This window comes from Paracoccus zhejiangensis (assembly GCF_002847445.1).
In the GTDB taxonomy this organism is placed as follows: domain Bacteria; phylum Pseudomonadota; class Alphaproteobacteria; order Rhodobacterales; family Rhodobacteraceae; genus Paracoccus; species Paracoccus zhejiangensis.
The window spans coordinates 2753703-2811373 of the sequence record NZ_CP025430.1 but is presented as its reverse complement, the minus strand read 5'-3'; the positions used below and the strand labels follow the sequence as shown (position 1 = coordinate 2811373).

Genomic DNA, 57671 nt, shown 5'->3' with positions numbered 1-57671 from the left:
AACGATTTCCCCACCAATGCCCGCGCGGAATACGTCTTTGCCTGCATGGCGACCAATGGCCAGAACCGCAACATGCTGGACCGCTGTTCCTGCGCCATCGACCAGATCGCCAGCGTCATCACCTACGAGGATTACGTCAGCGCCGAGACGGTGCTGGCGATGCGGCAGGTCTCGGGCGAGCGGGCCAGCATGTTCCGTGGCATGCCCGAGATGACCGAAATGGTCGCCACCCTGCGCCGCGCCGAGGCGGAAGCTGAAATTCTCTGTTTCTAGTCCTCCGGGCGCTTCGCATGGGTCGCGGACGCCTTGACCCCCATTGTCGGGAATCGGGGCCTGTGCCACCCTCGGGCCGGTTTCAACCGAGGTTCCCATGCGCCGTTTCACGATTTCCCTGCTTGCCGCCGCCCTGATCTCTGCCTTCGCCGTGCCAGCCGCGCTGGCGCAGGATCACCCGCTGATCCCGCCCAAGCGCATGGCGGTCACGCAGGATGTCGATTTGCCGGGGAACGACCTGCGGCAGGTTTTCGATGTCAGCATGGATGCCTGCCTGCGCAATTGCATGGCCGATCAGGATTGCGCGGCCGTCACCTATAACGCCCGCGCCTCGTCCTGCTTTCCCAAGGGATCGGTGGGCCAGGCCACCCCATTTCAGGGCGCCTATTCCGCCCGTGTGCTGATGACGCCCGCCCCCGCGCAGGATCTGGCACAGCGCCGGGCCGAGGCCGCGCCCTTCATTGGCGAGCATCTGCTGCGCTCGGCGCTGGAACAGGCCGAGGGCATGTCGGATCACCTGACCGGCGGGCTCGATGGGGCGAGCCTCGCGCAATATGCCCATGATGCGATGGGGAATGGCGATCCGGTGCAGGCGCAAAGGCTGCTGGGCGCGGCCATCGTGCTGGATGACCGGGCCGAGGATTGGGGCGGCTTTGCCGAGCTGATCCTGTCGCAGGACAACGGCAATCTGCAGCCGGCGCAGACGGCGGCGGTGAATGCCTATCTGCGGTCCGAGGGTGATGCCACCGCTGCGGAATCGCTGTTCCTCTTGTCGCGTATCTGGGAGGATGACGGGCGCGGGCGGGACGCGCTGTCGGCGCTGCGTCTGGCCGATACGCTGGACGCGCGCGAGGATATCGCGCTGGCCCTGCAGGACGCCGAAAGCAAATACGGCTTCCGCATGATCGACCAGATCGTCGAGGCCGACCGCGCCATGCCGCGCATCTGCGCCCAGTTCTCGGAACAGCTGCGGCCCTCTGTCGACTACACCCCCTATGTCGCCCTGTCCGAAACGGGCCTTTCGGTTCAGGCCGAGGGCGACCGGCTGTGCGTCGCCGGCCTGACCCATGGCGCACGCTATGATCTGACCTTCCGCAAGGGCCTGCCCGCCGAGACCGGCGAGGCGCTGTGGCGCGATGTGGCGATGACCCAATATGTCCGCGACCGCGCGCCGCTGGTGCGCTTCGAGGGTCGCAACTATGTCCTGCCGCGCATGGCCGATGCCGGGCTGCCGGTGGTGACGGTGAATACCGAGCATCTGGACCTGCGGCTGATCCGCGTCTCGGACCGCAACCTGGTGCAGACCTTGCGCGACCGCTATATGGCGCGGCCGCTGGATTACTGGGCCGAGCAGCAGGTCACCGACAATCTGGGCGAGGTGGTCTGGCAGGGTCAGGCCGATGTGGGCAGCCAGTTGAATGCCGAGATGACCACCCGCCTGCCGATCCAGGAGGTCACCGGCCCGCTTGGCGCGGGGATCTATGCCTTGCAAGCGCAGGTGCCCGAGACCAGCCCGGACGAGGTGGCGACGGCGACGCAATGGTTCGTCATCTCGGATCTGGGCATTTCGGCGCTGGAGGGCGCGGACGGGATGCAGGTCGTGGTGCGCGGGCTGACCGATACCGGACCGCGCGCCGGGGCGCGGGTGGCACTGCTCTCCCGCGGCAACGAGATCCTGGCCGAGGTTCAGACCGACGATCAGGGGCTGGCGCGCTTCGTGGCCGGCGAGACGCGGGGCGAGGGCAATGCCGCCCCCGCCGCGATCACCGTGGCGGATGGCGATGACATGGCCTTCCTGCCGCTGACTGATCCCGAATTCGACCTCTCTGATCGCGGTGTCGAGGGCCTGCCGCCGGCGCCGCCGGTCGATGTGTTCCTGACCACTGAACGCGGTGCCTATCGCGTGGGCGAGACGGTTCATGCCACCATCCTTGCCCGCAAGGGTGCCGATCAGCGCGCGATCTCCGGCCTGCCGCTGACCGCGGTGCTGACCCGTCCCGACGGGGTGGAACTGACCCGCCAGATCGCGCCCGAAGCCGGGGCGGGCGGTCATACTGCCGATTTCACCCTGCCGGTGACTGCGCCGCGCGGGACATGGCGGCTGGATGTCTTCGCCGATCCTGAAGCACCGGCGCTGGCCAGCACCAAGCTGCTGGTCGAGGATTTCCTGCCCGAACGGCTGGATTTCGCCCCCGAGCTGCCCGAAGGCCCGCTGGCGATGGATGCGCTGCCGCAGGTCTCGGTTGACGTGCGCTATCTTTTCGGCGCGCCCGGTGCGGGTCTGCCGGTCGAGGGCGAGGTGCGACTGTCCGCCGCCGACAGCCTTCCGGACCATGAGGGCTATCAGTTCGGGTTGCAGGATCAGCGCTTCGATCCGCGTGCCGAGATGCTGGTCGGGGGCGAGACTGACGATCAGGGACATCTGACCCTGACCGCGACCTTGCCGGAAGACGCGGCACAGGCGGCGCGGCCGCTGAAGGCCGATTTCATCCTGTCGGTACGCGAAGGCTCGGGCCGCCCGGTCGAGCGGGTGGTGACCCGCACGGTCCTGCCTGACCAGCCCGTCGCCGGCATCCGCCCGATGTTCGGAGGCGGCGCCGTGGGCGAGGGCGAGGAGGCCCGTTTCTCGGTCATCACCATCGGCCCGGATGGCCGGCAGGTGGCGGTGCCCGCCAGCTGGGTCGTGAACCGGATCGAGACGGATTATCAGTGGTATTCCATGGATGGCCGTTGGGATTACGAGATGATCACCCGGCGGGTGAAGCTGTCCGAAGGGGCGGTGACGCTGGCCGCCAATCAGCCCGCCGAGGTTGCCGTGCCGGTCGACTGGGGCCGCTACGAGATCGTGGTGACGCCCGAGGGCGGCGGCGCGGCCTCCACTGCCTTCGATTCCGGCTGGTACACGGTCGCCGGATCGCTCGAGACGCCGGATCGGCTGTCGGTGGCGCTCGACAAGCCGCGCTACAGCGCCGGCGAGACCGCGCTGGCGCTGGTCGATGCGCCGGCGGATGGCACAGCGATCGTCTCGGTGCTGACCAACCGGGTTGTGGATCTGAAGCTGGTGCCGGTGGCGGCGGGCGAGAACCGGATCGAGCTGCCGGTGACCGATGCCTGGGGCACGGGGGCCTATGTCACCGTCAGCGCCCTGCGCGCAGTTGGTGCCGAGGGCGGTCATGCGCCGGTGCGGGCGCTGGGTCTGGCCCATACCGGGATCGAGCCGGGCGACCGGGCGCTGGCGACGACCATCGAGGCGCCCGCCGAGGCCGATCCGCGCGGTCTGCTGCCGGTGACCCTGCGCGTTGCGGGTGCGGCGCCGGGTGATACGGTTCATGCCACGCTGGCGGCGGTCGATCTGGGCATCCTGAACCTTACGGCGTTCAAGTCGCCCGATCCGTCGGAGCATTATTTCGGCCAGCGCCGCCTTGGCGTGGCGATCCGCGACCTTTACGGGCGGCTGATCGACGGGCAGGCGGGCGCGCAGGGCGCGATCCGTTCGGGCGGCGATGCGATGAACGCGGTCTCGACCCAGTCGCCGCCGCCGACCGAGGATCTGCTGGCCTGGTTCTCGGGCCCGCTGACGGTTGGCGAGGATGGCACGGTCAAAGCCGAGATCCCGCTGCCGGCCTTCAACGGCACGGTGCGGCTGATGGCCGTCACCTGGTCCGACAAGGGTGTCGGTCAGGCGCAGCAGGACGTGCTGGTGCGCGATCCGGTGGTGCTGACCGCCTCGGCCCCACGCTTCCTCGCGCCGGGCGATCAGGCGCGGGTGCTGCTGGAACTGACCCATGCCAGCGGCCCGGCGGGCGAGGTCGGGCTGGCGGCAACCGGCGATGGTATGGTCCTTGGCGCGCTGCCGGCCTCGGTCACGCTGGCCGAACTTGGCACCGAACGGCTGAGCCTGCCGATCACCGCGCCGGAAAGCGAGGGGCCGGTTTCGCTGGCCCTGTCGGTGACCACACCCGATGGCAAGCTGCTGGAGAAACGCCTGAGCATTCCGGTTCTGGCGAATGGCGCGAGGGTCAGCCATGAAAGCCGCATCACCCTCGCCTCGGGCAGCGACCTGACCCTGCCGGCAGAGCTTCTCGAAAACATGGTGCCGGGCACGGCCAGCGCCACGCTGGCGCTTGGCCCGGCGGCGCGTTTCGATGCGGCGGCGATCCTGCGCGGATTGGCCGAATACCCCTATGGCTGCACCGAGCAGATCACTTCGCAGGCGATGCCGCTGCTGGCCTTCTCGCAGGCGGCCGAGGGGATGCCGGATGCGGATCGCGCATCGGAACGCATCGATCAGGCCATCTCCCGCGTGCTGACCCGGCAGGATTCCAGCGGTGCCTTCGGCCTCTGGTCGGCAGAGGGCGGGGACACCTGGCTGAACGCCTATGTCACCGATTTCCTCTCGCGCGCCCGGGCGGCGGGGCACGAGGTGCCCGATCAGGCCTTCCGCATGGCGCTGGACCGGCTGCGGAACACGGTGAACTATGCCGCCGATTTCGATGCCGACAGCAACGGCGGCGGCGAGGCGCTGGCCTATGCGCTAATGGTGCTGGCCCGCGAGGGCGCGGTGCCGGTGGGCGATCTGCGCTATTATGCCGACGAGAAGGGCAGCGATTTCGGCACGCCGCTGGCGATGGCGCAACTGGGATCGGCGCTGGCCATGTATGGCGACCAGCGCCGCGCCGATGCGATGTTCTCGCGTGTGGCGCAGCGGCTGAACGACACGGGCGACGAGGCCTATGTCCTGCGCGCCGATTACGGCACGCGGCTGCGCGATCTGGCCGGCGTTCTGGCGCTGGCGGCCGATGCGGGCAGCGAGGTGCTGTCGCTGGACGGGCTGGGGGCCAGCCTTGCCGAAAGCCTGCGCGGCCAGACACTGTCGCCGCAGGAATCGGTCTGGTCGCTGATGGCCGCCGGGGCGCTGGCCAGTGGTGCCAATGGCGAGGGCTTCACCCTCAACGGCCAGCCGCTCGGCTCGGCGCTGATCCGCGACGTGACCGGCGATGGCGGGGCCGTCATCCATAACGGCTCGGGCCGGGAAGAGTTGCTGACCCTGACCCTGACCGGCCTGCCATCCGTGCCGGAACCGGCGGGCGGCAAGGGCTATACCATCACTCGCGAGTACTACACGCACGAGGGCGAGCCGGTCGATCCGGGCACGGTGGCGCAGGGCGCGCGGCTGGTGGCTGTGCTGACCGTGACGCCGCATCAGGAGGGCGGTGGCCGGCTGATCATCGATGACCCGCTGCCTGCGGGCTTCGAGATCGAAAACCCGCACCTGATCAGGCAGGGCGACAATGCCGCGCTGGACTGGCTCGAGGCGCTGACGGATGTGCAGACCTCGGAATTCCGCGATGATCGCTTCATCTCGGCGGTGGACTGGACCTCGGTCGACAGCTTCCGGCTGGCCTATAATGTCCGCGCCATCACGCCGGGGCAGTTCGCCCATCCGGCGGCCAGCGTCATGGACATGTATCGCCCCGACTGGCGGGCCTGGACCGACGCGGGCAGCACGACCGTGACCGAGTGATGCGCCGCTTCGGGCTTTTCGCGCTGGCCCTGCTGCTGTTTGCGGTGGGGCTGGCGCGGGATGCGCTGGAGGATTGGGTGGCGCGGACCGAGTTGCCGGTGCTGGCCGTTGTCACCGGCTCCGAGATCGTCGCCCGCGATGGCAGCCTGCTGCGCGCCTTTGCCGTCGCCGATGGCCGCTGGCGGTTGGAGCCGGGGCCGGTCGATCCGGGCTTCATCAACATGCTCTTGGCCTATGAGGATCGTCGGTTCTACCGCCATGCGGGGGTCGATCCGCTGGCGCTGGTTCGCGCGGCGGGGCAATCGGCCCTGGCGGGGCAGGTGGTCTCGGGCGGCTCGACCCTGACCATGCAGGTGGCGCGGCTGCTGGAGGAAGGCCCGACCGGAGAGTGGCATGGCAAGCTGCGGCAGATGCGCGTGGCACTGGCGCTGGAGCGGCGGCTAACGAAGCCGCAGATCCTCGATCTCTACCTGCGGCTGGCGCCCTATGGCGGCAATCTGGAAGGCGTGCGCGCCGCCAGCCTGTCCTGGTTCGGGAAGGAGCCGCGCCGGCTGACCCCGGCTGAATCCGCCCTGCTGGTCGCCCTGCCGCAATCCCCCGCCGCCCGTCAGCCCGACCGCAACCCGGACAACGCCTTGAGGGCGCGCGACCGCGTGCTGGCCCGAGCGGTCAGGGAGGGCGTGCTCGATACCGATCAGGCGCGTGCGGCAGGTTCGACCGCCCTGCCCCGCCATCGCCGCCCCTTCCCCGCGCTGGCCCCGCATCTGACCGCGCGCCTGCACCGCGAAAATCCGACGGCCTTGCGCATTGCCACCACCATCGATGCCCCCCTGCAACGCGCCGCCGAGGCGCTGGCCCGCCGTGCCGTGGCCGGTCAGACCGAACGGATCACCGTCGCCATGCTGCTGGCCGATCACCGGACCGGCGAGATTCTGGCGCAGGTGGATGGCGCGGAATGGACCAACACCGCACGCGCCGGTTTCGTGGAAATGTCCGAGGCCTTGCGTTCGCCTGGATCGACGCTGAAGCCCTTTGTCTATGGACTGGCCTTCGACGATGGGATGGCCCATCCCGAAACACTGATTGAGGACCGGCCGGTGGCCTTCGGGCGCTATGCGCCGCAGAATTTCGACCGCAGTTTTCACGGCACGGTAACGGTGCGGGCGGCGTTGCTGGCCTCGCTGAACATCCCGGTGGTGCGGCTCGCCGATGCCGTCGGCCCGGCCCGGCTGATCGACACGCTGGACCGTGCCGGCGCGCATCTGGTGGTGCCGGGCGGCCAGCCGGGGCTGGCGGTTGCGCTTGGCGGGGCCGGGATCAGCCTGCATGGCCTTGTCGCCGCCTATGCCGGGCTGGCAGCGGGGGGCGAGGCGGTGGCGCTGTCGCCTTTGCCCGAAAAGGGCGGGCCGACGGGTCGGCGCTTTCTGGGCGAGGTTGCGGCCTGGCAGGTCGGCAATATCCTGTCGCAGATGAACCCGCCGCCCGGTGGTGCGCCGGGCCGCATCGCCTACAAGACCGGCACCAGCTATGGCCACCGGGATGCGCTGGCCGTCGGTTTCGACGGCGGCCATGTCGGCGGGGTCTGGATGGGCCGGGCCGATGGCACGCCGGTTCCGGGCGCTTTCGGTGGCGATCTGGCCGCGCCGCTGCTTTTCGAGCTTTTCGACCGGGCGCGGGCGGGCGGCACGCCCTTGCCGCCCCCGCCACCCGCCACGCTGACCCTGCCCACCGCGCACCTGCCGCAGCCCCTGCGCCAGTTCCGTGCGCCGGGTGAGGCGCTGGCCGCGAAACCGGCGGATGCGCCGAAGATGGCCTTTCCGCCAGATGGCGCCCGGATCGAGGCGCCCGAGGGTCGGCTGCTGGTCAAGGTCATGGATGGCGCGCCGCCCTTTACCTGGCTGGCCGATGGCCGCCCGGTCGCCATCGCCCGGGGCGAGACCGCGCTGGAACTGGACCTGACCGAGACCGGTCCGGTGCGGATCTCGGTCATCGACGTGCGGGGCAGGGCGGATTCGGTGACGGTCGATCTGCATCGGTGAGCGGGAATCATCTTGACGCAGCTTCTGGAACGTTCTAATTAATCGCTGGAACGGTCCAGACTCGGGGGAACAGGCATGCGTTGGGGTTTGATCGGGGCCAGCAACATCGCGTCCCAGCACATGATCGGGGCGATGCGGGCGACGGGGGGCGAGGTTCGCTCGGTTCTGTCCTCCAGCGCAGATCGCGCACGCGACTATGCCGCCGCCAATGGCATCGCCACGGGTTACGCCGATCTGGCCGAGATGCTGGCCGATCCGGACCTGGACGCGGTCTACATCTCGACCACCAACGAGAAGCATTTCCCGCAGGCCATGGCCGCCATCGCGGCGGGCAAGCATGTGCTGTGCGAAAAGCCGCTGGCCATGTCGGTCGACGATGCCGTGACCATGGTGCGAGCAGCCAAGGATGCCGGGCTGGTCTTTGCCACCAATCACCATCTGCGCAATGCCGGCAGCCATCTGGCAATCCGCGATCTGGTCGCTTCGGGCCGCATCGGCACGGTTCGCAGCGTCCGGGTGTTCCACGCCGTCCACCTGCCGCCGCATCTGCAGGGTTGGCGCATCGACAATCCGGCGGCGGGCGGCGGGGTCATTCCCGATATCACCGTCCACGACGCCGATACCGTGCGCTTCCATCTGGGCGAGGACCCGGTCGAGGTCGTCGCCATGACCGCACAATCCGGCATGGGGCAGGGTGTCGAGGACAGCGTGATGTCGGTCTGGTCCATGCCCTCGGGCGCGCAAGTTCAGGCGCATGAAAGCTTTACCCACCGGTTCGCCGGCACCGGGATCGAGATCCACGGCAGCGAGGGCTCGATCTTCGCGCGCAACGTCATGACCCAGCAGCCGGTCGGAGAGATCACGCTGGTCACGGCCGCAGGTGCCGAGCCGGTCAGCTATCCGACCCATGACCTTTACGAGCGTGCGGTTGGCCTTTTCGCCGATGCCGTCGCCGGCAAGGGCTACCCCTCGGCCGATGGCCGCGATGGCGTTGCCTCGCTGGCCGTGGCCGAAGCCGTGGCCGAGGCCGCCCGGACCGGGCGCCGCACCGCCGTCAATTACGGAGGACTGTGATGTCCAAGATCGTCAGCGCCGCCGAGGCGGTCGCTCGCATCGCCGACGGGGCCGTGGTCACCGTCTCCTCTTCTTCGGCGCTCGGTTGCCCCGATGCGGTGCTGAAGGCCCTGGGCGAGCGTTTCGACGCCGAGGGCCATCCGCGCGACCTGACCACGCTGCACCCCATCGCGGCGGGTGACATGTATGGCGTGAAGGGCGTCGATCACATCGCCAAGGACGGGCTGTTGAAGCGCATCCTTGGCGGTTCCTATCCCTCGGGCTCGTCGAACCTGCCGATGCCCGAGATCTGGAAGATGATCGTGGAAAACCGGGTGCTGGCCTATAACGTGCCTTCGGGGATCATGTTCGACATGCATCGCGACGTGGCCGCGCGGCGACCCGGGGTCCTGACCCGGGTAGGGCTCGACACCTTCGTCGATCCGATCCGGCAGGGCTGTGCCATGAACGAGGTCGCGGCCGCCGAACCCATCGTCTTCCGGCAGGAATTCGGCGGTCAGACCTGGCTGCATTTCCCCAATATCACTCCGAATGTCGCCATCATCCGCGCCACCACGGCGGATGAGGATGGCAACCTGACCTATGAACATGAAGGTGCCTATCTCGGTGGTCTCGATCAGGCCATCGCCACGCGCAACCATCGCGGGCTGGTCATCGCGCAGGTCAAGCGCGTCACCGCCTCGGGCAGCCTGCGCCCCCATGACGTGCATGTGCCGGGCCATCTGGTCGATCTGGTCGTGGTCGCGCCCGATCAGCGCCAGACCACGGAAACCGATTATGACCCCGCCATCTCGGGCCAGATCATGCGCCCGTGGTCCAGCTTTTCGCTGGCCGAGCATGGGGTGGAGAAAATCATCGCCCGCCGCGCCGCACTGGAACTGCGTCGCGGCCAGACGGCGAACCTCGGCTTCGGCATTTCCGCCATGGTGCCGCGCATCCTTCTGGAAGCCGGCGAGCCGCAGGCGGTGACTTGGGCCATCGAGCAGGGCGCCGTCGGGGGAATGCCGCTGACCGGCTTTGCCTTCGGCTGCGCCTCGAACGCCTATGGATACGTCCCCTCGCCGAACCAGTTCAGCTATTTCCAGGGTGGCGGCTTCGACATGTCCTTCCTGTCCTTCCTCGAAGTGGACGTGCAGGGCAATGTGAACGTGTCGAAGCTGGGCAAGAAACCCTATCTGACCGCCGGCTGCGGCGGCTTCGTCGACATCACCGCCAATGCCCGCAAGATCGTCTTCTCGGGCTTCTTCGAGGCGGCGGCAGAGTTCGACCTGTCTGAAAACGGTCTGCGCATCTCGAAGCCGGGCAAATTCACCAAGATGGTGGAGGAGGTCGAGCATGTCACCTTCTCGGGCGCCCGCGCCGTCGAGACCGGGCAGGAGGCGATCTATATCACCGAGCGCTGCGTGATCCGGCTGACGCCCGAGGGACTGGTCGCCACCGAGATCATGCCGGGGATCGAGCCTGCGCGCGACATCGTCGCCGCCTCGCAGGGCCGGGTGAAGGTGGCGGAAAACGCCATCACCATGCCGAAATCGCTGCTGGTCGAGGGTCCGATGGAGCTGGCGCTGTGAGCGGTGCGGTTCATCTGGACACCCAAGGCGGCATTGCCACCCTGCGACTGGACAACCCGACTAAGCTCAATGCCTTCACGCCCGAGATGCTGGCGCAGCTGGCCGCGCATTGCGACACACTCGACCGGGATACCGCCGTGCGGGCGGTGTTGCTGACCTCGGAAGGCGAGCGGGCCTTCTGCGCCGGGGCCGATATCAAGGCCTGGGCCGGCTATGCCCCCGCCGAATTCGCCCGCATCTGGGTCCGCGACGGGCATCGCATCTTTGACCGCCTCGCCCGGCTGTCGAAGCCGACCATAGCCGTGTTGCAGGCCCATGCCTTTGGCGGCGGGCTGGAACTGGCTTCGGCCTGCGATATCCGGGTGATCGCACCCGCTGCCACGCTGGCTTTGCCCGAAAGCCAGGTCGGCATTGTTCCGGGCTGGTCCGGCACACAGCGCATCGCGCGGCTGCTGCCCGAGCCGATGCTGAAGGAAATGGCCCTCTTCGGTCGCCGGATCAGCGCCGAGCGCGCGCTGGCCTGCGGCTTCGTGGCCGAGATCGCGGATGATCCGGCGACCACCGCGCGGGCCATCGCCGAAAAGCTGCTGACGACTTCGCCGCGTGCGACCGAAGTGGCGAAATACATGATCCATGCCGGTGTGGGCGAGGATCGCGATGCCATGATCGAGGCGCTGGGGTCGGGCATGATCGCCGCCAGTGCCGACAAGGCCGAAGGCGTGGACGCCTTTGCCCATAAACGCAAACCCGTCTTCCCGGGAACCTGAGCCATGACCGAGTTTACCCTGATCCCCGCCAGCGGCGCCGCCGTGCCGGCTGAACCCTTCACCGGCCGCCACCTGATCGATGGCCTGTGGAAAGACAGCGCCGATGGCGCGACCTTCGACCGTGTCTCACCCTCGCACGGCGTGCTGGTCAGCCGCTCGGCCAAGGGTGGCGAGGCCGAGGTTCTGGCCGCCATTGCCGCCGCCCGCCGGGCCTTTGACGCCGGTGACTGGAGCTTCTCCTCGGGCAAATCGCGCTCCGAGATCCTGAACCGTGTGGCCGATCTGATCGACCGCGACCGCGAGCGCATCGCCCGGATCGAGGTGCTGGAATCGGGCAAGCCCATCGCGCAGGCGCGGGGCGAGATCGAGGGCGCGGCGGATATCTGGCGCTATGCGGCGGCGCTGGCGCGGATGGCGCATGGCGACAGCCACAACAATCTGGGCCCCGACATGCTCGGGCTGGTGCTGAAGGAACCGATCGGGGTGGCCGCGATCATCACGCCCTGGAATTTCCCCTTTCTGATCGTCAGCCAGAAGCTGCCCTTTGCGCTGGCCGCCGGTTGCACGGCGGTGGTGAAGCCCTCGGAAATGACGCCCTCGACCACGGTGATCCTGTTCGAGCTGCTGGAAGAAGCCGGCCTGCCCGCGGGCGTGGCCAACCTGGTGCTGGGATACGGCGATCCGGTGGGTGCGGTCATGACCACCCACCCCGATGTGGACATGGTCAGCTTCACCGGCTCGACCGGGGTGGGCAAGCGCATCGTCGCGGCGGCCTCGGGCACGCTGAAGAAGGTGTCGCTGGAACTCGGGGGCAAGAACCCGCAGGTGATCTTTCCCGATGCCGACCTGGATGCGGCGGCGGATGCGATTGCCTTTGGCATCTATTTCAACGCCGGCGAATGCTGCAATTCCGGCAGCCGGATCATCGTGCACGAGGACGTGGCCGAGGCGCTGACCGACCGCATCGCGGTCCTGTCGCGCAAGGTGCCCTTCGGCGATCCGCTGAGCGATGCGACGCAGGTCGGGGCGATCATCTCGGACGAGCATCTGGGCAAGATCGACGGCTATGTGCGCGAGGCACAGGCGGCGGGTGCCAAGGTGGTGATCGGCGGCGGCGTGCTGGCGGTGCCGGGGCTCGACGGGCGCTTCTATGCTCCGACCGTGGTGGCGGGGGTGACGCCGGACATGGCCATCGCGCGGGAAGAGGTGTTCGGGCCCGTCCTGTCGGTCCTGACCTTCAAGACCGAGGACGAGGCGATCGAACTGGCGAACAACGCGGCCTACGGTCTTTCGGCCGGGGTCTGGAGCCTCGATGTCCATACCTGCCTCAACTTCGCCCGCAAGGTGCGCGCCGGCACGGTCTGGACGAACACCTGGATGGACGGTTTTGCCGAGCTGCCCTTCGGCGGGGTGAAGGAAAGCGGGCTGGGCCGCGAACTCGGCCGTTTTGGCATCGAGGAGTATCTGGAGCTGAAGACCGTGCAGATGCGCGTCGCGCGCGGCCGCAACAACTGGGTCGCGGGATGATCCGCCTAGGCGTCCTGGCGGAAGTCGGTTCCGGGGGGCAGCAGCACCTGCAGCCCCGTCGGATCCTCGCCCGCCAGCGAGCGCAAGAGGATATCACCCATCGCCCGGCCCGTCTGGCGCAGGTCCTCGGTCAGGGCGTCGATGCGCGGGCGCAAGAGGTCAAAGACACCGCTCGCGCGCTTGGCCACGACGTCAATGTCGCGGCCGATCTGCAGCCCGATATCGGCGCTGGCGGCCATGGCGATCAGGGCGGCGATCTCGCCCACGCAGATGATGCCGTCGGGCCGGTCGGGCTGGGACAGTCGCTGGCGCATCCAGGCGGTAGCCTGATCCTGCGGACTGTCCAGCGTGATCTCGTCAGGCAGTTCCACGGTGATCCCGGCGGCCCGCGCCGCCGCGACCGCGCCCCAGCGCAGATGCTGGGAAAAGGTATAGCGGGCCGGCGGCAGGATCATCAGCGGCCGGGTCCGGCCATGGGCCAGCAGCCGCTGGATGGCGATGCGGGCGAAAGCCTCGTTGTCGTAATCGACCGAGGGGTGGGGCACGGAAAACTCGGTCCGGCCATGGCAGACGAAGGGAAAACCCTGCTCGGTCAGGTAGCGCACGCGGGGATCGAATGGCTCGGTCCGGTTGAAGATGATGCCATCCCCCAGCCGGCCCTCGACGATCTGGCGCACGGCGGTCAGGCGGTCGCGTTCCAGAATGTCGGGAAACAGGGTCACGGAATAGCCGGTGCCGGCCAGCGCCTCGGAGAGACCGCCCAGCATCTCGTGGGTGAAGCTGAGGAATTCGTGGTCGAGGTTCAGCAGCACCTGGATCACCTTGGTGCGCCCGGTGCGCAGCCGCTGCGCCGCCCGGTCGGGGACATAGCCGAGCCGTTCGGCGGTTTCGGCCACCAGCGCGCGGGTCGTCGCGGCGATTCGCGGGTCGTTCGACAGCGCCCGCGACACCGTGGTCACGGCCAAGCCGGTCTCGCCCGCGATGGTGCGCAGCGTGACCCGGGCGCGGGTCGGCGAAGGGGCGGATGTATCGGGCAGGGCAGACCTCGGTTTCTGACTTGGGATGAGGTTACGCTAGGTGTGTGCAACGATACAACAATTTTTCGTCGCTGCGCTGCAGCACGCGAAGTCCTTGCGTTTACTGCAAATTCGCTGCGCTGTCGGGCGAAATATTTTTGTTGACGAGTCGGGTGTTTATAACGTTTTAATTACCCACTCCCCGCCAGACGGGGAAAGACAACCGGGAGGAGAAACATGAAAATTCTTGCGAAGGCCGGTGTTTCGGCCCTGGCGCTGACCCTTGCCCTGTCCGCTGCGGCACAGGCCGAGGATGTCGAGGTGCTGCACTGGTGGACCGCCGGTGGCGAGGCCGCGGCGCTGAATGTGCTGAAGGAAAACCTGGCCGGACAGGACATCGGCTGGAAGGACATGCCGGTGGCCGGCGGCGGCGGCGAGGCGGCTATGACCGCGCTGCGCGCCCGCGTGACTGCAGGCGACCCGCCCACCGCCGTGCAGATGCTGGGCTTCGACATCCTGGACTGGGCCCAGCAGGGCGAAGTCCTTGCCGACCTGAACGAGGTTGCAGCTGCCGAGAACTGGGACGCGGTGATCCCCGCGGCTATCCAGAAATTCAGCAAGCCCGACGGCACCTGGATCGCCGCGCCGGTGAACGTGCACTCGACCAACTGGGTCTGGGCCAACAAGGCCATGCTAGACGAGATGGGCATTGCCGAGCCGACCACCTGGGACGAGTTCATCGCCGCCCTGCAGAAGGTGAAGGATTCGGGCAAGGTCGCGCTGGCCCATGGCGGTCAGCCCTGGCAGGACGCCACCATCTTCGACAGCGCCGTGCTGGCGACGGGCGGACCCGAGCTTTACACCAAGGCCTTCATCGATCTGGACCCGGCGGCGCTGAACTCGCCCGAGATGGTTCAGGCCTTTGACAAGATGACCCAGCTGCGTGGCTTCGTGGATGACAACTTCTCGGGCCGCGACTGGAACCTGGCCTCGGCCATGGTCATCAACAACGAGGCTGCCTTCCAGATCATGGGTGACTGGGCCAAGGGCGAATTCCTGAACGCGGGCAAGGTGCCGGGCACCGATTTCCTGTGCTTCCGGGTGCCGGGCACGGCGGGCGTCGTGACCTTCAACAGCGACGAATTCGTCATGTTCAAGCAGGGCGATGACGCCGCCAAGCAGGCGCAGAACGCCATGGCCAGCGCCATCGAATCGCCCGAGTTCCAGATCGCCTTCAACAAGGTGAAGGGCTCGGTCCCGGCGCGGACCGACGTGGCCGACACCGATTTCGACGATTGCGGCAAGAAGGGCATGGCCCAGCTGAAGGAAGCGTCGGAAAAGGGCACGCTGCTGGGCTCGATGGCCCATGGCCACGCCAACCCGGCTGCCGTGAAGAACGCGATCTATGACGTGGTGACCGCGCATTTCAACGGCGAGTACGACAGCACCCAGGCCGCCGAAGAGCTGGCCAATGCGGTCGAAGCTGCACAGTAAACCGTGACCGGGCGGGGCCGCACGAGCGGCCCTGCCCACCCCCCTTCTGCCCCTGATCTGAGCCCGATCACCCGCCCCGGCGGCATGATGGCTCGCACCTTGCAAGGGAGATATCATGGCCTCCGTCCACAGCACGGCCGAACCCGATTTCCGCACCAAGCTTCAGGACTGGCTGCCCAAGCTGGTTCTGTCGCCCTCGGTGGCGGCGATGGTGGTCTTCGTCTATGGCTTCATCGTCTACACGATCTACCTGTCCTTCACCGACAGCAAGATGCTGCCGAGCTATGACTGGGTCGGGTTCAAGAACTATGCCACCCTGTTCGGCCTCTCGGCCTGGAGCACGGCGCTGGTGAACCTGGCGGTCTTTGCCAGCCTCTATATCGTCATCTGCATGGCCATCGGGCTGCTTCTTGCCATCTTCCTCGACCAGAAGATCCGTGGCGAAAGCGTGCTGCGTCCGATCTATCTCTATCCCATGGCGCTCAGCTTCATCGTGACCGGCACGGCGTGGAAATGGTTCCTCGATCCCGGCATAGGGCTGGAGCACACCATGCATCTCTGGGGCTGGGAAAGCTTCAAGTTCGGCTGGATCAAGGATCGCAACATGGCGATCTACACGCTGGTCATCGCGGCGGTCTGGCAATCCTCGGGCTTCGTCATGGCGATGTTCCTTGCCGGGCTGCGCGGCATCGACAACGAGATGCTGAAGGCCGCCCAGATCGATGGCGCCTCGAACTGGCAGCTTTATCGCCGGATCGTCATTCCGCTTTTGCGCCCGGCCTTCATGTCGGCCTTCGTGATCCTCGCGCACCTTGCGATCAAGTCCTATGACCTCGTCATCGCCCTGACCGGCGGCGGACCGGGCCGGGCGACCGAGCTGCCCGCGACCTTCATGTATTCCTATACCTTCACCCGCAACCAGATGGGTGTCGGCGCGGCTTCGGCAGTCATCATGCTGATGGGCGTGGCGGCGGTGATGGTCCCCTACATCTATTCCGAGCTGAAGGAGAAGAAGTGATGGCTGTCGCGACACAGGACACGGCCGTCCGCACCGGCCGCATCACCCGCACCTTCATCTACGTGGTGCTGATCTTCTTCGCCTGCTTCTACCTGCTGCCCTTCTTCATCATGGTGGTGAACAGCCTGAAGCCGCTGCCCGAGATCACCGGCGGCAACATGATGGCCCTGCCCAAGGAACCGACGATCGCCCCCTGGCTCTCGGCCTGGTCCACGGCGCAGATCGGGGTCGAGGCGACGGGCCTGAAACCCTATTTTCTGAACTCGATCCTGATGGTCGTGCCCGCCGTGGCGATCTCGACCGTGCTGGGGGCGCTGAACGGCTATATCCTGACCAAGTGGCGCTTTCGCGGTGATACGATCCTGTTCGGGCTGATGCTGTTTTCCTGCTTCATCCCGTTCCAGATTGTCCTGATCCCGATGGCGCGCATCCTTGGCATCCTTGGCCTTGCGAGCACCATTCCCGGGCTGATCCTCGTCCATGTGGTCTATGGCATCGGCTTTGCCACGCTGTATTTCCGCAATTACTATGCCGCCGTGCCGACCGAGCTGGTGCGTTCCGCCCAGATCGACGGGGCCGGGTTCTTCCAGATCTTCTGGCGGATCATGCTGCCGCTGTCAGGGCCGATCACCATCGTCTGCATCATCTGGCAGTTCACCAATATCTGGAACGACTTCCTCTTCGGCGCCTCTTTCGCGGGCAGCAACCCGCCGATGACCGTGGCGCTGAACAACCTCGTGCAATCCTCGACCGGGGTGAAGGAATACAACGTCCATTTCGCCGGCGCGATTCTCGCCGCGCTGCCCACCCTGCTCGTCTACATCGTCGCCGGCCGCTACTTCGTGCGCGGGCTGATGGCTGGCTCCGTGAAAGGCTGATCCCATGAGCTTTCTCAATATCGACAACGTCACCAAGGCTTACGGGAATGTCGAGGTGCTGCACCGCGTCGACATCGCCGTCGAAGAGGGCGAGTTCCTGGTTCTCGTCGGCCCCTCGGGCTGCGGCAAGTCCACGCTTCTGAACATGATCGCCGGGCTCGAGAACATCTCCGGCGGGACGATCTCGATCAAGGACCGGGTGGTCAACGACGTTCACCCGTCCAAGCGCAATATCGCCATGGTGTTCCAGAGCTATGCGCTCTACCCGAACATGACCGTCGGCCAGAACATCACCTTCGGCATGGAGATGCACAAGATCCCCAAGCCCGAGCGGGACAGGAAGCTGGCCGAGGTGGCGAAGCTGCTGCAGATCGAGCAATTGCTGGCACGCAAGCCCGGGCAATTGTCGGGCGGCCAGCGGCAGCGGGTGGCGATGGGCCGCGCACTGGTGCGCGACCCGGACGTGTTCCTGTTCGACGAGCCGCTTTCGAACCTCGACGCCAAGCTGCGCGTCGACATGCGGACCGAGATCAAGAAGCTGCACCAGAACCTCGGCACCACCATCGTCTATGTCACCCACGACCAGATCGAGGCGCTGACCCTGTCGACCCGCATCGCGGTGATGAACAAGGGCTATGTGCAGCAGCTTGGCACGCCGAAAGAGATCTATGACAACCCGGCGAACATGTTCGTCGCCAGCTTCATGGGCAGCCCGTCGATGAACCTGCTGCCGGCCAAGCTGGTCGATCACAACGGCGCGCTGGCGGCGGAACTGACCGACTCGAATGGCGGATCGCTGCGCCTTCCGCTGTCGCAGCAGGGCGCGGGTCTTCGGGCGCATCTGAACAAGAACGTCATCCTCGGCATCCGGCCCGAGGCGATCACCGATGCAGAAGGCGCGGACAAGCGGGCGCAGAACCTGCAACCCCTGCGCAACATGGTCTCGGTGACGGAACCGGCGGGGTCGGACACCTTTGTCACCATGTCGCTCTCGGGCAAGGATTGCGTCGCGCGGATGCGCGCGGATGCCGATGCACGGCCGCGTCAGGATTTCGACTTCACCGTGAACATGGACAAGGCAGTGCTGTTCGATCCGCAGACCGAGGAACGGATCGACCAATGAGCCAGCCCGATGTCATCATCATCGGCTCCGGCATGGGCGGGGCGACGGTTGCCGCCGCCCTTGCCCCCACCGGCCGCCGCATCCTGATCCTCGAGCGTGGCGAGCGCCTGCCCGACACGCCCGAGGCCCGCGACCCGGTGGCGATCTTCCGCGACGGCCATTACCGCCCGACCGAGGAATGGCTGGACGGGGCGGGCAAGCCGTTCAATCCGGGCAATTACTACTATGTCGGCGGCAACACGAAGTTCTACGGCGCGGTGCTGTTGCGCTATCGCGCCGAGGATTTCCGTCCGATGGTGCATCTGGGCGGCACCACCCCCGGATGGCCGGTCGGTTACGACGAATTCGAGCCGTGGTATTCGCGGGCCGAGCAGATGTTCAATGTGCGCGGAGAGTTGGGCGATGACCCCAGCGAACCGCCGCACTCCGCGCCCTATCCCTTCCCCCCGGTGCCGGATGAGCCCGAGATTGCGGATCTGCGCGCCCGGCTGAAATCGGTCGGCCTGCATCCCTCCAGCCTGCCGCTTGGCGTCGATATCGACCGCTGGCTGGCGGCGGCAAGGACCCCCTGGGATGCGTTTCCGAACACCGGCCCCGAACTGGGCCGTGGAAAGATGGATGCAGAATCGATTTCCCTTGCCTTGGCATTGGAACGTTCTAATGTGCAGCTTATGACAGGAATCAGGGTTCAAAAGCTGCTTGCGGACGGATCGGGCCGCATAACCGGCGTTCTTGCCGAACGCGGCGGGCGTGCCGAAACCATCAGCTCGCCGGTGATCGTTCTGGCGGCGGGCGCGGTGAATTCGGCGGCCATCCTGCTCGCCTCGGCCAATGACAACCATCCAACCGGACTGGCCAACAGCTCGGATCAGGTCGGGCGGAACTTCATGAACCATAATTGCTCCGCGGTGCTGGCGATCCACCCCTTCCGCAAGAACCGCACGATCTATCAGAAAACGCTGCAGGTGAATGATTTCTACCTGAAGGGCGGGCCGGACAACCGGCCGCTGGGCAATATCCAGCTGCTGGGCCGCATTTCCCGGCCGATCCTCGCGGCCACATCGGGCCTGCCGGGCTGGCTTGCCGGGCCGATCTCGGACCGGGCCATCGATCTTTACGCCATGTCCGAGGACCTGCCCGATCCCGACAGCCGGGTCAGCCTGAAGAACGGCCAGATCATGCTGGACTGGAAGCGTTCGAACTGGGCGGCGCATGAGGCGCTGGTGACGGTGCTGAAGCAGAAGCTGAAGAAGGCGGGATTCCCACTGGTGCTGTCAAAGCCATTCGACCGCCGCACCCCCTCGCATCAATGCGGCACGCTGCGGATGGGCAACGACCCGGCGACCAGCGTGGTGGGTCCGCGCGGGCGCAGCCACGATCACCCGAACCTCTTCATCGCTGATGCGGGCGTGCTGCCGACCTCGGCGGCGGTGAACCCGGCGCTGACCGTGGCCGCACATGCGCTGCGCGTGGGCGACGAGATCGCGCGGACGGAGACGGGGGCATGAGCCGCATCGCGCTGATCACCGGCGGCCAGCAGGGCATCGGGCTCGGGATTGCCGAGGCGCTGGCCGGCGCCGGCTTTACTCCGGTTCTGGCCGCGCAACTGCCCGAGGATGACGCCACGGTACTGGCGGCGCTGACCCGGCTTGGTCGCAAGGCCCGCTATCTCCGCCACGATCTGGCCGAGGTCGCGGCGGTCCCGGCGCTTCTCGAGCGGATCGAGGCCGAGGCCGGGCCGGTGACCACGCTCATCTCCAATGCCGGTGTTCCCGCCCGCATCCGCGGCGACATGCTGGACCTGACGCCCGAGAATTTCGACTTCGCCACCGACATCAACCTGCGCGGCGCCTTCTTTCTGGCGCAGGCCGTGGCGCGGCGAATGCTGGCGCTGGACGGGTCGGATTATCGCTCGATCATCTTCGTCACCTCGGTCAGCGCGGCGATGGTGTCGATCGAGCGGGCAGAATATTGCATCTCGAAATCCGCCGCCGCGATGATGGCGCAGCTTTTTGCCGTGCGGCTGGCGCCGGCCGGCATCGGCGTCTTCGACATCCGCCCCGGCATCATCGAAACGCCGATGACGGCGGGCGTCGCCGATAAATACACCGCCCGGATCGAGGGCGGTCTGGTTCCCGCCGCGCGCTGGGGTCAGCCTTCGGACATTGCCGAGGCTGTGGTGCCGCTGGCCGAAGGCCGCATGGGTTTCGCCACCGGTGCCGTGATCCCCGTCGATGGCGGGCTTTCCATTCCAAGGTTGTGACAGATGGCAGAGGCCTATGATTTCATCATTGTCGGCGGTGGCAGCGCGGGTTGCGTGCTGGCCGCGCGGCTGAGCGAGAACCCGAACCTGCGGGTGCTGCTGCTGGAGGCGGGCGGGCGCGACTGGCACCCGTTCTTCGCCATGCCGGCGGGGTTTGCGAAGATGACCAAGGGCATCGGCAGCTGGGGCTGGAACACCGTCCCACAGCGCCACATGAACGACATGGTCATCCGCTTTACGCAGGCGAAGGTGCTGGGCGGCGGCTCCTCGATCAACGCCCAGATCTATACCCGCGGCAATGCGCAGGATTATGACGAATGGCGGCAACTGGGCTGCGACGGCTGGTCCTACGAGGATGTGCTGCCCTATTTCCGCAAATCCGAGAACAATGACACCTATAATGACCGCTATCACGGGCAGGGCGGTCCGCTTGGCGTGTCGAAACCCGCCGCACCTTTGCCCATTTGCGAGGCCTATTTCCGGGCGGCGGGCGAGCTTGGCATTCCCTTCAACGCCGACATGACCGGCGAGACGCAGGATGGCGTGGGTTACTATCAGCTGACCCAGCGCCATGCCCGGCGCTCTTCGACCTCCAAGGCATTTCTGGACCCGGCGCGGGGCCGGACGAACCTGACCGTGCGCTCGGGCGAGCAGGTGACGCGGATCGTCACCGAACAGGGCCGCGCCGTGGGGGTGGAACTGCTGGGTCAATCCGGCCCCGAGACCCTGCGCGCCGAGGCCGAGGTGATCCTCTCCTCGGGCGCCATCGGCTCGCCGCGCCTGCTGATGCTGTCGGGCATTGGCCCGGCGGATCACCTGCAATCGGTGGGCGTGCCGGTGGTGCTGGATCAGCCCGGCGTCGGCTCGGACCTGCAGGACCATCTGGACCTGTTCGTGATCGCCGAATGCAGCGGGCCTTACACCTATGACCGCTATGCGAAGCCCTGGTGGTCGGCGGTGGCGGGGCTGCAATATCTCATGACCCGCAAAGGGCCGGTGGCCTCGAGCCTGTTTGAAACCGGCGGCTTCTGGTATGCGGAAGACGGCGCGCGGTCGCCCGATATCCAGTTCCATCTGGGCCTTGGCTCGGGGATCGAGGCCGGGGTTGCTGCCATGCCCAACGGCGGGGTCACGCTGAACTCGGCCTATCTGCGACCCCGCTCGCGCGGGACGGTGCGGCTTGGCAGCGCCGATCCCATGGCCGCGCCGCTGATCGACCCGAATTACTGGGCCGATCCGCATGACCGCGAGATGTCGATCAAGGGGCTGAAACTGGCGCAGGAGATCATGCGCCAGCCGGCGCTGAAGGGCATGGTCACGCGCGAGGTCCTGCCCGGACCCGAGGTGCGGACGGACGAGGATTACATCCGCTATGCCTGCCAGAATTCCAAGACCGACCATCACCCCGCCGGCACCTGCCGCATGGGCAGTGACGAGGCTGCCGTCGTCGATACCCGCCTGCGCTTCCGCGGGATCGAGGGGTTGCGCGTCGTCGATGCCTCGGTGATGCCGCGGCTGGTCTCGTCGAATACCAATGCGCCCACCATCATGATCGCCGAGAAAGCCGCCGACATGATCCGCGCCGACAACGGAGTGTAAAATGATCCGCCATATCGTCCTTGTCCGCTATCGCCCGGAGACCACCGAGGCCCAGATCGCCCAGATCCATGCCGATCTCGAGGGCATCCGCGCGCTGCTGCCCGGCATGGGGCCCTTCCGCGCCGGGCGCAGCGAAAGCCCGGAAATGCTGGAGCGAGGCTATATGCACGGCTTCACCGTCGATTTCGAAAGCTGGGAGACGCTGGCCGCCTATCAGGAACATGCCGAGCATCGCCGCGTGGGCGATGCCATCGTTGCCGCAGCGGATGGCGGCGTGGACGGCATCCTTGTCTTTGACCTGCCCGTCGATGGGCCTGTGGAAGGAGCTTCGTGATGGCGCTGAACCTGCCCACCTATGACGGAAAGCTGGAAGCCTATGCCCTGCAGGGCGATCCGCTGGTGCCGGGTGCGCCGCGTGTGCCCCTGACCCGCACCGCCTTCGCCGCTGCCCACGTGGTCAGCGATCCCCTGGCCGAGCGCGATCCGTGGGTTGGTCGCCCGGCGGTGGACTGGGAGAATACCCTGCGCTTTCGCCACTGGCTCTGGGATCAGGGGCTGGGACTGGCCGAGGCGATGGACACGGCGCAGCGCGGCATGGGCGTCGACTGGCTGACCGCCAAGGAGCTGATCGAGCGCAGCATGGTCGAGGCCAAGGCGCATCCCCTGAAGCCGCGCGTGGCCTGCGGCGCCGGGACCGATCACAAGACCCTGGCCGAACTGCCCGACGAGGCCGCGATCATCGCCGCCTATGAGACGCAGATGGAGGCGATCGAGGCGGCGGGAGGGCAGGTGATCCTGATGGCGACCCGCGCCCTGCCGGCCATCGGGGCCGGACCCGAGACCTATGCGCGGGTCTATGACCGGCTGTTGTCGCAGGCGAAGGACCCGGTGGTGCTGCACTGGCTGGGCGACATGTTCGACCTGGCGCTGAAAGGCTATTGGGGCGGAAGTGATGTCGACGCGGCCTCGGATGCGGTGCTGGCGATCATCAATGCGAACAGGGCCAAGGTCGATGGCATCAAGATCTCGCTCTTGGATCAGGCGCATGAAGAGGCCTTCCGCGCCCGCCTGCCCGAGGGCGTCCGGCTCTATACCGGCGATGATTTCAACTATGCCGCGCTGATCGAGGGCGACGGGACGTATTATTCCCATGCCCTGCTGGGCGCCTTCGCCGCCATCGCCCCCGCCGCGGCGCAGGCGCTGGAGGCATTGGCGCAGGGCGACACAGCCACCTATCACGCGCTTTTCGCCCCGACCGTGCCGCTGTCGCGCGAGATCTTCAAGGCGCCGACCCAGTTCTACAAGGCCGGCATCGCCTTCCTTGCCTGGCTGAATGGCGCGCAGTCGCATTTCATCATGCCCGCAGGCTTCCAGTCCTCGCGCGAGATCAGCCATTATGCCGAGGTCTACCGGCTGGCCGATCAGGCCCGGGTGCTGTCGCGCCCCGATCTCGCGGAGGAGCGGATGCGGCTGCTGCTCGCGCTGCACGGGATCGGCTGAATGCCCCGCCGCCCGACCATTCTGGACGTTGCCGCCCATGCCGGCCTGTCGAAATCGACGGTCTCGCTGGTCCTGAAGAACAGCCCGCAGATCAAGCCGGAAACCGCCGCGCTGGTCCGGCGGTCGATGGAGGCGGTGGGTTACGTCTATAACCGGGCGGCGGCGAACCTGCGCTCCAGTTCCACTGGGCTGGTGGGGCTGGTCATCAACGATCTGCGGAACCCCTTCTTCACCGAATTCGCGGCCTCGTTCCAGATGGCGCTGTTCGCGCGCGGCTATGCCACGGTGATCTCGAACTCGGGCGAGGACCCGGCGATGCAGGCCGAGATCATTACCTCGATGATCGAGCATGGCGTTTCGGCGCTGGTCATTTCGCCCAGCTATGGCGAGGTGACCGCGACCTTCGAGCAGATCGCCCGTGCGCAGGTGCCGACGCTGCAGGTGCTGCGGCAGGTCAGCCCGCTGACCGAGGACTTTCCCTTCTCCTCCTTCGATTATGTTGATGGCGGCAGGCAGGCGGCGCGGCACCTGGTCGAGGCGGGGGCAAGGCGCATCGCCTTTGTCGGCGGCTTGCAGGGGCGGGCGATCACGGCGGAGCGGATGCAGGGCTATCTGGACGAGATGGCGCGGATCGGGGCCGAGCCGCTGGTTCTTCATGGCCGCCCCTCGCGGCAGGTCGGGGCTGATCTGGCCGAGCAGCTGATGAGGGATCACCCTGATGTGGATGCGGCGATCTGCTTCAACGATCTGGTGGCGCTGGGGATGATGGCGCGGCTGTCGCGCGCGGGGGTCATGCCGGGCCGTGATTTCCGTCTGACTGGCTTTGACGATATCGAGGAAAGCGCACAGGTCTGGCCGGGGCTGAGTTCCGTCAGTTGCGACATCACCAGCTTTGGCCAGAAAACCGCCGCGACGCTGCTGGACTGGCTGGTCGAGGGCAAGAAGCCCGCGGCCGAGCGACGCGAGCCAGTGCATCTGGTGCCGCGCGCCTCGAGCATGGGCGAGGGGCTTTAGGCCTCAATAGGCGGCGCGGTAGATGCCTTCGATCTCGCCGACCGACAGATCGACCGGATTCCAGTCCAGCAATCGCCGGATGGCATGGGCATCGCGCGCCATGTTGGGCAGGTCATCCTCGGGCACGCGATGGGCGCCAAGGCGCATGTCGAGTCCAAGCGCCTCGCAGAAATCCCGCGCTCCGGCCAGCACATCCTGCGAGCCGCCGGGGGCGAAACCCAGGGCGCGGCAGATGGCCTCTGTCTTTTCCACCGTCGCCGGGGCATTGGCGGCCAGAACATGCGGGAAGATCAGCGCATTGGCGATGCCATGCGCAAGGTGGTGGCGCGTCCCCAGCGGATAGGCGACGGCATGGCCGGCGGTGGTGTTGACCGGGCCAAGGCAAACCCCGCCATAAAGCGCCGCCAGCGATAGCCCGGCCCGCGCCTCGGCATCCGTGCCGTCCTCGACCGCGCGGCGCAGGTATTTCCCGACCAGCTCGATCCCTTGCAGGGCATAGGCATCGATGATCGGATGGCTGCGCTTCGAGGTGAAGGCCTCGACGCAATGGGCCATGGCATCGACGCCGGTGGCGGCGGTGACAAAGGGCGGCACGGAATAGGTCAGGGCCGGGTCGATGATCGCCAGATCGGCCAGCATGTGCCGGCTTTCGGTGGCGACCTTGGCCTGCGTGGCCGGATCGGTGATCAGCGCGCGGGTGCCAACTTCCGAGCCGGTGCCGGCAGTGGTCGGGATCTGCACCAGCCCGACGCGGCGTGCGGGCGCGCGGTTCGGGCCGGAAATATCGGCCAGCCTCAGGTCGTGGCCGGCCATCACTGCCACCATCTTGGCGAGATCCATCGCCGAGCCGCCGCCAAAGCCGATGACGCAATCGGCGCCTTCGGCCGCCGCCACGGCGGCCATCAGGTTGGTGATGTCAGGCTCGGGCACCACGGTGCCAAAGCAGGCCGGCGTGCCGAGCCCCAGCACCGCCAGCCGCGCCGCGTTCACCGGATCGGCGATCACCACCGGGCGGCCATAACCCCGTTCCTCGACCCAAGCGGCCAGAGTGTCGATCGTGCCCACGCCAAAGCGCAGGACCGGCGGGCGCAGCAGTTCTATCGGGTCTGAAAGCAGGGGCATCTTGTCACTCCGGTCGATTGTCGCCGCGCTAGATGGGGTGCAGAATGCGCAGGTTGCGAAAAGTTGTCAACAAGTATGTTTGATGGCGGGTCCGGATGGTTCTGTCCCCGGTCTGACCGCGTTTCGTTGCTCGAAATAAGCATTTTATGACAAAATCTATGTTACTGGCGCGAGGTCTGCTGAATTGTCGCCGCGGAGGTTGGGCTTTCGGGCGCATATCTTGCCAACAATTTGGCAAAATACATTGACAACTTATCATATTCACGCCAGTTTCCCGCCAAGGCTTGTAGCCCCGGGGAATCGCCCCGGCAGAATCGGCCCCTTGCGAGGTGACCCATGACCCAATCCCCCCGTTCGGCCTATGTCGCGCTTGTCACCTGTTTCAACGAGGACGAGACGCTGAACCTCGAGGCCACGCGCGCGCAGGTGCGCCGTCAGGTCGCGGCCGGCAACAACATCATGTGCTGCGGCACCAATGGCGATTTCACCGCGCTGACGCAGGGCGAGAAGATCGACCTGCTGGAGGCGGTGATGGACGAGGTGGCGGGGCGGGTGAAGGTGATCGTCAATGCCGGCTGCCCGGCAACCTTCGAAACGCTGCAACTCGCGCGCGCTGTCGACCGCATGGGGGTCGAGGGCATCGCCGTCATCACCCCCTATTTCATCGCATGCACGCAGGACGGGCTGATTCGCCATTTCACCACCGTCGCCGATGCGGTGACGACTCCCGTCTATCTCTATGACATTCCCGCGCGCACCCAGAACCATATCGAGCCTGATACTGCGCGCGTGCTGGCCCGCCACCCGAACATTGCCGGGATCAAGGATTCCGGCGGCTCGACCGAGACGGTGATGGATTATCTGGATGTCGCCCGCGACGAAGGCAATTTCGAGGTCTATTGCGCCCCCGACCATCTGGTCCACTGGGGCTTGCAGCAGGGCTGCGCCGGGGTGATCTCGGGTCTGGGCAATGTCGCGCCGCAGGTGCTGGCCCAGATCATCGCCAGCTTCAACGCCGGCGACGATGCCGGGGCCGAGGCGGCACAGACGGTCTTTGCCGGGCTGCGCAAGGATCTTTACGCGCTTGGCTTCCCGCCGGCGCTGGTCAAGCGGGCGCTCTACCAGATGGACCCCTCGGTCGGTCTCTCGCGCCAGCCAGCGCTGCTGCCCGATCCCGCGCAGGACGCCGCCATCCGCGAAATTCTGCGTAAATACGAGTTGACGGCATGACCCCCCGCCCCGATTCCTCCCACCGAAAGGACGCCCCATGACCGACCAACCCATCGTCATCACCATGGGCGACCCCTCGGGCGTCGGCGCCGAGGTGACCGTGAAAGCCATCGCCTCGCTGCCGCCCGAGGCGCGCGGCGGTTATGCCGTCATCGGTGACCGCGACACGCTGGACCGCGCGATTACCGCCAGCGGCGTGACGCTGGCGCTGTCGGACAGCGCAAAGCCGGGCGCCTTGCAGGTGATCCATGTGCCGGTCGACGGGCTGCCGGGCCGCTTCGGCGTCCTGTCCGAGGCCTGCGGCGAGGCGTCCTTCCGCTACATCCAGCGCGCGGTCGAGCTGACCAGCGGCGGCAAGGCGGCGGGCATCGTCACCGCGCCGATCAACAAGGAGGCGCTGAATGCCGCCGGGCATCACTATGACGGCCATACCGGGATGCTGGCGGCGCTGACCGGTTGCAAGTCCTCGTGGATGCTGCTGGCGTCCGAGCGGCTGAACGTCATCCATGTCTCGACCCATGTCTCGCTGAAGGACGCCATCACCCGCGCCACGCCCGAGCGCGTGGCCGAAACCATCCGCACCGGTCATCGCCATTTGCGTCGTATGGGGATCGAGAACCCCCGGATCGCTGTCGCCGGGATCAACCCGCATTGCGGCGAGAACGGGCTTTTCGGGCGTGAGGATGATCTTCAGACCGGGCCGGGGGTCGAGATCGCCCGGGCCGAGGGGATCGACGTGCAGGGGCCGATCTCGGCGGATACGGTCTTCCACCGCGCCTATAACGGCGCCTTCGATCTGGTCGTGGCGCAATATCACGATCAGGGTCATATCCCGATCAAGCTGATCGCCTTCGATTCTGCGGTGAATGTCTCGCTTGGTCTGCCCATCGACCGCAGCTCGGTCGATCATGGCACTGCCTTTGACATTGCGGGCACTGGCCGCGCCAACCATGTGAACATGCTGTCGGCGCTGGATTATGCCGGGAAACTGGCGCAGGGGCGTCGCGCCACGGCCTGATCGCGGGTCAGGGCGCAGGTCGATCGGTTTACAACCTGCGCCATCCTTTCACAGCCGGGTCAGCCGCTCGCGCCAGCCCGGAGCCAGACGCACGTGCTTGATGGCGCGGCGGTGGAAGGTATAGCTCAGATGCAGCGCCCCGTCCGTCGTCTCCAGCAGCCAGGGATAGGACAGTTCGTGGTTCTTGCCGTCCAGCGAGTTGTTGGACAGGCAGGCGCCATCGCCATCCTCGATCAAGTAGCGTTCGGGAAAACTGGCCCCGCCATCGGTCGAGAGGCACAGCGCCGCCGGCGCGCGCGGCACGCCCCAGATCGGGGTGCAGCCGCCCTGCGGGTCCGCGTCGGGCCGGCCATCCTCTTCGCCCAGCTCGTCATAGAGCGAGGCCCGGCGGTCGGGTGACATCTCGGCATTGATCGGGTTGCAGATCAGCGCGACCTGGCCCGACGCCAGCCGGGTCGCCGCCAGTGAGGAATTGTTGTTCGGCACATCCGTCGCTACCGGGGCCGACCAACTGCGCCCGCCATCGAGGCTGTCCGAGCGGCAGACGAAATCGGCCTGACGCCGGCGATAGAAGGCCGAAAGCCGCGCACCGGTATCGACCGGGCACATATGGACCGAGCCGACCGAGCCAGGAACCTCCTGATAGGACCAGCTTTTCCCCTGATCGGGCGAGATCGCGACGGCGGCCACATCGTGGCTTCCGGTCCATTTCTGCCCCGGTCGCTGGACACAGCGGAACAGCGGCAGCAGCCATGACCCATTGCTCTGCACCTGCAATTGCGCCCGGATGAAGCAGCCGCGCGGCAGGTCGATATAGGCGCCCGCCTCGGCCCGGAGCCGGTCGCCCTCGCGGGTCAGCCGGGCCATGCGCACCCGGCATTCATCCTGATTGCCCGAGGGCTGCGAGGTGTGGAACAGCCACAACTGCCCATCCGGCGCCGGGAAGATCACCGGGTTCTGTTCGGAATGATCGGGATCGTCGCTGAGCGTCGAGACCGGTCCCCATTGGGTTGCACCGGGCAAAAGGATAGCCGCGCGGATGGAAATGTCGGACTTGCCTTCAAGCGAGCCGCCGAACCAGGTGCAGATCACCGCGCCATCGGGCAGTTCGACCAGGAACGAGGCGTGGTTCTGGACGGCGGGCGAGGGCAGGAAGGCCTCGTCCCGGCCCGGTGTGGTGGTCGCAAGGCGGCCATCCATCGAAGCGGCAATCTCGTCAACGGTCATGGAATCCCCCCAGTGTTTGCAGGGGGATTCAGCCTCGAACCGGGCCAGATGTCAAGTTATTTGTGATGTTGTAAATAACTTGTCAATTCCGCATCTGCAGATCGATCAACCCGCCGCCGAACAGCCGGTCGCGCGATTGCTCGATATGCCCGCGCATCAGCCGCGCCGCATCCTCGCCCCGCTTGTCCTGGATCGCCTCGCGGATGGCGGTATGTTCGGCCAGCACATCCTCCAGCCCCTTGGCGCCATCGCTCATCAGCGACTGGCCATGCATCTTCATGCCGACGTTGATATGGTCGCGAAGCGCCCGCATCGTGGCCTCGTAATATTGATTGTTCGAGGCTTTCGCGATGGCGAGGTGAAAGGCGAAGTCGGCATCCTCGCGGTGCTGCATCGAGCCGGTCGCGTCGCGCAAAAGCGCCAGTGCCCGGTCGATTTCCTCCAGCGCCGACTGGTTGCGACGCCCTGCCGCCAGCCGCGTGGCATCGGATTCCAGCGTCAGGCGAAACTCATAGCAGCGCTGGATATCGGCCAATGTCTCGACCCGTGCAAAGCCCACGGGGGCATTGACCGGCAGACGGACATAGCTGCCCGCCCCCTGCCGCGAATAAATCAGCCCCTCGTCCCTCAGCCGCTCCATCGCCGCGCGGAGGATCGGGCGCGAGACGCCGAATTCGACCGACAGGGCGTTTTCCGGTGGCAGTTTCTGGTTCACCTCGTATTCGCCATTGGTGATGCGGGTGAACAGCAGGTGATAGACCTTGTCGGCCAGCGTGGTCCTGGGCTTGGCCTTGTCATAGGTCATCTTTGGCTCCGTAACGGCTTCGGACAAAGGACTAACCTATCTGAGCATCATTTGACAAATTTTCCAGTCAACTGCGTCAAGGCACCGGGCCCGCCGAAGCCGCCGGATTTGGTGATGACGGTCAGCTTGCCGTCAAGCGTGCGGGCGACGGGAATGCCGGGCAGGATTTCACCAAGCAAATCAAGGGTGGTGATGCCGAGCTTCCGCAGGATGGCATGTGCGGTTTCGCCGCCGCAGGCGAAGAGGGTACGGGGCGGGTTGCGGCGCAGCTCTCGGGCGATGCCGGTTGCAAAGTTCTCTGCGGCTTGAGCGGGTGACACAGGTTCAACACCGGGCGTACACCGGACGAGACTCAGGTCGGCCACCGGCAAGGGCGGAACCGCGCCGTTGGGCGCGGCAAGGGGGGCGCTGTCCAGCGCCGCGATCTGCGCCAGCGTCACCGGATCGCGCGAGCCGATGGCCATCAGCAGTGGCAGCGGCAGATCAATCGGGGCCGTGGCATCGCCCGGCGGCAGTGCGCGGGCCAGCGCCTCGGCCAGACCGGCGGCGCCGGCATGGATCACCTGATCCAGCGCGTCCGGCAGGACGGCGTCAATCTCGGCATCGCTGGTGGCTTTGGGAATGCGGGCTTCGATACCGAGTGCCGGGGCTATGGCGATCGGCGTTCCGATCCCCGCGCCGGTAACGCAGCCATCGGCGACCACTCGCGCGAGCCGCGGGATCGCCGGGACGGCAAGCACCGGCAGTGGAAAGACACCCCGCAGGGCCGCTAGTTCGGCGGCGATATGTCCCTTCATCCGGCTGTCGATCTTCTTGAACAGGATGCCGTCGAAGCCCGCCGAAGCTTCGGCGATGCGCTGCACCGCCTGCGCGGCCTCGGCCACAGGCACCTCGCGCGTGCCGGTGGCAATGGCGATGACCTGCAGATCAGGATCGGTCAGCGCAGCGGGCAGATCGGCGGGGTCCAGAAGAACCCGGGTGGCATGTCCGCGCATGGCGAAGGCGGAACCGCTGTCCAAGGCGCCGGTCAGGTCATCGGCGATGATGAGGACGCGATAGGTCACAAAGACGCCCCGCCGCAGATGACGATCTCCTGCCCGGTGATGGCGCCTGCAAGTGGCGACAGCAGGAAGGCGACGGTTGCCGCGACTTCTTCGGGTCGGATCATCCGGCCGATGGGCGGCAATTTCGGCGCCTCGCTGGCGCGTTCGGGGTCGCGCAGCATCGGCGTGTCGGTGGCGCCGGGGGCGACGATATTGACGGTGATGCCGCGCGGGGCCAGCTCGGCGGCGACGGATCGCACCAGACCCGACAGCGCCGCCTTGGAGGCCGCATAGAGCGCCCGGCCCGGCGCGCCGCGCGCCACCCGGCTGCCGATCAGCACGATCCGGCCGCCATCCGACAGGCGCGGGGCCAGCGCCCCGATCAGCCGGGCCGAGGTCTCGACATGCAATTGCCACATGCGCGCGCCATCGGTGAAATCGAAGGCGTCATGCCGCCCGACGCGCAGCAGCCCCGCCGCATGGACCACGCCCGCCAGTGGCGGCAGGTCCCCGAGTGCGGCAGTCAGCGCCACCGGATCAGTCAGATCGACCGGCAGATGGGTAAAACCCTCGCCCAAGCCCTTAGGCGCGCTGCGCGACAGGCCGATGACCGAAAACCCCTCGGCCAGCAGCGCCTGCGCGATGGCCAGCCCGATGCCGGAACTGGCCCCTGTCACCAGCACAGCGCCCCGGCTCATCCCTCGGCAGGGGCTGGCACATAGGCCGCGAGATCGACCGGCGTCAGCAGCGGCTGGCCGGCATAGAAGGCGGCGAGGTTGTCCACGACCAGCTGCGCCATCGCGTCCCGCGTCTCGACCGTGCCCGAGGCGTGATGCGGAAACAGCGTCACATTGGGCAGCGCCGTCAGCGCCGGGTCGGGGTCGGGTTCGCTGGCAAAGACATCCAGCGCCGCCTGACCGAGCGCGCCCGAGGTCAGCGCCGCGATCAGCGCCGGTTCATCCACCACCGAGCCGCGCGAGACATTGACCAGAAGGCCCTGCGGCCCCAGAGCCGCCATCACCTCGGCCGAGATCAGCCCGCGCGTGCCCTCGCCACCGGCGACGATGACAACCAAAACGTCGCTGTCGCTGGCAAGCTGCAGCAGATCAGTCTGGAACTGCCACGGCACATCCTTCGGCCTGCGGTTCCAATAGCTGACGTGCATCCGCATCGCCTCGGCCCGGCGGGCGATCTCCTGCCCGATCGTGCCCATGCCGACGATGCCGAGCCGCTTGCCCGAGATGGTGCGCTGCAACGGGAACATGCCCTTTTTGGCCCAGTCACCCGAGCGGACATAGGCCTCGGCCGCGACCAGCGATCGCCGCGCCGCGAGCATCAGCATGATCGCCGTGTCGGCCACGTCATCGCTGAGCGCGGATGAGGTATTGGTCAGCTTCACCCCACGCTCGGCCATCGCAACAAGGTCAAAGCTTTCGAAACCGGCACTGGAACAGGCGACCAGTTCCAGCTTCGGCATGGCGGCGATCATCTCGCGCGTCACCGGCTCGTGCCCGTTGGTGGCGATGGTCCGGCATTTCGGCCCGTGCAGGGCGATGAAGGCCGCCTTGTCACCCGCCAGATCGGCGCGGTGCAGCGTATAGGCTGCCTCAAGCTGCTCCATCGCCTTGGGGCGCATTGGATAGAGCATCATCACATCGGGTTTCGACATCAGGCAACCTCCTTCGACAGTCGTTCGGCGCGGCGGCGGGCCTGAACCTCGGGATCGGGGTCCAGCGAAGCCGCCAGCAGATTTTGGGTATAGGTTTCGCGCGGGTTCTCGAAGATCTCGCGCACCGGGCCCTGTTCGACGATCTGGCCCTTCTGCATGACGATCACCCGGTCGGCAAAGTCGCGCACCACCGGCAGGTCATGGGCGATGAAGATGTAGCTGAGGCCGAATTCATCCTTCAGCTTGTCCAGAAGCTCGATCACCTGCGCCTGAACCTGCACGTCAAGGGCCGAAACCGCCTCGTCGCAGACGATGACGCGCGGTTCCAGCGCAAGGGCGCGGGCGATGGCGATGCGCTGGCGCTGGCCGCCGGAGAACTGGTGCGGATAGCGGTGGGCGTGTTCGGGCTTCAGCCCGACCTGACCCAAAAGCTCGGCCACCCGATCGCGCCAGCGCGCCTTGGGCAGGATCTCGGGATGGATCGCCCAGGCTTCCGAGATGATCTGATAGACCGTCATGCGCGGGTTGAGGCTTTGCGTCGGGTCCTGAAACACCATCTGGATGTCACGCCGCAGCTCGAACAATTCGCGCGGCGACAGGGCGAAGAGGTCGCGCCCGTGATACATCGCCCGCCCGCTGGTCGGTTCCTCGAGCCGCAGCAGCACTCGGGCCGTGGTCGATTTGCCCGAACCGGATTCGCCGACGATGGCCAGCGTCTCGCCCTCGCACAGCTCGAAACTGCAGCCCTTCAGCGCCTCGAATTCCCCGTACTTCTTGCAGACATTCTGCAGAAGCAGGATAGGCTCGGTCGTGGGCGGATCGTCATGGATCGCGCCCTTGCCCGGCGCCGCGCCGATCAGCCGCTTGGTATAGGCGTGCTGGGGATTGGCATAGACCTCGGCGGCCGTGCCCTGCTCGACGATCTCGCCGGCGTTCATCACCACCACCCGGTCGGCGATCTCGGCCACGACGCCCAGATCATGGGTGATGATCAGAAGCGCCATCCCGGTCTCGTGCTGCAACTGCTCCAGAAGCGCGAGGATCTGCGCCTGCACCGTCACGTCGAGCGCGGTGGTCGGCTCGTCGGCGATCAGCACGTCGGGGCGCAGCGCCAGCGCCATCGCGATCATCAGGCGCTGCCGCTGCCCGCCCGAGAACTGGTGCGGGTATTTCCGCGCCGAGGCTTCGGGGTTGGGGATGCCGACCTTGTCCAGAAGCGCGATGGTTTCCACCCGCGCCTTGTCCTGCGGCGTGCCATGGGTGGTCAGGGCCTCCTCGATCTGCCAGCCGACGGTATAGACCGGGTTCAGATGGCTCAGCGGGTCCTGAAAGATCATGGCGATGCGCTTGCCATTGATGTCGCGGCGTTCGGCGGCGCTCATCTTCAACAGGTCACGACCGCGATAAATGATTTCGCCGCTGGTGATCTCGCCCGGCGGGCAATCGATCAGATCCATCACCGCCGAGGCCGAGACCGACTTGCCCGAGCCGGATTCGCCAAGGATCGCCAGCACCTCGCCCGGCGCGACCTGCCAGCTGACATTGCGGACGGCCTCGACCGGGCCACGGGCGGTGTGGAAGGTGACGGAAAGGTTGCGGACTTCCAGAAGGGGCTCAGCCATGTTTCCGTGCTCCGATTTCAAGGCGCCAGCGTTGCACCGGGTCCAGCGCGACGCGCATCCAGTTCGACAGAAGGTTCAGCGACAGCGTGGTCAGGATGATCGCCAGACCCGGCCAGAACGAGAGCCACCAGGCGCTGGTCAGATAGGGCCGGCCCTGGCTGACCATCAGGCCCCAGGTGATCTCGGGAGGCTGGATGCCGATGCCGAGGAAGGAAAGCGAGCTTTCCGCCAGCATCACGAAGGAGAAATCCAGCGTGGCGATGGTCAGGATGGTGGGCAGTATCATCGGCAGGATGTGGCGAAAAATGATCCGCCGCGTCGGCGCGCCCATGACGGTTGCGGCCTGCACGAACATCCGCTCGCGCACCTCCAGCACCTCGGCGCGGGTGGTGCGCAGGTAGACCGGGATGCGGGTGATGGCGAGGACAAGGATGATGTTCCCGACCGAGGGGTCCAGCATGTAGAGGACGATCACGGCCAGCAGGAGCGAGGGGAAGGACATGATCACGTCGGCGAGACGCGGGATCAGTTCCGCCATGCGGCCACGGGAATAGCCGGCGATCAGGCCGAGGGTCGAGCCGATCAGCATGGCCAGCAGCACCGCACCGCCGGCGACGGCCATGGTATTTCCTGCCGCCACGATCAGCCGCGCCAGCAGCGGCCGGCCCAGCTGGTCGCCGCCGAGGATCATCATGAAGCCGCGCGACAGATCGAAGGGCGGGGCATTGCGGCCGCGCAGGTTCTGCTTGGTGGCCACGCCGTCCAGAAGCCAGGGGCCAAGGATGGCGCAGAGGAGCACGATGATCAGGAAGACGGCGGCGAAGAACGCCAGCTTGTCGGCCCAGAGCAGTGAAAGCCAGGTGCGAAAGCCGCTGCGTTCCTTCTCGGGGGCCGCGGATGCGGTTGCTTGGGTCATGTTCGCCTCCCTAATAGCGGATGCGGGGATCGAGCGCGGCATAGGCCAGGTCGATCAGGATGTTCATCAGGAAGATGGCGATGGCCGTGACCATGATCGCCGCGAGGATCACCGAGAAGTCGCGCTGCAGGATCGAATCGATCATCAGCTTGCCGACGCCGGGAAAGCCGAAGATGGTCTCGACGATCACCGCCCCGTTCAGCATCCCCGCCGCCTGATCGCCGATGACGGTAATGACCGGCAGCATGCCATTGCGAAGCGCATGGACGAAGATCTGCTTCTTCGGCGTCACGCCCTTGGCGCGGGCGGTCTTCACATAGGCTGAGGAGAGCGCGTTGATCATCGAGCCGCGCACAACCTGCAGGATCAGGCCGAAGGGCCGGATGAAGAGAACCGCAATGGGCAGGACCCAGTGCAGGGGCGTGCCGGTTCCGGATGTGGGCAGCCAGCCGAGGCCAAGCGAGAAGATGACGATGGCGACGATGGCGACCCAGAAATCCGGGGCGGCGGCGCCGATCAGCGAGAAGAAGGTGGCGATGCGGTCGAAGAAGCCACCGACCTTGAAGGCCGCCAGCGAGCCGAGAATGATCGCCGCCAGCGAGACCAGGAACATGGTGATCAGCGCCAGTTGCAGTGTCCAGGCGAAGGCCTCGATCACCACCTCGAGCGCCGGGCGGGCGCGGCGGATCGAGTCGCCGAAATCCAGATGCAGCACATCCCAGACATAGCGGCCGAACTGCACGATCAGCGGCTGATCCAGCCCGTTGATGGCGCGGAAATTGTCACGCGCCTCCTGGCTGGCATCGACCGGCAGGTAAAGGTCCGTCGGATCGCCGGTCAGGCGCGACAGGAAGAAGACGGCAACGATCAGCAAGAGCAGCGAGATGGCGCTGGAAATTGCCCGTTTGAACAGAAATTTCTTCATCGTCAGATCTTTCTTTCAGGGCTGATGGGCCGGAGAGGAAGGGGCGGCGGCGCGGGGATGCGCCGCCACCCGAGGGGGTTACTTGAACTTGATCTGCGAAAGCTGCAGCTCCGAGTTCGTGGCGATGGTCGGCTTGAAGTCCAGCCGTTCCGAGACGCGGCTGAAGCCCACCATGTGGAACAGGAAGATATCGGCCCAGAGGTCATGCGCCTTCTGGAAGGCCGCGCGCCAGGCCTCGGCCCGGGCATCGCCCGTCGCCGCGGTGGCATCGGCGATCAGCTTGTCCAGTTCCTCGTCGCAGATGCCCGACTGCAACCCGTCGCAGGCATATTTGAAATACATCGAGAAGACCGGATCGCCGCGATTGTTGTCATGCATGGCCGAAACCATCGCCGGGACGTCACCAGCTGCGAAGGGTTTCGAATAATGCTCGACCCATTCCGCCACCTCGACCATCTCGAGCTTCACGTTCAGCCCGACATCGGCGAACATCTGCTGCAGGGCTTCCAGCACCTCGGTCACGTTGGGATAGTTCCCCAGACGACCGATCAGGGTGATCTCGGTATCGACCGGCACACCGGCGGCCTTGGCTTCCTCGATCAGTGCGCGGGCGCGGTCGGGGTCATAGGCCGGCACGCCCAGATCGACATCGGCGCCAAGCGCGGTCGGGGGCGTCATATGCGTGGCCAGCGTGGCATCGGCCGGCACCAGCGTGCCAAGGAACGCCTCGCGGTCGACCGCCAGGTTCATCGCCTCGCGGATGCGGATGTCATCCAGCGGCGCCTTGCTGCTGTCGAGACGCAGATAGGTGGTTTCCGAGTTCGGATAGGCGAAATCGGTTGCCGGGTTGGTGGCGTCGTTCTGGTTGATCAGCGGCACGATATCGGCCTCGCCCGCCGGCACCATGGCGGCGCGTACCGCGTCATCGGTGCGGAACAGATAGGTGGCCTTGGTCACCACCGGCGCCTCGCCCCAGTAATCATCGCGGCGGTCCAGGATGATGTTCTGCCCGGCGTTCCATTCGCTCAGCACATAGGGGCCGGTGCCGACCGGCTGGCGGGTGAACTCCATCGCAGTTTCCGAGGGCACGATGGTCAGGGTCGAGAACAGAAGCGGCAGGATCGGCTGGGCCGGGTCCGAGGTGATGTCGACCGTCGCGTCATCGACCACCGCCGTGGTCAGGGTCATGCCGCCGAAGAACTTGGCACCGATCTCGCAGGTCAGGTCGGGCGAGACCGTGCGCTCGATCGAATGCTTGACGTCGGCGGCATCAAAGGCCGAACCGTCCGAGAAGGTCACGCCGGGGCGCAGGTGAAAGCGCCAGGTGCCGTTACCCATATCCTCCCAGCTTTCCGCCAGACGCGGCATCAGCGAGCCGTCCTCGGTGTTCAACTCGGTCAGCGTTTCGGAGATGTTCTGCAGGATGACGCGGCCGATATTCGACTGCGAGGCCATGCAGGGTTCGACCGTTTCAAGCTCTTCGTTCAGCGCGATGATGACATCGGTATCGGCGGCAAAGGCGGGTGCCGACAAGGCAAGCAAGGTCACCCCGCCCAGCAGGGTTGCGCGACAGTTCATGGATAGTCCTCCCATAGGAGCGGCTGTTGCAGTCACTCCGGCGGTCGCCGCAAGACGCCGGACAAGCATCTGAACCCGAGGCCTTGACCGGCCCTCCTCCTGGGTCATCCGCGATTTTAGGGTCATCCGCATGTCAGTCGACTCGTTTCTGATGCAGAATGATACGTTCTCGCTATCACTGGTGCTGTCATTGGTATCAGCCCTGCACCACGGCCTGACGCCCGCGCGCCGAGGCGGCCATCAAGAGGATGGCGGCAAAGATCAGCGCCGCGCCGGCCCAGGTCGAGATCGGTGAAAGCTCGCTGAAGACGAACCAGGCCATGGCGGCGACGAAGGGCAGGCGCAGGAAATCGACCGGCGCGACCAGCGAGGCATCGGCCAACTGGAACGCCCGGGTGACGCCCAGTTGCGAAACGGTGCCGATGACGCCCTGCAGCGCCAGCAGCCCCCATTGCGTGGCAGTGGGCGTAGTCCAGAAATACCAGGCCGGCAGCGCGGCCAAAGGCACCGAGACGATCAGATTCCAGGCCACCAGCGTATCGGCACGCTCGGTCCGGCCCATGACCTTCAGCATCAGCTGGATCGCCGCCGTCAGAAGCGCACCCAGCAGCGCCAGCATCAGCGCCTCACCCTCACCCAGCCCGATGGATGGGGCCAGAATCACCACGATCCCGGCAAAGCCCAGAACTAGCCCCATGAGCCGCAGCGGCCCCGGCTTCTCGGACAGGAACAGCCATGCGCCAAGGGTGACGAAGATCGGCGCGGCAAAGCCGATGGCGGTGACCGTGGCCAGCGGCGCCGCCTGCAGCGCGGTAAAGACCGCGACCAGCGAGCCGAGCTTCAGCGCCGCCCGCAGGACATGGCTGAAGCGCGCCTGTGTCCGCAGGATACCGGGCCGGGTCAGGATCAGCGGCAGCATCGCCAGAAGGCCGAAGCTCACGCGGGTGAAACCGATCACAAAGGGATGAACCTCGCCCGCCAGCAACCGCACGATGGCGCTGTCCACGGCGCCGCCAAGCGCCACCAGCGCCATGATCGCGACCCCCGTGATGGCATTGCGGTCCTGCATGATCCCCCCGATTCACGCCTTGGCGATGTGACTTAACAGCTTTCGGTTATTTTGTCATCTTGTAAAATTAGAACTTGTGTATCCGGCGGTTTGTGTGCGCGTATCTTGACAATATATCCAGCAAATACTGACAAAACTAAATGGCCTGACATTTTCATCATAAGATGACAAAATCTTGCATATTGCGACCCAAGCCCAGCTCTCGCAACATGGCGCGAGGGGGCGGGATGAGCGGACCGACGATCGAGTTGAACCAGCTGCGCTATTTCGTGGCCGTGGCCGAAGAGTTGAACTTCCGCCGCGCCGCGCGGCGGCTGAACATGACCCAGCCGCCCCTGTCGCGCCATATCGCGCTGCTGGAACATGTCCTTGGCGCGCGGCTGTTCGATCGCACCAACCGCTCGGTCCGGCTGACCCCGGCGGGGCGCAGGCTCCTCGCCGATGCGACCGATATCCTGACCCGCACCGAAAGCGCGATCCTGTCGGCACGGCAGGCGGCGCGCGGACAGGCCGGGCATATCGAACTGGGCTTCGTGCCCTCGGCCTGTCTCGAGGTTATTCCCCGCATTGCCCGCCGGGTGCGCGAGGCCTTGCCCGAGGTCGATCTGACCCTGCGCGAGGTGATGACCGCCGAGGCGGTCGATGCGCTGCAGGCGGGCAGTCTGGATTTCGCCGTCATCCGCCTGCCGCGCCACAATCCTGGCCTGCCGATCGAGAAACTGTGGAGCGAGCCCTTTGTCCTTGCCGCACCGCGCGGTCATCCGCTGCTGGATCAGCCCGAAATCCCGGTCAGCGCACTGCATGGCATCGACTTCATTGGCTATTCGACCGAACGTGGCGGCTTTCTGGCCGAGGTGGTACAGGGCTTTCTGAACGCGCAGGGGGTGACGCCGCGGATGATCTTTGCGGTGGCGCAAAGCCATACGATCATGTCGCTTGTCGATGGCGGTTTCGGCGTGGCGCTGGTGCCGCGTTCGAACAGCCAGATCGCCATGCCCAATACCGAGATCCGCGATATCGGCCTGCCGCCCGATGCGCTGCATTCCGATCTTTACCTGGCGCTGCGCCCCAAGGAACCCGAGCCACTGGTGCGCGAAATCGCCGCGCTGATCCGGGCGGAACTGACGCCCGAGATTCTGCCGCGCGGCGAGGCCGGTTAGCGGTTCTGCGACTTGCGCCATGCCGCGAATTCCCCGGCGAATTCGGCCTTGGTCTGCGGGTACAGCCCGATGATCGGCGTGCCGGCCTTGACCTTCTCGATGACGAAATCCTCGTAGACGGTCATCTCGGCAGCCTCGTCGGCGCATTCGTCGGCGATCTCGGCGGGGATGACGATGACGCAATCGGCGTCGCCCACGATGATGTCGCCCGGAAAGACCGGGGCATCGCCGCAGCCGATCGGCTCGTTGATGGCGATGGCCTCGTTATTCGTCAGGTTGGTCGGGCTGGACGGGCGGGTGTGATAGGCTGGCATCTCCAGTTCGGCGATGGTGGCGGCGTCGCGGAAGCCGCCATCGGTGACGACCCCCGCCGCGCCGCGCATCATCAACCGGGTGATGAGGATGTCACCGGCCGAGGCGGCATTGGCCTGCTTGCGGCTGTCCATCACCAGCACCGCGCCCGGCGGACAGGTCTCGATGGCGACGCGCTGGGGATGATCGGCATTGCGGAACACCGTCATCGGGTTGCGATCCTCGCGCGCCGGCATGTAGCGCAGGGTGAAGGCTGGCCCCACCATGTTCTTGCCCTTCCAGCCAAGCGGATGGACGCCCTGGATCACCTGATTGCGCAGGCCGCGCTTGTAGAGGACGCTGGCCAGCGTGGCGACGGACACGCCCATCAGCTTGTCGCGGGTGACTTGGTTCATGGTGGCGCTCCTTCTTTGAACTAGATGTCCTGCAGGTCGTCGGGCAGCACGCCCTCGGGGATGTTCTGGAAGCTGACCGGCCGCAGGAAGCGGCGGATCGACAGGGTGCCGACCGAGGTGGCGCCGAAATTGGTCGAGGCGGGGTAGGGGCCGCCATGGACCATGGCCTCGGAGACCTCGACGCCGGTCGGGAAGCCGTTGGCCAGAACGCGTCCGGCCTTGCGCTCGAGGATCGGCAGCAGGCGGCGGGCTTCGGCGGCGTCCTCGGCATCCAGATGGATGGTCGCGGTCAGCTGGCCCTCGAACCCTTTCGCCAGTTTCTCCATGTCATCCGTGCCGCTGACCCGGATCACCAGACCCAGCGGGCCGAAGACCTCTTCGCCAAGCGCGTGATCCTGCAGATAGGTCGCGGCATCGGTTTCATAGAGGTTCGGGTTCGCCTCGCGGCCCTTGCTTTCGGTGGAGAGCAGCGGGGTCACGCTGTTGCGACCCTCGAACCGCGCCTGACCGTCACGATAGGCTTTCGCGATGCCCTCGGTCAGCATGGTCTGCGGGCCGACCTGCGCCAGCGCATCCTTCGCCGCGCTGACGAAGGCATCACCCGCCGCACCGGTCTCGATCACCGCAATGCCGGGATTGGTGCAGAACTGCCCCGCGCCCATGGTCAGCGAGCCGGCCCAGCCCTTGCCGATCTCGGCCCCGCGCGCCTGTGCCGCATGGGGCAGGATGAACATCGGGTTGACCGAGCCCAGTTCTCCGAAGAAGGGGATCGGCTCGGGGCGCTGCGCGCAAAGATCGAAGAGGGCGCGCCCACCGCCAAGCGAGCCGGTGAAGCCCACGGCCTTGATCAGCGGGTGTTGCACCAGCGATGTGCCGACATCGCGCTTGCCGCCCTGGATCAGCGAGAAGACGCCCTTGGGCATTCCGGTCTTTTCAATCGCGGCCAGAACCGCCTCGGCCACGATCTCGCCGGTGCCGGGATGGGCGGAATGGCCCTTGACCACCACCGGGCATCCGGCGGCCAGCGCGGCGGCGGTGTCGCCACCGGCGGTCGAGAAGGCCAGCGGGAAGTTCGAGGCGCCAAAGACCGCGACCGGGCCGATGGGTCGCTGGATCACACGGATATCGGGGCGGGGCAAAGGTTGGCGGTCGGGCAGGGCCTTGTCGTGGCGGCGGTCCAGATAGGCGCCGTCGCGGATGTGCGATGCGAACAGGCGCAGCTGACCCGTGGTGCGGCCCCGCTCGCCCTGAAGCCGCGCCTCGGGCAAGCCGGTTTCCTGAGAACCGATCTCGGTGATCGCCTCGGCGCGCGCCTCGATCTCATCGGCGATGGCGTCAAGGAAGGCGGCACGCTCCTCGCGGGTGGTATAGGCATAGGTCCAGAAGGCCTCTTCCGCCGCCTCGGCCGCGCGGTTCACCAGATCGACCGTGCCGACCGAGAACTGATGCACCGGCCCATGCGCGGGTTCCGAGGCGAAGCTCTGGTCCGATCCGACCCATTCGCCCGCGATCAGGTGTTTTCCGTGGGGGGTGAAGGTCATGGTCGTTCCTTTCAGATCAGGTTGTTCGCGCGCAGGAAGGCCAGAAGCTGCGCCTGTTGTCCATCGCTCAGCGGCCAGGCCGAGGGCGGTCTTGTCGGGCCGCAATCCTGACCGAGGGCCTGCAGCGCCGCCTTTACGCCGGTGACATTGGTGCCGTTCAACTCTTCGGCGCGGATATCCTCGAAGGCGCGCATCTCGGCGATCAGGCGACGGGCCTCGGCGAAATCGCCTGCGTCCAGCGCGCTGTGGATGGCGACCGAGCGTTCCGGCCAGACATTGATCAGCCCCGAGGTAAAGCCCCGCGCGCCCACGGCATAAAGCGCCGGCGCCCAGACTTCGGCAAGACCGCAGACCCAGGTGATCGCGGGATCGCAGGCGGCGATGGCGTCGGCCAGTTTCATCGGGTTGGGCGTCGCCCATTTCACGCCCTTGACGCCCGGGATCTCGCAGAGCGCCTGTATCCCCTTGGTGCCGATGGCGTCGTTCCTGAGATAGAGCATGATCGGCAGGCCCGAGGCGTCCGAGATCGCCCTGACATAATCCACCGTGCCGCGCGGGGCGACGAAGGGATCGGGGGGCTGATGCACCATCAGCGCAGAAGCCCCGGCATCGGCCGACGCGCGGGCCAGCCGCACCGCGTCACGGATGCCGCGCCCGACACCAGCCAGCAGCGGCGCCCGCCCGTCGATCAGCGCCGCAACCTCGCCGACCATGGCAACGGCCTCGTCTGTGGTCAGGGCATAGAATTCGCCGGTATTGCCGTTGACGACCGGCATATGCACGCCCGCCGCAATCGCCCGGTCGATGATCGGCGCCAGTTTCGCCGGAGCGATCTCGCCCGCCGCGTCATAGGGGGTGACCAGAATGCCGGAGATCCCGGCCAGCGCCTTGTCCAGATCGTGAGCCATGATGCCTCTCAGAAGATGTCGGGTTCGCCGGCGGCACGGCCAAAGCCGCGTTCGAGGAAGTCGAAATCGCACCCCTTGTCGGCCTGCGTCACATGGCGCGAGAACATATAGCCCCAGCCACGCTCGAAGCGCGGTTCCGGCGCTGTCCATTCGGCCCGGCGGCGGGCGATCTCGGCCTCGTCGACCAGCATGTCGAGCCGCCGGTTGGGCAGGTCCAGCCGCACGATATCGCCGGTTTTCAGAAGCGCCAGCGGCCCGCCGACAAAGCTTTCGGGCGCCACATGCAGCACGCAGGCTCCGTAGGAGGTGCCGGACATGCGCGCATCCGAGATGCGCAGCATGTCGCGGTGGCCCTGCTTGATCAGCGCCTTGGGGATCGGCAGCATGCCCCATTCCGGCATCCCCGGCCCGCCCTGCGGCCCGGCATTGCGCAGGACCAGCACATGGTCGGGGGTCACGTCCAGCGTCTCGTCGTCGATGGCCTTCTTCATCTCGGGATAGCTGTCAAAGACCAGCGCCGGGCCTTCATGGACCCAGTATTTCGGATCGCAGGCGGCGGGCTTGATGACCGCGCCATCGGGGCAGAGGTTGCCGCGCAGCAGCGCCAGCGAGCCCTCGGCATAGACCGGGTTCGACAGCGGGCGGATCACGTCGTCATTATAGACCACGGCGCCCTCGATCCCCTCGCCAAGCGTCCGGCCGGTCACGGTCAGGGCCGAGAGGTCCAGCCGTTCGGTCAGCTGCGTCATCAGCGCGCGCAGGCCGCCGGCATAGTAGAAATCTTCCATCAGGTAATCTTTGCCCGAGGGACGGACATTGCAGATCATCGGCGTGTCGCGGCCAAGCGCGTCCAGATCGTCCAGCGTCAGATCGACCCCGGCGCGGCGGGCCATGGCGATCAGATGGACCACGGCATTGGTCGAACAGCCGGTGGCCATGGCGACGATGGCGGCATTGCGCACGGCGGCCTCGGTGACGATGCGGTCGGGGGTCAGCGCCTCCCAGACCATGTCGACGATGCGGCGGCCGCAATCGCTGCCCATGCGCTGGTGGCCGGAATCGGCGGCGGGGATCGAGGAGGAACCGGGCAGGCTGAGGCCAAGCGCCTCGGTGATCGAGGTCATGGTCGAGGCGGTGCCCATGGTCATGCAGGTGCCGACCGAGCGGGCGATGCCGCCCTGGATGCCCAGCCATTCCTCGTCCGAGATATTGCCGGCGCGGCGCTCGTCCCAGTATTTCCACGCATCCGAGCCCGACCCCAGCGTCTTGCCGGCATAATTGCCGCGCAGCATCGGCCCGGCGGGCAGGAAGATCATCGGCACGCCCGCCGTGATCGCGCCCATGACCAGCCCCGGCGTGGTCTTGTCGCAGCCGCCCATCAGCACCACGCCGTCCAGCGGGTGCGAGCGGATCATCTCTTCGGTCTCCATCGCCAGCATGTTGCGATAAAGCATCGAGGTCGGCTTGGTGAAGCTTTCATCGACCGACAGGGCCGGCATCTCGACCGGGAAGCCGCCTGCCGCCAGAACGCCGCGCTTCACGTCCCTGACCCGTTCGGGGAAATGGCCGTGGCAGGAATTCAGTTCGGACCAGGTGTTCAGGATGCCGATGATCGGCTTGCCGACGAATTCCTCTTCCGCATAGCCCAGCTGCATCATCCGCGAGCGGTGGCCAAAGCTGCGCAGATCGTCGGGGGCAAACCAGCGTGCGCTGCGCAATTGGTCTGCGGTGATACGTCCGTCCAAGGCCATCCGTCCCCTCCCCCGATTCTGGATGAGACGATGTATGCGCATACATGACGAAGGGTCAAGACGGATTTGCGCGGTGTGCAGGTCAAAAATGCAGGTAGCGCAGCATGACTTGACAAGTTGGTGCAAAATCCTCTCAACTGATGAATGCGTAAACATTGGGCAGGAACGTGATGGGCGACAGCGACGCAACGCGACGGCGGCCGGGCCTGCCAGCCTCCGCAGCCGTCACCATGACGACCGTCGGGCGCATGGCGGGCGTGTCGCAGGTCACGGTGTCGCGGGCACTGTCGGACCCCTCGAAGGTCTCGCCCGAGACGCTGGCCCGCATCCACGAGGCGATCCGGGCGACCGGCTATGTGCCGAACGCGCTGGCGGGCGCGCTGGCCTCGCGCCGCAGCAACCTGATCGCGGCGCTGGTGCCGTCCTTCACGAATATCGTCTATTCCAGCCTGCTGCATGGCTTCTCGGAGATCATGCGGGAAAACGGCTACCAGATCATGCTGTCGGAAACCGGCCATGACCCCGAGCGCGAACAGGCGCTGGTCGAGGCACTGCTGAGCCGCCGCCCCGATGGCGTCCTGCTGACCGGGGTGCATCACGCGCCGGGAACGCGGCGGATGCTGATCGGCTCGGGCATTCCGGTGGTCGAGATCTGGGATATCAGTGAAACCCCCATCGATTGCTGCGTCGGCTTTTCCCATGCGGCAACGGGGCAGGCGGCTGCGGAATTCGCGGTCAAGGCGGGCTACCGGCGCGCGGCGACCGTGACCGCCGGCGATGCCCGCGCGATCCGGCGGCGCGACAGTTTCGTGCAGAGCTTCCAGCGGATGACCGGGGCCGAGGTGCCGGCGGTGGATTTCCAGCCGGGTACCGCCACGCTGGCACAGGGTCGGGCGGCACTGGTCGAACTGCTGGACCGGCAGGGGTTCATAGGTGGCGTGGTCTTCTGCAGTTCCGACCAGTTCGCCCATGGCCTGCTGACCGAGGCGGCGGCGCGGGGCCTCCGCGTACCTGACCAGATCGCCGTGATCGGTTTCGGCGATCAGGATTTCGCCGCCCATACCCATCCGGCGCTGACCACCATCCGGGTCGATCGCGCCGTTCTGGGCGAGGCGGCAGCGGGGGCATTGCTCAGCCGTTTCGGCGAGGGCGTGCCGGGGCCTTCCGTCGTCGATGTGGGCTTTCAGCTGATCCAGCGCGGCTCGGCCTGAGGGCGCTGCATTCCTGCCCACTTGGGCATTTCTAGGCAAATCTACCTAGGCAAAGCCACGCATTTCGCGTGGCGGCGGCATTTCGTATTCTGAACAGGTGATGTGGCAAGTGATTGACAAGGCTGCCGGACCCCGATCCGCAGCTGCAGCGAACGCTCTCTCTGGGTTCGTAACGAGTGACTTTTTTCAAACGATAAGACCAAGACAATAGCCTGCGGCCGCCTGAACCGGTTACCCACCAAGAAGGTTCTGGCGGTCGATTTTTCGTCCTGCCGTGTTCGCCGGACAAAGGCTGCTCTGCCGGGCCTCAGACCTCGCGGGAGGCGACGGGCGGATTATTCAGCCGTCGTGCCAGGTCGATCAGTTCGGCCACCGATCCGATCTGCAGCTTTTCCAGAATGCGCGCCCGGTGGTGATCGACGGTGCGCGGGCTGATGTCCAGCGCCCTAGCGATGCCCTTGCTGGACAGATCGCCGGGATTGGCCAGCATGTAACCGGCAATCTCGCGTTCGCGCGGGGTCAGCCGTTCCAGCTTCGAGCGGGCATCGCGGCTCTGGTTTTCCACCTGCATCAGCCGTTCCGCCGATTCGAGCGCGGTGTTGATTCGCTCGATCAGCTCCGACTGGCGGAAGGGTTTTTCGAGGAAATCCAGCGCCCCGCCCTTGATTGCCTGCACCGATTCCGGCACGCCGCCATGACCGGTGATGAAGATGATCGGCAGGGCGCGGCTTTCCTGGTTCAGGTATTTCTGCAACTCCAGCCCGGTCATGCCCGGTAGGCCCTGATCGAGGATCAGGCAGCCATGGGGATTGCCGTCATAGCTTTCGAGAAAGCCCGCCGCCGAGTCGAAACTTTCCACGGCATAGCCCCGAACCCTCAGCGCCCGCGACAGGGACGAGCGGATATCCGGGTCGTCATCGACGATGTAGACAGTGCCGGCGGGGGCGGTGGTGTTCTCTTCGGCCATGGGTGATTGCTCGTTCTTCATCAGGCGGCCCTTACCGGCAGGGTAAAGCAGAAGCGGGCACCGGCCGAATGATCATGGTCAAGCCACAGCTTGCCACCATTCGCCTCGATCAGCGAGCGGCAAATGGACAGGCCAAGCCCCATCCCGGTGGATTTCGTCGTCTCGAACTTGGTGAAGAGGCTGATCGCCGGATCGACCCCGGGGCCGGTATCGGTGACGGAAACCTCGATCTGGCCGCCGATCTGCCGGGCGGCAACCGTCACCTGCCGCAGCGTCGGGTCGGATTTCTGCATAGCCTCGATGGCGTTGCGCATCAGGTTCACCAGCACCTGGGCGATCTGTACGCGGTTGGCGGCGACCGGCGGCAAGGGCGGCAGGATCGTGTGCAGCGCGACCCCGGCCTCGGTCGCCTCGGGCTGGACGAGGATGCGGGTCTGCTCGACCAGTTCCGACAGGTCGAAGGGGTCGGTGGTGACCTCTTCCTTCCGGATGAAACCGCGCAGCGCCCGGATGATCTCGCCCGCGCGCAGCGACTGTTTCTCGATCTCGGTCAGGATCTCGCGCAGTTCCGGCGGGCTGTCCTTGGCCTGATCCAGCACCAGAAGCGCGGTGTCGGCATTCTGGGCAATGGCGGCCAGCGGCTGGTTCACCTCGTGCGCCAGCCCGGCGGCCAGTTCGCCCATGGTCTCGCCCCGCGCCAGATGCGACAGGTCGCGGTTCAGCCGGGCGATCTGGCCTTCCTTCACCTTGGTCTCGGTGATGTCGTCAAAGGCCACCACGGCATGCAGCGGCTGGCCGTTATGGTCGCGGATCAGGATGGCGTTCACCGTCACGCTGATCGCATCGCCATCCTTGCGGATCAGCCTTGCCTCGCGATGGGTGGCGAAGTCCTCGTCCTGCATCGGGGTCAGGGGCCTGAGCAGGCCGGCATCCTCGGGCGGGGCAAGGTCGGCATAGTCCATGGCTGCCAGTTCCTCGGCGCTGTAGCCGGTCATGTCCGAGAAGGTCGAATTCACCTTGAGGAACCGCCCGCTTTCGGGCGCGATCTGGGCCATGCCGCGCGAGGAACGATCGAAGGTCAGGCCATACTCGCGCTCGGTCTTCTTGCGCTCGACGATCTGGCGCACCAGCGAGGCATTGGCCTCGGCCAGCTCGCTATAGGTCTTGGGCATCGGCTCGGATGGGTCGATCTCGCCCTGCGAGATCAGCGCGGAACGGACGGCAAAGGCGCGCACCGGTCGATGGATGAACTGCGCCAGCGCCAGCCCGATCAGCCCGGTGACGATGGCCACCAGCGCCGCGATCCAGATATTGGTCGCCCGGTTTTTCTTGATCGCGCCGGTAAAGTCGTCCTCCGGCGCATAGACCGCAATGGTCCAGGGTAATTCCTCGCTGATCACCGGCATGACGCTGGCGACATAGCGGGCATCACCGTAGGTGATCTCTGAAAAGGTCGCGCGACGGGTCTTGCCGTCGGCCACGTTCAGCCCGGTGCTGCCGAACGCGGTGCGGGCAATCGGGTCCTTGATCTCGTCGATCTGGGTAAAGCGCAGCGATCCGTCGCTGTTCTCGGTCTGGATCAGGTCCTGGTTGGGGTGGGCGATCACGTCGCCGTTCTGGTTGATCATCAGCGCCTTGCCCGAGGTGCCGATGCGCAGCCGCGACAGGAAGTTCGAGATGCTGCTGATCTCGATATCCACGCCGACCACGCCACGGATGGCACCGCGCGAGGAAAAGACCGGCGAGGCGAGCGTGATGCCCGGCGCCTTGGCCGAGAAGAAGATATAGGGGTCGGTCCAGATCGTGCCCCGCGTCTCGGCGGCGCGCTGGTACCAGGGCCGGGTGCGCGGATCGAACTGGTCGGCCGGGTCCATCTTGCTGTCGACGGCGCTGAAATCCTCGTTCCGCCAGATGAACTGCACCGAACGTTCTGGCTGGGTCAGGATGATCTTGGAGCGGAACCGGCCGGGCGTCTCGGTCCGCATGATCATGACGAAGGTGCCGTTCTCGTCGCCGTAATAGAGGCCCGAGAAGTTCGGCGTCACCCGCAATTGCTGGAACAGGAACTGCTCGAGCAGGGCAGGATCGTCGCTGGCTACGACCCGGTGCTGTGCCAGCCTCGCGGCCAACTCGGCCGCGCTGCGCGCCGGGTCGAGAAAACCCTTGGTATGTTCTGTCGCGTTATAGCCCACATCGGTCAGCAGCGAGCGGGCGTGATCAAGCAGCGTCCGCTCGGAGGTCAGGTAAGAGGACAGCACCACCGCCAGAACGGCGATGAACTGCAATCCGGCTAAGCCGAGTGCCAGCAGCGCCGCAAGTGAATTTCTCATTCGTCGATTGTCCTCGCTCCTAGGCGAAGTCTTGCGCAGATCGGGGGTGCTGGGCAAGTCACCACGTAACCGGCTGTCGGTCGCGGCTCTGGCGCTGGCCTCTCAGCGATGCTCTGGCGTCACGTGGTCCGGATCGCTAGTAATGACGCGGACGGCGCGATGCGGTGCGACGGTCAGGGCGGATGATGGATAAGATAAGGATGAGACCGGTTCTGGCAGTCGAAGATCCCGCGGCGGCGCTGCGGCACCTGGTTCAGGTGCTGGGGCTGGTGGCCGAGGATGCGACCACGCTGCGCTTTGGCGATCAGCGGATTTTCCTCTGCCCTGTCGATGCCCCCCCACCGGGCTTGATCCCGCTGCGGCTGGACCACGTTGCGCTGCGCATTGGCGATGCCGATGCCTGTCGCCAGCGGACCGAGGCCCGGGGTGGGCAGCTGTCCGCCAACTTTACCCCGAACGGCCCCGCCGAGATCGCCGCCTTCTGGGATCACGGCGTGCGTTATGTCTTTTTCGAAGGTCCCGAGGGCTGGCCGGTCGAGTTCTGCGCCCGGATCGGTCTGCCCGATGTGGCCGAGGGTCATGATCACCTGGCGATCCGCACGCCCGACCTGGGCGGGGTCGAGGCGGCGCTGGCGGCCATGGGCGCAGCGCGGGTCGCGCAGCATGTCCTGGGGTCGGGGGATACGGCGGTCGAGGTGCGCTTCGTGAAGCTCGACGAAACGATGTTCGAGCTTTTCGACGAACCGCCGATCCCTGCCCCGGCAGGGCCGGGCGGCTGGATCGGCTTCCTGCCGGATTAGGCGCCGACCACCACCTTGGGCTTCGCGCTCAGGGCGACGCCCATCAACGTCTCGTGATAGGCGATCGCCTCTTCCAGAACCTCGAAAACCCTTAGCTGGCCATGTTCCAGCACGGCGCCCATCGTGCAGGTCTCGCGGATGAAAGGCATCGAGTGGCTGACCACGACCGAGCTTGAATTCTGCATCCGGTCCAGGAACACCGTCTTGGACTTCGCGCGGAACGAGGCGTCGCCGACGCTGCTGACCTCGTCGACCAGGTAGGTATCGAAATCGATTCCCATGCTGGTTCCCATCGCCAGGCGCGAGCGCATGCCCGAGGAATAGGTGCCGAAGGGCTTATGATAATTCGCCCCCAGCTCGGCAAAATCCTCGACATAATCGACCAGCCCGTCGCTATCGACACCGTAGATGCGGGCGACGAAGCGCACGTTCTGCGAGCCGGTCAGTTCGTTGTGAAAGCTGCCCGCGAAGCCCACCGGCCAGGACACGGTGCCATCGCTCATCACCTTGCCCGAGGTCGGCAGCATGGTTCCGGCGATCATCCGCAGCAGGCTGGATTTTCCTGCACCGTTGCGGCCCAGCAGGGCCATCGACTCGCCGGTCGGGAAGACCGCCGAAATGCGGTCGGCCACAACGGTCTGCTTTCCCTCCCGCCGGTAGATCTTGGTCAGATTGTCGATGACGATCATGATCAGCGGCGGTCGCGGACACTGTAGTAGATCAGCAGAAGGACCGACCAGCCCAGCAGCAGCGCCCCGAAGACGCAGGCCAGCAGATAGGGGCGATCGGGAACCAGCGATGCCTCGGCCAGCTTCGGCTCGATATGGGCGGCCAGATAGCGCGACTTGCGCTGTGCCTCGGCCAGCGCAATGTCATAGGCCGCACGCGCCGATTGATAGGCGGTCTGGTCGAACATCATGTCAGAGGACAGCTTTTCATATTCCGACATCAGCTCGGCATAGTTCTCGCCGCCGGGACCTTCGCTGTTGGCGCTGAACTTGGCGCGTTCCTCGGAGATGCGGTTGCGGATCGCCTCGATCTTCTTCTCGGTCTGGATCACCCGCTGGTCGCGGTCGGTCGAGTTCTCGCGCAGCGTGTCCAGCTCGATCAGGGTTTCGGCAAGTGCGCCCTGAAGCGTGTTCAGGATGCCCATCTGGCCCTCGAGGTCGGCCTCGGGATCGACGATCTGGGTGCGCATGCGAAAGGCCGTCAGCGCCTGCCGTGTCGCCGTCAGCTTTTCCTGCGCGCGGGTAAGCTCGTTGCTGGCAAAGCGGGTCGCGTCATCGCGGGCAATGTCGGACAGCCGGTTGATGGTACGGCTGCTTTCGTCAAAGGTCGCATCGGCGATGGCCAGCGCATCCTCGGGCGAGAAGGCCGACACACGAAGCGTGATCAGTCGTGTCGTGGTGTCATAAAGGACCTCTACCCGGCGCTGCCAGTGCTTGGTCAGGTCCTCGATGGTGCCGCTGGGGTCATAGGCAAAGACCGGGTCATTGGGCCATTCCTTCGAGAACTTGCCGCGCAGATCGACCGCCGCATCGATTTTCGCGACGATGTCCTCGCTCTTGAGGAAGTCATAGAGAATGTCGGTGTCCGAGGCGGTGCTGCCGCCGGTGAACTGGGTGAGACCCCCGAGGAGATCGACGCCGGGTGTCGAAGCATCCTCCTTGCGGATCGAGAAGCCGACGGTCGAGACATATTGGTCGACGGCCCGCGTCCAGAGATACCAGGCCGAAACCGCCGTCGGCACGATCACCAAAAGCAGGAAGGACAGGGTCAGGATGATGTGCCGGCGTTCGAAACGAGCCGAACTGACGGCTGGACGCAAATAGGAATGATTGTTCATGGGCTCGCGAGGTGATGAAGTCGGCGCTGGCGCTGGGTTTGCGGCCTGCGGCTTGGTCGTGCTGGTCAGTTCGGTGACGCTGTTCTTCGGCCTGCTGCTCTTGTCCCGGCACTTCAAGCGGCTGATGGAATGACGCCCGCTCAGCCGATGCGGTCCAGCACCGCGCCGGCTGCTGCTGCGGTTTGCGACCAGTCTGGCAGGTGCTGCGCTGCCGAGCGGGCAGCGCCGGCGCAGGCCTGACGCCGCCGCTCATCGGTCAGCATCAGCCGCAGCGCATCGGCAAAGGCTTCGCTATCCTCGGGTGGCACCAGCAGGGCCGTGTCTGCCGGCACCGTCTGCGGCACCGCGCCGGTGGCGCAGCTGACGATGGGCAGGCCATAGGACAGCGCCTCGTCGAAGACGATGCCATAGCCCTCGTACCGGGTAGCCAGCGCGAAGACCGAGGCGCTGGCATAGTGCCGGTGCAGCTCATCCGTCGTGACCCGCCCGGCAAGGCGCAGCCGCGCGCCCAGCCCCGAGCCTTCTGCCTGCAGAGCCAGCGCCTCGGCATGGGCAGGATCCCACGGGCTGCCGATGATGACCGTCTGCCAGTCCAGATCGCCGATCCGGGCGAGCGCGTCGATCAGCAGGTCATGCCCCTTCCTCGGATGCAGGATGCCGACCGAGAGGATCAGTGGGCGCGCGACCGGGGCAGACGGATAGCGGGGCGGATCGACGCCTGGACGGGCGATGGTGATCCGCTCGGGGGGAACGTCATAGCGGGCGACCAGCAGATCGCGGGTATGGGGGCTCGGCACCAGCACATGCTGCGCCAGCCGCAGGTTGTCGCGCTCGGTGGTGAAAAGATGCTGGCGCCGCGCGGGGTCGAGCCCGCTTTCCATCGCCAGCGGATGATGGATCATGGCGACGATCGGCGCCCGGACCCCGGCCAGCCCAGAACTGTCGATCGAGCCGAAGACCAGACCGTCGAGGATCAGCACCCGCTCTGGCTCGACCGCCTGCAGCTGCGCAATGGCCTGCGCCATCGCTGCCGCATCGACATCGGGAAAGCCCTCGGGCAGTTGCACATGCTCCACATTCCGCCCTTGGTCGCGCAGGCCCATCAGCAGGCGGTGCTCATAGATATAGCCGCCGGTCAGCGTCTCGATATCGCCGGGAATGGCGAAGGCGGCCTTGCGCGGCGCGGTCATCGGCGCACCTGCTCGGGCGCGAGGCGCGCCAGCAGCCGCCGCTCGATCCCGGCGATGGCGGCAAAGCCAAGCGCGGACAGCACTGCCACGACCAGCACGCAGGACCAGAGCATGTCGTAATCCGACAGCGAGGCCGACAGCGCCATCAGGCTGCCGATGCCGCGCCCGGTGGCCAGCCATTCGACCACCGTCACCGCCAGAACCGCCGCCGGCACCGCCATGCGCGCGGCGGCGAAGAAGGCGGGCAGCATGGCCGGGATCTGCAGGTCGACCAGCCGGCGCAGGCGCGAGGCGGCGAAGCAGTCGAAGACATCGCGGATCTGGCCGGGTGTCTGCTTGAGCCCGTGCAGGCAGGCAACGAAGGTCGGGAAGAAGACCATCACCCCCACCAGCGTGATCGTGCCTAAGGCTCCGCGCCCCAGCAACAGGACGATCAGCGGCGCGGTAGCGACGATGGGAACCGAGCGCAGGGCGACGGCCAGTGGCAGGACCAGCGCCCCAGCGGCTGGCAGCAGTGTCACCGCCATCGCCAGAGCCGCGCCGATGACCAGCCCGGCCAGATAGCCCGGCAGCAGGAAGATGGTGGTTTCCGACAGCGCCGCCCAGAGCCTCGCCCGCGTCTCGGTCGCATCGGGTGCCATGAGCAGGGCGTCCAGCACATCGTCTGGCCTTTTGGCGAAGAAGGGGTTCAGCGAAAACGTCTCCATGCCGCCCCACCAGATTAGCAGCGCCAGTGCGGCGACCAGCGCCGTGCTGACCAGCGCAGATGGCGCGTGTTCGGTCGAGGGCAGCGACAGGATCAGCGGCGGCGGCTCGCGCAGCATGGCCCGCGCCAGCGCGCCGATGGCGGCATAGGCGAGGATCGAGACCGTGGCGGCCACGGCACAGACCGCCCAGAGGCCCGGCACGTCCAGCGCCCTGAGAAAACGGATGGTCAAGACGCCAAGCCCGCGCTCGGCCCCGGTGAACTCGCCCACCATCGCCCCCAGGAAGGCGGCAGGCGCGGCGATCTGCAGCCCGGCGAACAGATAGGGCAGGGCGGAGCGCGCGCGGATGTGGCGCAGCTCGGCCATCCGCCCACGGCCATAGCTGCGCAGGAGATCGAACCAGACGGCGGGCGCGGCGCGCAAGCCGACCAGCAGCGGGATCAGCGTGGTGTAGAACACCGCAAGCGCCGCCAGCGCGATCTGCGGCCCGTTGCCCGGCCCCATCAGCACCCGCAGGATCGGCCCGGTGGCGACCAGCGGCAGGCAGAAGACCAGAAGCGACAGCCCGGTGATGACCGGCTGGCTGCGCGGCCAGGTCAGCGCCGCTCCGGCCAGCAGGATGGCCGCGAGGTTGCCGAGGGCAAACCCCGCCGCGCCATTCCACAGCGTCACCGCCAGCGCCCGCCCGGTCAGTCCGGGGTTCTCGGCCAGCCAGCGGGCGACCTCAACCGGACCGGCCAGCAGATAGGCGCCGCCCAAAAGTTGCGCGGCAAGTTCCCAAGCCAGCAGCAGGATCGCCGCACCGCCTAGGGTTCGCAGCGCGGGAGCCGCCCTCCGTCCCGGCAGGGCCATGACAACACTCATGCCGCCACGCCCCGCGCCAGCGCTGCCGAGACCTCCGCGGCGAGATCGTGAAATCCGGCGCTGTCGGCCAGGTCAGACCGGCGCGGATGCGACAGGGGCACGGCGATATCCGCGACGATCCGGGCGGGCCGGGGCGACAGGACCAGAATCCGGTCGGCCAGGAACACCGCCTCGCTGACCGAATGGGTGACCAGCAGCGTGCTGGTGCCGCGTTCCTGCCAGAGCGGCGGCAGGTCCAGCGCCAGTTGCCGGCGGGTCAGTTCATCCACCGCGCCGAAGGGTTCATCCAACAGCAGCAGGCGCGGCGCGCTGGCGAGCGCGCGGGCGATGGCAGCGCGCTGACGCATCCCGCCCGACAGTGCCGCCGGGCGAATCGCCTCGAACCCCGCCAGCCCGACCAGCCGGATCAGCCGGTCGACCAGCGCCGGATCTGCGGGCAGACGTGCCAGCTTGCGCCCCAGCGCGATATTGCCGCGCAGGCTGCGCCAGGGCAGCAGCGATGGGTCCTGAAACGCCACTGAAATCGCCGCCTGCCGGCGCATGTGATCGGGCGTCTCGCCGCCGATCAGGATGTCGCCGGCGCTGGGATCTTCCAGCCCCGCGATCAGCCGCAGCAGCGTGGACTTGCCGCAGCCCGAGGGGCCGACCAGCGCGGTCGTCTGGCCCGCAGCAAGGGCAATATCCAGCGGCGACAGCACCTCGACCCCGCCGGAAAAGACCTTGGAAAGCCCCCGGCACAGGATATCGGGCGGGGGCGGATCAGCCGGCATGAACCTCGTCGAGGATCGAGCGGTCCCAGAGATCGGGGGTGACGGTCCGCCCCAGCAGCGCCAGCGTCTCGATATTCGCGGCCACCGCCTCGTCCGTCCACGATCCGAACCCGTTCTGGTCGGTCAGGTCCGAGAACATCAGCGGCACCTGGCGCGCGGCCTGCAGCTTCTGGGTCTCCAGATCCAGCCCGGCATCGGGGAAAAGCCTGACCGTCAACTCGGCGGCCGCATCGGTATCGGCGCGGTAGGCTTCCCAGCCCCGCACCTCGCCCGCCATCAGCGCCACCAGTTCGGCGCGGCGATTGGCAAGGCTGTCCTCGGTGGCGATATAGGTCTGCGAATGCAGCGCATAGCCATGATCGGCCATCAGCATGGTCACATTCTCGATCCCCTGCATGGTCATCGCCACCGGCAGGTCGGTCTCCCAGCAGAGCAGGCAATCGACCTCGCCGCCGACCAGAGGCTGGGCGGAATATTGCGTCGGCACGATCTGGATCGCGTCGATATCGACGCCGTTCAGCGTGCACAGCGCCTGCAGGACCGGGGTATTCGCCAGCGCCATGCCGATCTTCTTGCCGGCGAGATCGGCAGGGGCGTTCACCGGGTTGGCGGGCAGCGAGGCGATGACGAAGGGGTTTTTCTGCATCGCCACGCCCATGATCTTGAATGGCGCGCCCTCGGCCACGGCGGCGGCGGTGTAATCGGCAGCCGAGATGCCGATAAGCGCCGTGCCCGAGACGACCGGCGGCTCGACCGGCGCATTGGGGCCGCCCTGCAACAGCGTCACCTCCAGACCGGCCTCGCGCCACCAGCCGTTCTCGCGGGCGAGATAGCTGCCGGCGAATTGCACCGAATGCAGCCATGACAGCTGCAGGCTGACCGGCGTGGCGGCCTGCGCCAGTGCCCTGCGGGGCAGCAGCACCGGGGCGGCGAGGCCGGCTGTGGCGGTGGCGAGCATCTGCCGGCGGGTCCAAAATCGGTGGGTCATGATGGTTTCCCTTCCTCTTTGCCGCAGCTTACGGGACCAGATCGCTACGGCAAGCCGTCCTTTGTTTGGTCAGTCGTCGAGGGCGGCGGTGGTGCTGTCCGGTCCGAAGCCCTGCAAGATCAGGTCGCGCATGTCCTGCATGGGCAGGGCGGGGCTACCCGGTGGCGGGATCAGCCCGGGCGCAAAGCCCCAGTCGCGGCTCCGCTCGACCAGATCACGCGGGCCGATGAGATGGATCGGCACCTCGCGCCGCTCGTCCAGCGCGATCCGGGCGGCGGCCTGATGGTCGCCCAGCACGATTAGCAAGGGCGGGTCGGCGGCGTGCAGCCGGGCGTAGCCCGCCACCGCCTGCAGCGCATAGGTGATGGCGCCGCGATAGTGCAGCCGCACGTCGTCGTAATCGTCCCACAGCTCTTTCGGTGTCGGCCCGGCCTCGGCCATGGCGTCGAAGACCCGTCCGTCGCCCAGCTGGTCCCAGTCCAGCATCTGCGGAATTGGCACCCATGGCGCGTGCGAGGAAATCAGCGCCACCTGCGCAAACAGCAGCCGGTCATCGTTGCCATTCCGAAGCAGCCGGTCGGTGGCGGCGAGGGTGAACTGGTCGGGCATGGTGACCCAGTTGAAGGGTTTGCCGCGGTAGCCCAGATCACCTGCGCCCAGCACCCGGTCAAACCCCATGCGCGTCGATTCCGGCCAGGGCCGGGTGATCGCCGGCATCACTGCCGCCGTGTGGAACCCGGCCTTTCGGGCCAGATGGAACAGGCCCTGCCGACCACTGGCCAGCGCGGCTTGGTAGCGGCTCTGATCGTCGATCCAGAGACCCGAGGTGAAGGTTGCATGGCTGAGCCAGCTTTGCCCGCCCTGCGTCGGCGCGGTCAGAAAGCCCGAGCGCATGGCAAGCCCGGCATCCGCCAACGTCTCATCGGCGGCGCGCAGGGTGGGAAGGTGGGCCTCGGCATAGAAGGGCGTGTCGAAACTGGTGCGGCCATAGCTTTCGATGAAGATCACCAGCACGTCGCGATCGATC

47 protein-coding genes and 1 pseudogene (2 of these 48 cut by a window edge) are annotated in these 57671 nt (G+C 66.5%); 23 read left to right on the top strand and 25 right to left on the bottom strand.

The annotated features are described in order from the left end of the window. From CX676_RS13490 to CX676_RS13460, 7 genes are all read left to right on the top strand, one after another. Positions 1–273, top strand: the 3' portion of a protein-coding gene (locus CX676_RS13490; RefSeq protein WP_101753087.1) for a hypothetical protein. Its footprint begins 72 nt before the window's first position; only the last 273 of its 345 coding nucleotides appear in the window; its start codon lies beyond the left edge, outside the window; the stop codon is at positions 271–273. A 97-nt stretch (positions 274–370) separates the two neighbouring features. Beyond that, entirely contained in the window at positions 371–5797 is a 5427-nt protein-coding gene (locus CX676_RS13485; protein WP_101753086.1) for an alpha-2-macroglobulin family protein, read from the top strand. Further along, a complete protein-coding gene (gene pbpC / locus CX676_RS13480; protein WP_198590194.1) occupies positions 5794–7836 on the top strand; it encodes a penicillin-binding protein 1C in 2043 nt (680 codons plus the stop codon). Before CX676_RS13485 ends, pbpC begins: the two co-directional genes overlap by 4 nt. Positions 7837–7911: 75 nt before the next feature. Continuing rightward, a complete protein-coding gene (locus CX676_RS13475) occupies positions 7912–8910 on the top strand; it encodes a Gfo/Idh/MocA family protein (RefSeq protein ID WP_101753084.1) in 999 nt (332 codons plus the stop codon). Beyond that, entirely contained in the window at positions 8910–10481 is a 1572-nt protein-coding gene (locus CX676_RS13470) for an acyl CoA:acetate/3-ketoacid CoA transferase (RefSeq protein ID WP_101753083.1), read from the top strand. Before CX676_RS13475 ends, CX676_RS13470 begins: the two co-directional genes overlap by 1 nt. After that, on the top strand, positions 10478–11248 hold the full coding sequence (locus tag CX676_RS13465) for an enoyl-CoA hydratase/isomerase family protein (protein WP_101753082.1): 771 nt from the start codon (positions 10478–10480) through the stop codon (positions 11246–11248). The genes CX676_RS13470 and CX676_RS13465 overlap by 4 nt, the downstream gene beginning before the upstream one ends. Positions 11249–11251: 3 nt before the next feature. Continuing rightward, positions 11252–12775 carry an aldehyde dehydrogenase family protein gene (locus CX676_RS13460; protein WP_101753081.1) on the top strand — a complete coding sequence of 508 codons (1524 nt, stop codon included), beginning with the start codon at positions 11252–11254 and terminating at the stop codon, positions 12773–12775. 5 nt (positions 12776–12780) lie between these two features. On the opposite strand, the gene CX676_RS13455 is transcribed toward CX676_RS13460, so the two are convergent. Further along, the gene (locus tag CX676_RS13455) at positions 12781–13734 is read right to left on the bottom strand and encodes a LacI family transcriptional regulator (protein WP_232816455.1); all 954 of its coding nucleotides are present in this window, start codon (positions 13732–13734) and stop codon (positions 12781–12783) included. A 294-nt stretch (positions 13735–14028) separates the two neighbouring features. On the opposite strand from CX676_RS13455, the gene CX676_RS13450 reads away from it, so the two are divergent. The 10 genes from CX676_RS13450 (at position 14029) to CX676_RS13405 (ending at position 24680) form a co-directional block, all read left to right on the top strand. Continuing rightward, positions 14029–15285, top strand: a complete 1257-nt coding sequence (locus CX676_RS13450; RefSeq protein WP_101753079.1) for an ABC transporter substrate-binding protein — start codon at positions 14029–14031, stop codon at positions 15283–15285. A gap of 115 nt (positions 15286–15400) precedes the next feature. Next, the gene (locus CX676_RS13445; protein WP_101753078.1) at positions 15401–16303 is read left to right on the top strand and encodes a carbohydrate ABC transporter permease; all 903 of its coding nucleotides are present in this window, start codon (positions 15401–15403) and stop codon (positions 16301–16303) included. Further along, positions 16303–17181: a carbohydrate ABC transporter permease gene (locus tag CX676_RS13440; protein WP_101753077.1), complete on the top strand. Its 879-nt coding sequence runs from the start codon at positions 16303–16305 to the stop codon at positions 17179–17181. Before CX676_RS13445 ends, CX676_RS13440 begins: the two co-directional genes overlap by 1 nt. Positions 17182–17185: 4 nt before the next feature. Further along, positions 17186–18304 carry an ABC transporter ATP-binding protein gene (locus CX676_RS13435; protein ID WP_101753076.1) on the top strand — a complete coding sequence of 373 codons (1119 nt, stop codon included), beginning with the start codon at positions 17186–17188 and terminating at the stop codon, positions 18302–18304. After that, entirely contained in the window at positions 18301–19812 is a 1512-nt protein-coding gene (locus CX676_RS13430) for an FAD-dependent oxidoreductase (RefSeq protein ID WP_101753075.1), read from the top strand. Before CX676_RS13435 ends, CX676_RS13430 begins: the two co-directional genes overlap by 4 nt. Then, positions 19809–20567, top strand: a complete 759-nt coding sequence (locus CX676_RS13425; RefSeq protein ID WP_101753074.1) for a 3-ketoacyl-ACP reductase — start codon at positions 19809–19811, stop codon at positions 20565–20567. Before CX676_RS13430 ends, CX676_RS13425 begins: the two co-directional genes overlap by 4 nt. Positions 20568–20570: 3 nt before the next feature. Continuing rightward, the gene (locus CX676_RS13420; RefSeq protein ID WP_101753073.1) at positions 20571–22166 is read left to right on the top strand and encodes a GMC family oxidoreductase; all 1596 of its coding nucleotides are present in this window, start codon (positions 20571–20573) and stop codon (positions 22164–22166) included. Between the two features lies 1 nt (position 22167). Continuing rightward, complete coding sequence (locus tag CX676_RS13415; RefSeq protein ID WP_101753072.1) at positions 22168–22500, top strand: Dabb family protein; 333 nt, start codon at positions 22168–22170, stop codon at positions 22498–22500. Further along, positions 22500–23666, top strand: a complete 1167-nt coding sequence (locus CX676_RS13410; protein WP_101753071.1) for a dihydrodipicolinate synthase family protein — start codon at positions 22500–22502, stop codon at positions 23664–23666. The genes CX676_RS13415 and CX676_RS13410 overlap by 1 nt, the downstream gene beginning before the upstream one ends. After that, complete coding sequence (locus tag CX676_RS13405) at positions 23667–24680, top strand: LacI family DNA-binding transcriptional regulator (protein WP_101753070.1); 1014 nt, start codon at positions 23667–23669, stop codon at positions 24678–24680. A gap of 3 nt (positions 24681–24683) precedes the next feature. On the opposite strand, the gene CX676_RS13400 is transcribed toward CX676_RS13405, so the two are convergent. Beyond that, positions 24684–25802, bottom strand: a complete 1119-nt coding sequence (locus tag CX676_RS13400) for an iron-containing alcohol dehydrogenase family protein (protein ID WP_101753069.1) — start codon at positions 25800–25802, stop codon at positions 24684–24686. Positions 25803–26138: 336 nt separating this feature from the next. On the opposite strand from CX676_RS13400, the gene CX676_RS13395 reads away from it, so the two are divergent. Further along, positions 26139–27032 carry a dihydrodipicolinate synthase family protein gene (locus CX676_RS13395; RefSeq protein WP_101753068.1) on the top strand — a complete coding sequence of 298 codons (894 nt, stop codon included), beginning with the start codon at positions 26139–26141 and terminating at the stop codon, positions 27030–27032. A 37-nt stretch (positions 27033–27069) separates the two neighbouring features. After that, positions 27070–28050, top strand: coding sequence for a 4-hydroxythreonine-4-phosphate dehydrogenase PdxA (gene pdxA, locus CX676_RS13390; protein ID WP_101753067.1), 981 nt, complete (start codon positions 27070–27072; stop codon positions 28048–28050). A 48-nt stretch (positions 28051–28098) separates the two neighbouring features. On the opposite strand, the gene CX676_RS13385 is transcribed toward pdxA, so the two are convergent. The 10 genes from CX676_RS13385 to CX676_RS13340 form a co-directional block, all read right to left on the bottom strand. Next, a complete protein-coding gene (locus CX676_RS13385; protein ID WP_101753066.1) occupies positions 28099–29277 on the bottom strand; it encodes a sialidase family protein in 1179 nt (392 codons plus the stop codon). Positions 29278–29359: 82 nt separating this feature from the next. After that, a complete protein-coding gene (locus CX676_RS13380) occupies positions 29360–30082 on the bottom strand; it encodes a FadR/GntR family transcriptional regulator (RefSeq protein ID WP_101753065.1) in 723 nt (240 codons plus the stop codon). 47 nt (positions 30083–30129) lie between these two features. Further along, positions 30130–31146, bottom strand: coding sequence for a four-carbon acid sugar kinase family protein (locus CX676_RS13375; RefSeq protein WP_101753064.1), 1017 nt, complete (start codon positions 31144–31146; stop codon positions 30130–30132). After that, complete coding sequence (locus tag CX676_RS13370) at positions 31143–31823, bottom strand: SDR family NAD(P)-dependent oxidoreductase (RefSeq protein ID WP_101753063.1); 681 nt, start codon at positions 31821–31823, stop codon at positions 31143–31145. Before CX676_RS13370 ends, CX676_RS13375 begins: the two co-directional genes overlap by 4 nt. Then, on the bottom strand, positions 31820–32794 hold the full coding sequence (locus CX676_RS13365; protein ID WP_101753062.1) for a 2-hydroxyacid dehydrogenase: 975 nt from the start codon (positions 32792–32794) through the stop codon (positions 31820–31822). Before CX676_RS13365 ends, CX676_RS13370 begins: the two co-directional genes overlap by 4 nt. After that, a complete protein-coding gene (locus CX676_RS13360) occupies positions 32794–34416 on the bottom strand; it encodes an ABC transporter ATP-binding protein (RefSeq protein ID WP_101753061.1) in 1623 nt (540 codons plus the stop codon). Before CX676_RS13360 ends, CX676_RS13365 begins: the two co-directional genes overlap by 1 nt. After that, a complete protein-coding gene (locus tag CX676_RS13355) occupies positions 34409–35332 on the bottom strand; it encodes an ABC transporter permease (RefSeq protein WP_101753060.1) in 924 nt (307 codons plus the stop codon). Before CX676_RS13355 ends, CX676_RS13360 begins: the two co-directional genes overlap by 8 nt. 10 nt (positions 35333–35342) lie before the next feature. Beyond that, positions 35343–36257, bottom strand: a complete 915-nt coding sequence (locus tag CX676_RS13350) for an ABC transporter permease (RefSeq protein ID WP_101753059.1) — start codon at positions 36255–36257, stop codon at positions 35343–35345. Between the two features lie 78 nt (positions 36258–36335). Beyond that, complete coding sequence (locus tag CX676_RS13345; protein WP_101753058.1) at positions 36336–37835, bottom strand: ABC transporter substrate-binding protein; 1500 nt, start codon at positions 37833–37835, stop codon at positions 36336–36338. 196 nt (positions 37836–38031) lie between these two features. Further along, positions 38032–38904: a DMT family transporter gene (locus CX676_RS13340; RefSeq protein ID WP_101753057.1), complete on the bottom strand. Its 873-nt coding sequence runs from the start codon at positions 38902–38904 to the stop codon at positions 38032–38034. 227 nt (positions 38905–39131) lie between these two features. Here CX676_RS13340 and CX676_RS13335 point away from each other — a divergent pair, with 227 nt between their 5' ends. Continuing rightward, a complete protein-coding gene (locus CX676_RS13335; protein WP_157935933.1) occupies positions 39132–40064 on the top strand; it encodes a LysR family transcriptional regulator in 933 nt (310 codons plus the stop codon). On the opposite strand, the gene CX676_RS13330 is transcribed toward CX676_RS13335, so the two are convergent. Genes CX676_RS13330 through araD form a run of 4 tightly spaced genes read right to left on the bottom strand, consistent with a single transcriptional unit; the run spans position 40061 to position 44971 of the window. Continuing rightward, positions 40061–40771, bottom strand: coding sequence for a ribonuclease activity regulator RraA (locus tag CX676_RS13330; protein WP_101753055.1), 711 nt, complete (start codon positions 40769–40771; stop codon positions 40061–40063). The genes CX676_RS13335 and CX676_RS13330 overlap by 4 nt on opposite strands. A 20-nt stretch (positions 40772–40791) precedes the next feature. Continuing rightward, positions 40792–42312, bottom strand: coding sequence for an aldehyde dehydrogenase (NADP(+)) (locus CX676_RS13325; RefSeq protein WP_101753054.1), 1521 nt, complete (start codon positions 42310–42312; stop codon positions 40792–40794). An 11-nt stretch (positions 42313–42323) separates the two neighbouring features. Further along, positions 42324–43220, bottom strand: coding sequence for a dihydrodipicolinate synthase family protein (locus CX676_RS13320; RefSeq protein ID WP_101753053.1), 897 nt, complete (start codon positions 43218–43220; stop codon positions 42324–42326). 8 nt (positions 43221–43228) lie between these two features. Next, a complete protein-coding gene (araD, locus tag CX676_RS13315; RefSeq protein WP_101753052.1) occupies positions 43229–44971 on the bottom strand; it encodes an L-arabinonate dehydratase in 1743 nt (580 codons plus the stop codon). A 170-nt stretch (positions 44972–45141) separates the two neighbouring features. On the opposite strand from araD, the gene CX676_RS13310 reads away from it, so the two are divergent. Next, positions 45142–46182 carry a LacI family DNA-binding transcriptional regulator gene (locus CX676_RS13310; RefSeq protein ID WP_232816454.1) on the top strand — a complete coding sequence of 347 codons (1041 nt, stop codon included), beginning with the start codon at positions 45142–45144 and terminating at the stop codon, positions 46180–46182. A gap of 307 nt (positions 46183–46489) precedes the next feature. On the opposite strand, the gene CX676_RS13305 is transcribed toward CX676_RS13310, so the two are convergent. Together CX676_RS13305 and CX676_RS13300 are read right to left on the bottom strand one after the other, a co-directional pair. Next, complete coding sequence (locus CX676_RS13305; protein WP_232816453.1) at positions 46490–47170, bottom strand: response regulator transcription factor; 681 nt, start codon at positions 47168–47170, stop codon at positions 46490–46492. Next, entirely contained in the window at positions 47170–49479 is a 2310-nt protein-coding gene (locus CX676_RS13300) for a cache domain-containing protein (RefSeq protein ID WP_101753051.1), read from the bottom strand. The genes CX676_RS13305 and CX676_RS13300 overlap by 1 nt, the downstream gene beginning before the upstream one ends. 200 nt (positions 49480–49679) lie before the next feature. Between CX676_RS13300 and CX676_RS13295 the strand changes: the two genes are divergently transcribed. Further along, positions 49680–50279, top strand: a complete 600-nt coding sequence (locus CX676_RS13295) for a VOC family protein (protein WP_101753050.1) — start codon at positions 49680–49682, stop codon at positions 50277–50279. On the opposite strand, the gene CX676_RS13290 is transcribed toward CX676_RS13295, so the two are convergent. Beyond that, the gene (locus CX676_RS13290) at positions 50276–50968 is read right to left on the bottom strand and encodes an ABC transporter ATP-binding protein (protein WP_101753049.1); all 693 of its coding nucleotides are present in this window, start codon (positions 50966–50968) and stop codon (positions 50276–50278) included. The two genes, CX676_RS13295 and CX676_RS13290, sit on opposite strands and share 4 nt — an antisense overlap. A gap of 2 nt (positions 50969–50970) precedes the next feature. Then, positions 50971–52125, bottom strand: coding sequence for a capsule biosynthesis protein (locus CX676_RS13285; protein ID WP_101753048.1), 1155 nt, complete (start codon positions 52123–52125; stop codon positions 50971–50973). Between CX676_RS13285 and CX676_RS23220 the strand changes: the two genes are divergently transcribed. Continuing rightward, on the top strand, positions 52124–52258 hold the full coding sequence (locus CX676_RS23220; protein WP_269801958.1) for a hypothetical protein: 135 nt from the start codon (positions 52124–52126) through the stop codon (positions 52256–52258). The two genes, CX676_RS13285 and CX676_RS23220, sit on opposite strands and share 2 nt — an antisense overlap. Positions 52259–52265: 7 nt before the next feature. Here CX676_RS23220 and CX676_RS13280 read toward each other — a convergent pair whose 3' ends face one another. The 5 genes and pseudogenes from CX676_RS13280 to CX676_RS13260 all read right to left on the bottom strand — a co-directional run. Continuing rightward, positions 52266–53315: a glycosyltransferase family 4 protein gene (locus CX676_RS13280; protein WP_101753047.1), complete on the bottom strand. Its 1050-nt coding sequence runs from the start codon at positions 53313–53315 to the stop codon at positions 52266–52268. After that, positions 53312–54886, bottom strand: coding sequence for an ABC transporter permease (locus CX676_RS13275; protein WP_408634462.1), 1575 nt, complete (start codon positions 54884–54886; stop codon positions 53312–53314). Before CX676_RS13275 ends, CX676_RS13280 begins: the two co-directional genes overlap by 4 nt. Then, positions 54883–55551 (bottom strand): annotated as a pseudogene (locus tag CX676_RS13270) (ABC transporter ATP-binding protein); the annotation flags it as partial. The gene CX676_RS13275 and the pseudogene CX676_RS13270, both read right to left, overlap by 4 nt. 94 nt (positions 55552–55645) lie before the next feature. Beyond that, positions 55646–56644: an ABC transporter substrate-binding protein gene (locus CX676_RS13265; RefSeq protein WP_101753044.1), complete on the bottom strand. Its 999-nt coding sequence runs from the start codon at positions 56642–56644 to the stop codon at positions 55646–55648. Positions 56645–56713: 69 nt separating this feature from the next. Next, positions 56714–57671, bottom strand: the 3' portion of a protein-coding gene (locus CX676_RS13260; RefSeq protein ID WP_101753043.1) for a sulfatase-like hydrolase/transferase. The gene runs 614 nt beyond the window's last position; the window shows 958 of its 1572 coding nt (coding positions 615–1572); its start codon lies off the right edge, out of view — the gene reads right to left on this strand; it ends in the stop codon at positions 56714–56716.

What these genes read in the sequence shown, in the direction of transcription:
- CX676_RS13410 (WP_101753071.1), top strand. Translation starts at nt 22,500, where the DNA reads ATGGCGCTGAACCTGCCCACCTATGACGGAAAGCTGGAAGCCTATGCC.
- CX676_RS13460 (WP_101753081.1), top strand. Translation starts at nt 11,252, where the DNA reads ATGACCGAGTTTACCCTGATCCCCGCCAGCGGCGCCGCCGTGCCGGCT.
- CX676_RS13400 (WP_101753069.1), bottom strand. Translation starts at nt 25,802, where the DNA reads ATGCCCCTGCTTTCAGACCCGATAGAACTGCTGCGCCCGCCGGTCCTG.
- CX676_RS13295 (WP_101753050.1), top strand. Translation starts at nt 49,680, where the DNA reads ATGAGACCGGTTCTGGCAGTCGAAGATCCCGCGGCGGCGCTGCGGCAC.
- CX676_RS13265 (WP_101753044.1), bottom strand. Translation starts at nt 56,644, where the DNA reads ATGACCCACCGATTTTGGACCCGCCGGCAGATGCTCGCCACCGCCACA.
- CX676_RS13405 (WP_101753070.1), top strand. Translation starts at nt 23,667, where the DNA reads ATGCCCCGCCGCCCGACCATTCTGGACGTTGCCGCCCATGCCGGCCTG.
- CX676_RS13360 (WP_101753061.1), bottom strand. Translation starts at nt 34,416, where the DNA reads ATGGCTGAGCCCCTTCTGGAAGTCCGCAACCTTTCCGTCACCTTCCAC.
- CX676_RS13365 (WP_101753062.1), bottom strand. Translation starts at nt 32,794, where the DNA reads ATGTCGAAACCCGATGTGATGATGCTCTATCCAATGCGCCCCAAGGCG.
- CX676_RS13355 (WP_101753060.1), bottom strand. Translation starts at nt 35,332, where the DNA reads ATGACCCAAGCAACCGCATCCGCGGCCCCCGAGAAGGAACGCAGCGGC.
- CX676_RS13280 (WP_101753047.1), bottom strand. Translation starts at nt 53,315, where the DNA reads ATGACCGCGCCGCGCAAGGCCGCCTTCGCCATTCCCGGCGATATCGAG.
- CX676_RS13345 (WP_101753058.1), bottom strand. Translation starts at nt 37,835, where the DNA reads ATGAACTGTCGCGCAACCCTGCTGGGCGGGGTGACCTTGCTTGCCTTG.
- CX676_RS13330 (WP_101753055.1), bottom strand. Translation starts at nt 40,771, where the DNA reads ATGAACCAAGTCACCCGCGACAAGCTGATGGGCGTGTCCGTCGCCACG.
- CX676_RS13325 (WP_101753054.1), bottom strand. Translation starts at nt 42,312, where the DNA reads ATGACCTTCACCCCCCACGGAAAACACCTGATCGCGGGCGAATGGGTC.
- CX676_RS13445 (WP_101753078.1), top strand. Translation starts at nt 15,401, where the DNA reads ATGGCCTCCGTCCACAGCACGGCCGAACCCGATTTCCGCACCAAGCTT.
- CX676_RS13440 (WP_101753077.1), top strand. Translation starts at nt 16,303, where the DNA reads ATGGCTGTCGCGACACAGGACACGGCCGTCCGCACCGGCCGCATCACC.
- CX676_RS23220 (WP_269801958.1), top strand. Translation starts at nt 52,124, where the DNA reads ATGGGCTCGCGAGGTGATGAAGTCGGCGCTGGCGCTGGGTTTGCGGCC.
- CX676_RS13310 (WP_232816454.1), top strand. Translation starts at nt 45,142, where the DNA reads ATGGGCGACAGCGACGCAACGCGACGGCGGCCGGGCCTGCCAGCCTCC.
- CX676_RS13470 (WP_101753083.1), top strand. Translation starts at nt 8,910, where the DNA reads ATGTCCAAGATCGTCAGCGCCGCCGAGGCGGTCGCTCGCATCGCCGAC.
- CX676_RS13385 (WP_101753066.1), bottom strand. Translation starts at nt 29,277, where the DNA reads ATGACCGTTGACGAGATTGCCGCTTCGATGGATGGCCGCCTTGCGACC.
- CX676_RS13450 (WP_101753079.1), top strand. Translation starts at nt 14,029, where the DNA reads ATGAAAATTCTTGCGAAGGCCGGTGTTTCGGCCCTGGCGCTGACCCTT.
- CX676_RS13320 (WP_101753053.1), bottom strand. Translation starts at nt 43,220, where the DNA reads ATGGCTCACGATCTGGACAAGGCGCTGGCCGGGATCTCCGGCATTCTG.
- CX676_RS13290 (WP_101753049.1), bottom strand. Translation starts at nt 50,968, where the DNA reads ATGATCGTCATCGACAATCTGACCAAGATCTACCGGCGGGAGGGAAAG.
- CX676_RS13425 (WP_101753074.1), top strand. Translation starts at nt 19,809, where the DNA reads ATGAGCCGCATCGCGCTGATCACCGGCGGCCAGCAGGGCATCGGGCTC.
- CX676_RS13300 (WP_101753051.1), bottom strand. Translation starts at nt 49,479, where the DNA reads ATGAGAAATTCACTTGCGGCGCTGCTGGCACTCGGCTTAGCCGGATTG.
- CX676_RS13435 (WP_101753076.1), top strand. Translation starts at nt 17,186, where the DNA reads ATGAGCTTTCTCAATATCGACAACGTCACCAAGGCTTACGGGAATGTC.
- CX676_RS13285 (WP_101753048.1), bottom strand. Translation starts at nt 52,125, where the DNA reads ATGAACAATCATTCCTATTTGCGTCCAGCCGTCAGTTCGGCTCGTTTC.
- CX676_RS13275 (WP_408634462.1), bottom strand. Translation starts at nt 54,886, where the DNA reads ATGAGTGTTGTCATGGCCCTGCCGGGACGGAGGGCGGCTCCCGCGCTG.
- CX676_RS13340 (WP_101753057.1), bottom strand. Translation starts at nt 38,904, where the DNA reads ATGCAGGACCGCAATGCCATCACGGGGGTCGCGATCATGGCGCTGGTG.
- pdxA (WP_101753067.1), top strand. Translation starts at nt 27,070, where the DNA reads ATGACCGACCAACCCATCGTCATCACCATGGGCGACCCCTCGGGCGTC.
- CX676_RS13305 (WP_232816453.1), bottom strand. Translation starts at nt 47,170, where the DNA reads ATGAAGAACGAGCAATCACCCATGGCCGAAGAGAACACCACCGCCCCC.
- CX676_RS13415 (WP_101753072.1), top strand. Translation starts at nt 22,168, where the DNA reads ATGATCCGCCATATCGTCCTTGTCCGCTATCGCCCGGAGACCACCGAG.
- CX676_RS13430 (WP_101753075.1), top strand. Translation starts at nt 18,301, where the DNA reads ATGAGCCAGCCCGATGTCATCATCATCGGCTCCGGCATGGGCGGGGCG.
- araD (WP_101753052.1), bottom strand. Translation starts at nt 44,971, where the DNA reads ATGGCCTTGGACGGACGTATCACCGCAGACCAATTGCGCAGCGCACGC.
- CX676_RS13370 (WP_101753063.1), bottom strand. Translation starts at nt 31,823, where the DNA reads ATGAGCCGGGGCGCTGTGCTGGTGACAGGGGCCAGTTCCGGCATCGGG.
- CX676_RS13380 (WP_101753065.1), bottom strand. Translation starts at nt 30,082, where the DNA reads ATGACCTATGACAAGGCCAAGCCCAGGACCACGCTGGCCGACAAGGTC.
- CX676_RS13335 (WP_157935933.1), top strand. Translation starts at nt 39,132, where the DNA reads ATGAGCGGACCGACGATCGAGTTGAACCAGCTGCGCTATTTCGTGGCC.
- CX676_RS13350 (WP_101753059.1), bottom strand. Translation starts at nt 36,257, where the DNA reads ATGAAGAAATTTCTGTTCAAACGGGCAATTTCCAGCGCCATCTCGCTG.
- CX676_RS13420 (WP_101753073.1), top strand. Translation starts at nt 20,571, where the DNA reads ATGGCAGAGGCCTATGATTTCATCATTGTCGGCGGTGGCAGCGCGGGT.
- CX676_RS13475 (WP_101753084.1), top strand. Translation starts at nt 7,912, where the DNA reads ATGCGTTGGGGTTTGATCGGGGCCAGCAACATCGCGTCCCAGCACATG.
- CX676_RS13395 (WP_101753068.1), top strand. Translation starts at nt 26,139, where the DNA reads ATGACCCAATCCCCCCGTTCGGCCTATGTCGCGCTTGTCACCTGTTTC.
- CX676_RS13485 (WP_101753086.1), top strand. Translation starts at nt 371, where the DNA reads ATGCGCCGTTTCACGATTTCCCTGCTTGCCGCCGCCCTGATCTCTGCC.